This is a genomic window from Streptomyces sp. NPDC058683 (assembly GCF_042716195.1).
Classification (GTDB): domain Bacteria; phylum Actinomycetota; class Actinomycetes; order Streptomycetales; family Streptomycetaceae; genus Streptomyces.
In genome coordinates this window covers 107684-164150 of record NZ_JBHXSK010000009.1, presented here as the reverse complement: position 1 = coordinate 164150, position 56467 = coordinate 107684, and the positions used below count along the sequence as shown (strand labels likewise).

The 56467-nt window shown below is 70.3% G+C and carries 49 protein-coding genes and 3 pseudogenes (2 of these 52 cut by a window edge); 31 read left to right on the top strand and 21 right to left on the bottom strand.

Annotated elements, in window-relative coordinates; genetic code table 11:
* On the top strand, positions 1-2692 hold the 3' portion of the coding sequence (locus ACFWXC_RS12130) for a hypothetical protein (RefSeq protein ID WP_384477067.1). 188 nt of this gene lie to the left of the window's left edge; only the last 2692 of its 2880 coding nucleotides appear in the window; its start codon lies beyond the left edge, outside the window; its stop codon occupies positions 2690-2692.
* A 157-nt stretch (positions 2693-2849) separates the two neighbouring features.
* Here the strand turns inward: ACFWXC_RS12130 and ACFWXC_RS12125 are convergent, their stop codons facing one another.
* Positions 2850-3488 (bottom strand): TetR/AcrR family transcriptional regulator, encoded by a 639-nt coding sequence (locus ACFWXC_RS12125; RefSeq protein WP_384477064.1) that lies wholly within the window; start codon positions 3486-3488, stop codon positions 2850-2852.
* 30 nt (positions 3489-3518) lie between these two features.
* Between ACFWXC_RS12125 and ACFWXC_RS12120 the strand changes: the two genes are divergently transcribed.
* The 5 genes and pseudogenes from ACFWXC_RS12120 to ACFWXC_RS12100 all read left to right on the top strand — a co-directional run bounded on the left by ACFWXC_RS12120 (position 3519) and on the right by ACFWXC_RS12100 (position 6913).
* The gene (locus ACFWXC_RS12120) at positions 3519-3860 is read left to right on the top strand and encodes a hypothetical protein (protein WP_384477061.1); all 342 of its coding nucleotides are present in this window, start codon (positions 3519-3521) and stop codon (positions 3858-3860) included.
* Between the two features lie 136 nt (positions 3861-3996).
* The gene (locus ACFWXC_RS12115) at positions 3997-4647 is read left to right on the top strand and encodes a nuclear transport factor 2 family protein (RefSeq protein ID WP_384477058.1); all 651 of its coding nucleotides are present in this window, start codon (positions 3997-3999) and stop codon (positions 4645-4647) included.
* A 250-nt stretch (positions 4648-4897) separates the two neighbouring features.
* Positions 4898-5641, top strand: coding sequence for an SDR family oxidoreductase (locus ACFWXC_RS12110; RefSeq protein ID WP_384477055.1), 744 nt, complete (start codon positions 4898-4900; stop codon positions 5639-5641).
* 4 nt (positions 5642-5645) lie between these two features.
* Positions 5646-5943, top strand: a pseudogene (locus ACFWXC_RS12105) (hypothetical protein); the annotation flags it as partial.
* A gap of 37 nt (positions 5944-5980) precedes the next feature.
* Positions 5981-6913: an LLM class F420-dependent oxidoreductase gene (locus ACFWXC_RS12100; RefSeq protein ID WP_384477052.1), complete on the top strand. Its 933-nt coding sequence runs from the start codon at positions 5981-5983 to the stop codon at positions 6911-6913.
* A gap of 12 nt (positions 6914-6925) precedes the next feature.
* On the opposite strand, the pseudogene ACFWXC_RS12095 reads toward ACFWXC_RS12100, so the two are convergent.
* Positions 6926-7137 (bottom strand): annotated as a pseudogene (locus ACFWXC_RS12095) (amine oxidase); the annotation flags it as partial.
* Positions 7138-7275: 138 nt separating this feature from the next.
* On the opposite strand from ACFWXC_RS12095, the gene ACFWXC_RS12090 reads away from it, so the two are divergent.
* Complete coding sequence (locus tag ACFWXC_RS12090; RefSeq protein ID WP_384477049.1) at positions 7276-7875, top strand: isochorismatase family protein; 600 nt, start codon at positions 7276-7278, stop codon at positions 7873-7875.
* A 10-nt stretch (positions 7876-7885) separates the two neighbouring features.
* Positions 7886-8797, top strand: coding sequence for a GlxA family transcriptional regulator (locus tag ACFWXC_RS12085; RefSeq protein ID WP_384477046.1), 912 nt, complete (start codon positions 7886-7888; stop codon positions 8795-8797).
* Positions 8798-8951: 154 nt separating this feature from the next.
* On the opposite strand, the gene ACFWXC_RS12080 is transcribed toward ACFWXC_RS12085, so the two are convergent.
* Both ACFWXC_RS12080 and ACFWXC_RS12075 read right to left on the bottom strand, forming a co-directional pair.
* Positions 8952-9521: a GNAT family N-acetyltransferase gene (locus ACFWXC_RS12080; protein ID WP_384477043.1), complete on the bottom strand. Its 570-nt coding sequence runs from the start codon at positions 9519-9521 to the stop codon at positions 8952-8954.
* A 74-nt stretch (positions 9522-9595) separates the two neighbouring features.
* The gene (locus tag ACFWXC_RS12075; RefSeq protein WP_384477040.1) at positions 9596-10531 is read right to left on the bottom strand and encodes a MerR family transcriptional regulator; all 936 of its coding nucleotides are present in this window, start codon (positions 10529-10531) and stop codon (positions 9596-9598) included.
* A gap of 183 nt (positions 10532-10714) precedes the next feature.
* Here ACFWXC_RS12075 and ACFWXC_RS12070 point away from each other — a divergent pair, with 183 nt between their 5' ends.
* The 4 genes from ACFWXC_RS12070 to ACFWXC_RS12055 all read left to right on the top strand — a co-directional run bounded on the left by ACFWXC_RS12070 (position 10715) and on the right by ACFWXC_RS12055 (position 15204).
* Positions 10715-11260, top strand: a complete 546-nt coding sequence (locus ACFWXC_RS12070; RefSeq protein WP_384477037.1) for a GNAT family N-acetyltransferase — start codon at positions 10715-10717, stop codon at positions 11258-11260.
* 177 nt (positions 11261-11437) lie between these two features.
* Entirely contained in the window at positions 11438-12940 is a 1503-nt protein-coding gene (locus ACFWXC_RS12065; RefSeq protein WP_384477035.1) for an esterase, read from the top strand.
* Positions 12941-13301: 361 nt separating this feature from the next.
* The gene (locus ACFWXC_RS12060) at positions 13302-13895 is read left to right on the top strand and encodes an ArsR/SmtB family transcription factor (RefSeq protein ID WP_384477032.1); all 594 of its coding nucleotides are present in this window, start codon (positions 13302-13304) and stop codon (positions 13893-13895) included.
* 34 nt (positions 13896-13929) lie between these two features.
* A complete protein-coding gene (locus ACFWXC_RS12055) occupies positions 13930-15204 on the top strand; it encodes an MFS transporter (protein ID WP_384477029.1) in 1275 nt (424 codons plus the stop codon).
* A 126-nt stretch (positions 15205-15330) separates the two neighbouring features.
* Here the strand turns inward: ACFWXC_RS12055 and ACFWXC_RS12050 are convergent, their stop codons facing one another.
* Complete coding sequence (locus ACFWXC_RS12050) at positions 15331-16170, bottom strand: alpha/beta fold hydrolase (RefSeq protein ID WP_384477026.1); 840 nt, start codon at positions 16168-16170, stop codon at positions 15331-15333.
* Positions 16171-17168: 998 nt separating this feature from the next.
* On the opposite strand from ACFWXC_RS12050, the gene ACFWXC_RS12045 reads away from it, so the two are divergent.
* Together ACFWXC_RS12045 and ACFWXC_RS12040 are read left to right on the top strand one after the other, a co-directional pair.
* Positions 17169-17390 carry a hypothetical protein gene (locus tag ACFWXC_RS12045; protein ID WP_384477023.1) on the top strand — a complete coding sequence of 74 codons (222 nt, stop codon included), beginning with the start codon at positions 17169-17171 and terminating at the stop codon, positions 17388-17390.
* Between the two features lie 186 nt (positions 17391-17576).
* Positions 17577-17837, top strand: a complete 261-nt coding sequence (locus ACFWXC_RS12040) for an alpha-hydroxy-acid oxidizing protein (RefSeq protein ID WP_384477020.1) — start codon at positions 17577-17579, stop codon at positions 17835-17837.
* Between the two features lie 85 nt (positions 17838-17922).
* On the opposite strand, the gene ACFWXC_RS12035 is transcribed toward ACFWXC_RS12040, so the two are convergent.
* The gene (locus ACFWXC_RS12035; protein ID WP_384477017.1) at positions 17923-18405 is read right to left on the bottom strand and encodes a GNAT family N-acetyltransferase; all 483 of its coding nucleotides are present in this window, start codon (positions 18403-18405) and stop codon (positions 17923-17925) included.
* A gap of 162 nt (positions 18406-18567) precedes the next feature.
* On the opposite strand from ACFWXC_RS12035, the pseudogene ACFWXC_RS12030 reads away from it, so the two are divergent.
* Both ACFWXC_RS12030 and ACFWXC_RS12025 read left to right on the top strand, forming a co-directional pair.
* A pseudogene (locus ACFWXC_RS12030) lies at positions 18568-18864 on the top strand (transposase); the annotation flags it as partial.
* A 203-nt stretch (positions 18865-19067) separates the two neighbouring features.
* The gene (locus tag ACFWXC_RS12025) at positions 19068-19538 is read left to right on the top strand and encodes a GNAT family N-acetyltransferase (RefSeq protein ID WP_384477014.1); all 471 of its coding nucleotides are present in this window, start codon (positions 19068-19070) and stop codon (positions 19536-19538) included.
* 266 nt (positions 19539-19804) lie between these two features.
* Here ACFWXC_RS12025 and ACFWXC_RS12020 read toward each other — a convergent pair whose 3' ends face one another.
* From ACFWXC_RS12020 to ACFWXC_RS12010, 3 genes are all read right to left on the bottom strand, one after another.
* On the bottom strand, positions 19805-20536 hold the full coding sequence (locus ACFWXC_RS12020; protein ID WP_384477011.1) for a dienelactone hydrolase family protein: 732 nt from the start codon (positions 20534-20536) through the stop codon (positions 19805-19807).
* A gap of 189 nt (positions 20537-20725) precedes the next feature.
* On the bottom strand, positions 20726-21634 hold the full coding sequence (locus tag ACFWXC_RS12015; protein ID WP_384477008.1) for a PDR/VanB family oxidoreductase: 909 nt from the start codon (positions 21632-21634) through the stop codon (positions 20726-20728).
* A 15-nt stretch (positions 21635-21649) separates the two neighbouring features.
* The gene (locus ACFWXC_RS12010) at positions 21650-22279 is read right to left on the bottom strand and encodes an MSMEG_1061 family FMN-dependent PPOX-type flavoprotein (protein WP_384477005.1); all 630 of its coding nucleotides are present in this window, start codon (positions 22277-22279) and stop codon (positions 21650-21652) included.
* A gap of 248 nt (positions 22280-22527) precedes the next feature.
* Here ACFWXC_RS12010 and ACFWXC_RS12005 point away from each other — a divergent pair, with 248 nt between their 5' ends.
* Positions 22528-23190, top strand: a complete 663-nt coding sequence (locus ACFWXC_RS12005; RefSeq protein WP_384477002.1) for a TetR/AcrR family transcriptional regulator — start codon at positions 22528-22530, stop codon at positions 23188-23190.
* A 251-nt stretch (positions 23191-23441) separates the two neighbouring features.
* Here the strand turns inward: ACFWXC_RS12005 and ACFWXC_RS12000 are convergent, their stop codons facing one another.
* Positions 23442-23945, bottom strand: a complete 504-nt coding sequence (locus ACFWXC_RS12000; protein WP_384476999.1) for a DUF1203 domain-containing protein — start codon at positions 23943-23945, stop codon at positions 23442-23444.
* Between the two features lie 535 nt (positions 23946-24480).
* Here ACFWXC_RS12000 and ACFWXC_RS11995 point away from each other — a divergent pair.
* Both ACFWXC_RS11995 and ACFWXC_RS11990 read left to right on the top strand, forming a co-directional pair.
* Positions 24481-24963 (top strand): DUF485 domain-containing protein, encoded by a 483-nt coding sequence (locus ACFWXC_RS11995; protein ID WP_384476996.1) that lies wholly within the window; start codon positions 24481-24483, stop codon positions 24961-24963.
* On the top strand, positions 24960-26576 hold the full coding sequence (locus ACFWXC_RS11990; protein ID WP_384476993.1) for a cation acetate symporter: 1617 nt from the start codon (positions 24960-24962) through the stop codon (positions 26574-26576). The genes ACFWXC_RS11995 and ACFWXC_RS11990 overlap by 4 nt, the downstream gene beginning before the upstream one ends.
* A 66-nt stretch (positions 26577-26642) precedes the next feature.
* Here the strand turns inward: ACFWXC_RS11990 and ACFWXC_RS11985 are convergent, their stop codons facing one another.
* Positions 26643-30914, bottom strand: coding sequence for a discoidin domain-containing protein (locus ACFWXC_RS11985; RefSeq protein WP_384476990.1), 4272 nt, complete (start codon positions 30912-30914; stop codon positions 26643-26645).
* Between the two features lie 1084 nt (positions 30915-31998).
* Between ACFWXC_RS11985 and ACFWXC_RS11980 the strand changes: the two genes are divergently transcribed.
* Positions 31999-33762 (top strand): endonuclease/exonuclease/phosphatase family protein, encoded by a 1764-nt coding sequence (locus ACFWXC_RS11980; RefSeq protein ID WP_384476987.1) that lies wholly within the window; start codon positions 31999-32001, stop codon positions 33760-33762.
* A gap of 27 nt (positions 33763-33789) precedes the next feature.
* Positions 33790-35763 (top strand): phosphocholine-specific phospholipase C, encoded by a 1974-nt coding sequence (locus ACFWXC_RS11975; protein ID WP_384476984.1) that lies wholly within the window; start codon positions 33790-33792, stop codon positions 35761-35763.
* Positions 35764-35863: 100 nt separating this feature from the next.
* Here the strand turns inward: ACFWXC_RS11975 and ACFWXC_RS11970 are convergent, their stop codons facing one another.
* Complete coding sequence (locus tag ACFWXC_RS11970; RefSeq protein WP_384476981.1) at positions 35864-36607, bottom strand: TetR/AcrR family transcriptional regulator; 744 nt, start codon at positions 36605-36607, stop codon at positions 35864-35866.
* A 119-nt stretch (positions 36608-36726) separates the two neighbouring features.
* Between ACFWXC_RS11970 and ACFWXC_RS11965 the strand changes: the two genes are divergently transcribed.
* Together ACFWXC_RS11965 and ACFWXC_RS11960 are read left to right on the top strand one after the other, a co-directional pair.
* Positions 36727-37860: an FAD-dependent oxidoreductase gene (locus ACFWXC_RS11965; RefSeq protein ID WP_384476978.1), complete on the top strand. Its 1134-nt coding sequence runs from the start codon at positions 36727-36729 to the stop codon at positions 37858-37860.
* 326 nt (positions 37861-38186) lie between these two features.
* Complete coding sequence (locus ACFWXC_RS11960; protein WP_384476975.1) at positions 38187-39644, top strand: catalase; 1458 nt, start codon at positions 38187-38189, stop codon at positions 39642-39644.
* A 114-nt stretch (positions 39645-39758) separates the two neighbouring features.
* Here ACFWXC_RS11960 and ACFWXC_RS11955 read toward each other — a convergent pair whose 3' ends face one another.
* Complete coding sequence (locus ACFWXC_RS11955) at positions 39759-40649, bottom strand: LysR family transcriptional regulator (protein ID WP_384476972.1); 891 nt, start codon at positions 40647-40649, stop codon at positions 39759-39761.
* Positions 40650-40800: 151 nt separating this feature from the next.
* Here ACFWXC_RS11955 and ACFWXC_RS11950 point away from each other — a divergent pair, with 151 nt between their 5' ends.
* Positions 40801-41709 (top strand): SDR family oxidoreductase, encoded by a 909-nt coding sequence (locus ACFWXC_RS11950; protein ID WP_384476969.1) that lies wholly within the window; start codon positions 40801-40803, stop codon positions 41707-41709.
* A gap of 182 nt (positions 41710-41891) precedes the next feature.
* On the opposite strand, the gene ACFWXC_RS11945 is transcribed toward ACFWXC_RS11950, so the two are convergent.
* A complete protein-coding gene (locus tag ACFWXC_RS11945) occupies positions 41892-42854 on the bottom strand; it encodes a hypothetical protein (protein ID WP_384476966.1) in 963 nt (320 codons plus the stop codon).
* A gap of 174 nt (positions 42855-43028) precedes the next feature.
* On the opposite strand from ACFWXC_RS11945, the gene ACFWXC_RS11940 reads away from it, so the two are divergent.
* From ACFWXC_RS11940 to ACFWXC_RS11925, 4 genes are all read left to right on the top strand, one after another.
* Entirely contained in the window at positions 43029-44711 is a 1683-nt protein-coding gene (locus ACFWXC_RS11940) for a serine/threonine-protein kinase (RefSeq protein ID WP_384476963.1), read from the top strand.
* A 347-nt stretch (positions 44712-45058) separates the two neighbouring features.
* On the top strand, positions 45059-45748 hold the full coding sequence (locus ACFWXC_RS11935) for a DJ-1/PfpI family protein (protein WP_384476960.1): 690 nt from the start codon (positions 45059-45061) through the stop codon (positions 45746-45748).
* A 53-nt stretch (positions 45749-45801) separates the two neighbouring features.
* Positions 45802-46122 (top strand): hypothetical protein, encoded by a 321-nt coding sequence (locus tag ACFWXC_RS11930; RefSeq protein WP_384476958.1) that lies wholly within the window; start codon positions 45802-45804, stop codon positions 46120-46122.
* Between the two features lie 112 nt (positions 46123-46234).
* Positions 46235-46672, top strand: a complete 438-nt coding sequence (locus tag ACFWXC_RS11925; RefSeq protein ID WP_384476955.1) for a universal stress protein — start codon at positions 46235-46237, stop codon at positions 46670-46672.
* A 26-nt stretch (positions 46673-46698) separates the two neighbouring features.
* Here the strand turns inward: ACFWXC_RS11925 and ACFWXC_RS11920 are convergent, their stop codons facing one another.
* The 4 genes from ACFWXC_RS11920 to ACFWXC_RS11905 are packed head-to-tail and all read right to left on the bottom strand — an operon-like array spanning position 46699 to position 50739.
* Positions 46699-47712 (bottom strand): sugar phosphate isomerase/epimerase family protein, encoded by a 1014-nt coding sequence (locus ACFWXC_RS11920; RefSeq protein ID WP_384476952.1) that lies wholly within the window; start codon positions 47710-47712, stop codon positions 46699-46701.
* The gene (locus ACFWXC_RS11915; RefSeq protein WP_384476949.1) at positions 47709-48812 is read right to left on the bottom strand and encodes a Gfo/Idh/MocA family protein; all 1104 of its coding nucleotides are present in this window, start codon (positions 48810-48812) and stop codon (positions 47709-47711) included. The genes ACFWXC_RS11920 and ACFWXC_RS11915 overlap by 4 nt, the downstream gene beginning before the upstream one ends.
* Positions 48809-49927, bottom strand: coding sequence for a Gfo/Idh/MocA family protein (locus tag ACFWXC_RS11910; RefSeq protein WP_384476946.1), 1119 nt, complete (start codon positions 49925-49927; stop codon positions 48809-48811). The genes ACFWXC_RS11915 and ACFWXC_RS11910 overlap by 4 nt, the downstream gene beginning before the upstream one ends.
* Entirely contained in the window at positions 49927-50739 is an 813-nt protein-coding gene (locus ACFWXC_RS11905; protein ID WP_384476943.1) for a sugar phosphate isomerase/epimerase family protein, read from the bottom strand. The genes ACFWXC_RS11910 and ACFWXC_RS11905 overlap by 1 nt, the downstream gene beginning before the upstream one ends.
* Positions 50740-50822: 83 nt before the next feature.
* Here ACFWXC_RS11905 and ACFWXC_RS11900 point away from each other — a divergent pair, with 83 nt between their 5' ends.
* Entirely contained in the window at positions 50823-51452 is a 630-nt protein-coding gene (locus tag ACFWXC_RS11900) for a TetR/AcrR family transcriptional regulator (RefSeq protein ID WP_384476940.1), read from the top strand.
* Positions 51453-51525: 73 nt separating this feature from the next.
* Here the strand turns inward: ACFWXC_RS11900 and ACFWXC_RS11895 are convergent, their stop codons facing one another.
* Positions 51526-52521: an amidohydrolase family protein gene (locus ACFWXC_RS11895; RefSeq protein ID WP_384476937.1), complete on the bottom strand. Its 996-nt coding sequence runs from the start codon at positions 52519-52521 to the stop codon at positions 51526-51528.
* Between the two features lie 168 nt (positions 52522-52689).
* Positions 52690-52953 (bottom strand): DUF2630 family protein, encoded by a 264-nt coding sequence (locus tag ACFWXC_RS11890; RefSeq protein WP_351712674.1) that lies wholly within the window; start codon positions 52951-52953, stop codon positions 52690-52692.
* Between the two features lie 206 nt (positions 52954-53159).
* Between ACFWXC_RS11890 and ACFWXC_RS11885 the strand changes: the two genes are divergently transcribed.
* Both ACFWXC_RS11885 and ACFWXC_RS11880 read left to right on the top strand, forming a co-directional pair.
* Positions 53160-54932 (top strand): ABC transporter ATP-binding protein, encoded by a 1773-nt coding sequence (locus ACFWXC_RS11885; RefSeq protein ID WP_384476933.1) that lies wholly within the window; start codon positions 53160-53162, stop codon positions 54930-54932.
* 147 nt (positions 54933-55079) lie between these two features.
* Positions 55080-55937 carry a DMT family transporter gene (locus tag ACFWXC_RS11880; RefSeq protein WP_384476930.1) on the top strand — a complete coding sequence of 286 codons (858 nt, stop codon included), beginning with the start codon at positions 55080-55082 and terminating at the stop codon, positions 55935-55937.
* Between the two features lie 23 nt (positions 55938-55960).
* Here ACFWXC_RS11880 and ACFWXC_RS11875 read toward each other — a convergent pair whose 3' ends face one another.
* A protein-coding gene (locus ACFWXC_RS11875) for a TetR/AcrR family transcriptional regulator (protein ID WP_384476927.1) crosses the window boundary here: on the bottom strand, positions 55961-56467 show its 3' portion. It continues 75 nt past the right edge of the window; only the last 507 of its 582 coding nucleotides appear in the window; the start codon falls outside the window, past its right edge — the gene reads right to left on this strand; its stop codon occupies positions 55961-55963.

Below are 56467 nucleotides of genomic sequence, written 5' to 3'. Positions count from 1 at the left end.
CACCACCCTGTCGAACGGCGAGACCGTCGACGCCCCGCTGATGGGCAACGGCGACGTCGGCGTAGCGGTCGGCGGCTCCATCGACGACCAGACCTTCTACCTCGGCAAGAACGACTTCTTCTCCACCGCCACCAACGGCATCGAGCCGCTGGGCCGTATCGTGCTCGCCGTCCCGGGGCTGGCAGGCGCCGACCATCACGTCGTACAGAACATCGCCCAGGCGCGGGTCGAGGGCACCTACACGCTCGGCAACCAGAGTCTCTCGTCCAGGAGTTGGGTATCGGCCACCCAGAACCTCTTCGTCACCACCCTGCGGTTGTCCGGTTCGCACGCGCAGGACGCGACCGTCACCGTGCAGGACGGGCTCGGGAAGACACCGGCAACGTCCGGCAAGAACGGCGTACTTGACGCCGATGTGCAGGCCGGCACCACCGACGCGCCGGGCAACCCCCATGCCCGGATAGCGACAAGCGTGCGCGGCACGACCGCGAGACCGTCGGGCAACCGCATCAGCCTCACTCTCAAGCCTGGCGTGACGTACACCCTCGCGACGGCGATCCAGAGCAGCCACGACACCCCCCGCTACGAGTCCGTCGCCCACGCGGCGGCAGCCGATCTCACCGACGGCTCGCTGGCGAAGCTGTACGCGGCCCACGAGTCCTGGTGGCGGGAGTACTGGTCCCGGTCGTTCGTGCAGATCCCCGACCAGGCCGTGGAGAAGAGCTGGTACGGCTCCCTCTACCTGCTCGGCTCGGTCTCGCGCGCCGGGAAGTACGCCCCGGGCCTGTGGGGCAACTGGATCACCGGGGCCATGAACTGGTACGGCGACTACCACGCCAACTACAACTACGAGGCGGCGTTCTACCCGGCGCTGTCGACCAACCACGTGGCCCAGATGGGCTCCTACGACGACCCGATCCTGGACTGGATGCCGAGAGGCAAGGCGAAGGCCGCGGCGGCCGGCTACAAGGGCGTCCTCTACCCCGTGGGCATCTCGCCCAACGGCACCAGCGCCGCCGACGACCTGTACAACCAGAAGTCCGACGCCGTGAACTTCGCCAGCGACATGGTCATGAAGTACGAGTACACCCGCAGCGCCTCCTACGCCCGCAAGGTCCTCCCCTACCTCCAGCAGGTCGGCCTCTTCTGGCAGGACTACCTGACCTGGGACGCGGCCACGGGTACGTACAACATCGAGAACGACGCACCGCAGGAAGGCGGCGTCTACCCGCAGACCAACAGCATCCTGTCCCTCGGCCTGGTGCACCTGCTGTTCCAGGGCCTGATCGACATGAGCAAGGACCTGCACATCAACGCCTCGCTCATCCCCACCTGGCAGCACATCGACAGCCACCTCGCGCCGCTGCCCACGATGACGAGAAACGGCCAGACCGTCTTCCGCCAGACCTCCGAAGGCTCCGGCTGGGTCACCGACGGCAACGACGTCGCCATCCAGGCCGTCTACCCGGGCCTCCAGGTCGGGTTGAACAACTCCGCCGATCTGCTCCAGACCGCACGGAACACTGTCGCGCAGCTCAACAACTGGCACAGCGACAACTCTCCCGCCACCCTCTACGCGGCAGCGGCGATGGTCGGCTACAACCCGAGCACGCTGATGGAGGAGTTGCACGCCGAGGCCACGACCCACTCGTACCCGAACATGGCGGTGCACCACTACGGCGGCGGCGTCGAGAACCTCAACGTCACCACCTCGGGGCTCGACGAGATGCTGCTCCAGTCCTTCCAGAAGGACATCAAGGTCTTCCCGAACTGGCCCGCCGGCTCGAACGCCAAGTTCGGCGGCCTGCTCGCCTATGGCAACTTCCTGGTCTCCAGCAGCATCCGCGACAACGCCGTCGAATACGTCCGGGCAACCAGCCAGTCCGGCGGCACCCTCACCTTCACCAACCCCTGGCCCGGCAAGCCCACGGAGTACTACGCGGACGGCGTCCACCGGGGAACCCTCTCCGGCACCACGATCAAGCTGCCCACCAAGGCCGGTGAGACCATCGACCTCGCCCCGGCCGGCACCAGCGAGGCCACCATCCGGCACGAGCTGTCCCAGCCGGCCAAGGCCGCGACGACCTCTTCGCTCACCACGGGCTTCGAGGCCGGACAGGCCCAGCCGACCTGGACCGACACCGTCGACAACGTCGACACCAACGGCGACGGCAACTACGGCATCACCGGTCTGTGCTGCGGTCTCACGGGTCCCCAGGCGGACGTGCGCACGGGCGAACGGGCCCACACGGGCGACGCTTCGCTGATGTACTCGGGCTACGCCAACGGCGGGTCGTACGACCACGCGTACATGCAGGTCTACGGCTTCAACGGCGCGCCGCTCACCGTCCGCGGCGACACGACCCTCAGTTACTGGATCTTCCCGCAGTCCGACGCCACCACTCCGTGGGTGCCCGCCGGATCCGGCAACAGCAGCGCCTGCGTCGCCGTCGACCTGATCTTCACCGACGGCAGTGATCTACGGGACTCGGGCGCCACCGACCAGTCCGGCACCGGCGTCCATCCGGTCGACCAGTGCGACCGTCTCGCGCTCGACACGTGGAACCACGTCACCGTGAACCTCGGCGAGGTCAAGGCGGGGCAGAAGGTCAGCAAGATCCTCGTCGGTTACGACCGGCCGGGCGCGACAGGTGGCTATCGCGGCTACATCGACGACTTGAGCATCGGCTGACACCGGGAATCCGGTCGGTCGGCGGTCTTGGGGAGGGCCACGGTGCCCGCTGGACCTCTCCAAGACCGTCACCGGGGAGCTGGGCAAGGGAGGCGCCATTCGCCTCCTTGGCAGGCGGTTGTTCGAGTTGTCCGGGTTCCGGGGGCCTGTGGGCTGGTCAGTGGCCGGTGGGGGTGTCTCCGCGGAACGCTCCGGTCACTACGGGGACCAGTTGCCGTTCGAGCTGCTCGGCGGGCAGGGCGGCCAGTTCGGTGCCGATGGGTGCCAGGGCGAGCCAGTTCAGCAGGCCGGCCGCGCAGCGCGTGCGGAAGATCAGTTCCTGTTCGTCGACTCCGGGAAGGTTCGGTGTCAGTACGCGGAGGACCTCCCGGCGGCTCTGGTCGAACTTGCCGTTCAGCCGCTCCCATCCCTGGGGCGGTTCGATGCCGACCCGGGCCACGGTCCGCATCACGGCCAGGTCCTGTCCGCCGGCCGCCAGTGCGCGCATCATCGGCCGGGCGAACGCTGCCGCCACCTCCTGGAGTGTCGCGGTGGAGCCGAGCGCACCGATCTCCAGGAGCTGCGCGTCCAGATACCGTTCCAGCGCGTGCTCGATCGTCGCCTCGCACAGCGCCTTCAGCGACCCGTAGTGGTAGCTCACCGCGGCGACGTTGGCTCCGGCGCGATCGGTGATCTCGCGGAGCGTCACACCCTCCTGGCCCCGTTGCGCGAGCAACTCCAGGGCAGCCGTCTGCAGACCGTCCCGCGTGCGCTGCCCGGCCTCCCGGCGCAGGTCCGCCTTTTCCACCCTCGTCATGCCATGTACTCAAGCAGATGCTTGAGTACATTGTCAACAGTCACCTCGCGAGTCGAGCCCGAATCCGAGCAAATCCGGTCCCAGCGCGAGCGCGGCGCCAGGCACGGCATCGACACGCAGGCTCGCGAGAAGGGGGACGAACGACTGGACGACAAGCCCCCGTCGACCGACTCCGACCCACACCTGACCGCCAAGGAGATCACGGTCGACCACAGGGCGCACCTGGAAGCCGGGCATGGATTTCGCGATCCGACAACAGCACCGCATCGCGACCGCGACATCCGGTCGCCGCTCCGGATCACTGACACAGAACCGGTCCTGACCAGCCACAATGCAGCCGCCCGCATGCCTCTGCGGCCGCACGGCCAATGAATTCAAACAGCGACTTGACAGCCTGCGTCGCCACTCATAATCTCAAGCGAGCGTTTGAATTACTAAGGGCCTGCGGGAGACCGTTGCGACGGATCCCGGATCCCGGATCCTGCGAACCGACCTGGAGGAACACGACATGAAGCTGCTCAGCCGGAAGTCGATCACCGCCGCGACCGCGGTGGCTGTCCTGGGCGGTCTGTCCATCGCCGCCGCGCCGACGCAGGCCGCGAGCCCCGCCCACAGCAGCGCGACGGCCCAGAGCAGTACGACGGCCCCGGACCTGACTCCTCGCCAGCTGGCGAAGCTGCCGCTCACCGACCGGCACCTGACCAAGCACGAGAGGCGCAACCTCGCGATCGTCCTGCGCGACTACTACGTGGCCGAGGGCGACCACATCGACGTCCCGACGTTCGTCAACAGCTTCACCAAAGACGGCGTCTTCAACGACATGGTCCCCGGCGTCGCCTACCGCGGCGAGGCGCTCGGCAACGTGCTGCCCTACATGGCCAACCTCTTCCCCGACGTCCACCGTGAACTCAAGCGCATCACCGTGAACGGCGACACCATCAGCATCGAGCTGTCGATCCAGGGCACCTTCGAGGGACCCCTGCAGTCACCCGCGGGCACCGTCAAGCCCAACGGCGCGAAGATCGACGTACCGACCGCCGACTTCTGGTACCTGCGCAACGGCAAGGTCGAGAAGTTCAACTGCTTCGTCGGCTACTCGACCATGTACCAGCAGATGGGCGTGAACATCGACTGGGCCTCGGCCGTCAACAAGCACTGAACCACTCCCCGGCGGATTGATCCCCGGCACTACCGGCCGCACAGCACCCGCCGACGCTCGGCTGCCGGCGGGCCGGTGAGACCGAGCCGTGCGGCTTTCCCGGGGCGAGACGCGGTCACACCGCACGGCGCGCCACTTCCCCGAGCCATACGTGCGGCACCCGCTCACCACCGGCGATCCCCTCACCCGGCTGCAGCTGCAGGTAGAAGACCGCCTTCCCTCTCGTCACCCACTACGGTCGGAGAACCCCTTGAAGGCCACAGGCAACACCATCTTCGTCGCCGGAGCGACCTCTGGCATCGGCCTCGGCCTCGCGCTGCGGCTGCACGCGGCAGGCAACCGGGTCATCGTTTCCGGGCGTCGCGAGGGCAGGCTGGCAGAGATCGTCTCGGAGAACCCCGGCATCGAATCCGTCGTGCTCGACGTCACCGACCCGGTGGCCGTCCAGGACGCCACCGCGCAACTGCTGCAACGCTTCCCCGACCTCAACGTCCTGGTGGCGATGGCCGGCATTATGCTGCCGGAGGACCTTCACAGCGGTGGTTTCCTCGACACCGCGGAAGCGACGGTGGCGACCAACCTCCTCGGCCCCCTCCGCCTCGTGGCCGCTCTGACCGAACACCTCGCCACCCGGCCTCAGGCGACGATCATGACCGTGTCCTCCGGGCTGGCATTCGTCCCCCTCCCGATCACCCCGACCTACAACGCCACCAAGGCCGCCATCCACTCCTTCACCGAGAGCCTGCGTGTCCAACTGGCGGACACTCGCGTCGAAGTCCTGGAATTGGTCCCCCCGGCGGTGCGCACCGCCTTGATGGGGCAGGAGGACTCCGAAACCGCCATGCCCCTCGACGCCTATCTCGATGAGGTCATGAGCATCCTCGGCTCCGGCGAACAACCGAATGAGATCCTCGTCAAGGCGGTCGAACCGCTGCGGTTCGCCGAGGCCCGCGGTGAATACACCGACATGCTGCGCCTGCTGTCCAACCACTGACGACTGCGAACCGGCCGACCTGGACGGCGAGTTCGAGCGCGTGGGCGACCTCCTCGTCGCGCTGGAGCAGCGCATCCGCGAGGCTCTGCTGCCGGGCCCTCCCGACCTGCTCCGGACCACCGATCCGCTGGACGCTGTGGATTCTGCGCCGGTTCGAGGACCTCGTCGAGGAGTTCAGCGAGCGGCTGGACGGAGCCGTGGGCACGGCGGGCCGGATGCTGCCACCGTCGCTCTCCGGCTGGGGCATCCGTTCAGACCAACCTCGGCCGGGTCTCGCCCCAACCTCATTGAGACAACGTTAACTTGATTGCGCAACCAACTACAGAGGAGCGCACCGGCATGACGACCCGGCTCGGAATCGGTCTCCCGCAGAATCGGCAGTACAACCTCGGCAAGGACGTGCCCGATGTGGCACGCGCCGCCGAGGACATCGGATACGACAGCCTCTGGGTGTACGAACGGGCCCTGTTCCCGGAACCCCAGACCCAGCCCCTGTACGGCGTCCCGGGCCTGCCCTGGCCCGACGCCTACCGGGGCGTGGCCGAGCCGCTGGTCACGCTGACGCTCGCGGCGGCGGCCACCGAGCGGGTCGAGCTGGGCACCGCCGTACTGGTGGCGCCGCTGCACATCCCCTTCCAGCTGGCCAAGTCCCTGGCGACGCTGGACGCGGCGAGCGGCGGCCGGGTGATCGCGGGCTTCGGCAGCGGCTGGTCCCTCGACGAGTACGCGGCCGCCGGGGTGCGCCCGTTCGAGGAACGCGGCAAGGTCATGGACGAGATGTTCGAGGTGTGCCGGGCGGTGTGGGGCCCGGACCCGGTGGTCTACGAGGACGGCCGGATCACGAGGATCGCCTCGGCCGTGGTCGGGCCGAAGCCGGCCCGGCCGATCCCGATCCTGGTGCCGGCCAACACCCCGCGGGCGATGCGCCGGCTCGTCGACCGCGCCGACGGCTGGCTGCCGTACGCCGACGGCCCCGAGCAGGTGGCCGCTCAGTGGCGCCAGTTGCAGGATCTCGCCGCCGAGCGGGGCCGCACCCGGCCGCTGCGGACGGTGGTGCGCGTGAACCCGGACTACACCGCCAAGCGGTACGAAGGGCCCGACCGCCAGCCCTTCCAGGGCGACGTCCAGCAGATCGTCAGCGATCTGATGGCGTACGCCGAGATCGGTCTCGACGAGTTCCTGGTCGACGTCTCATGGGCCACGCGGGACGCACAGGAGCTGAAGGACGTGGCCGCCGAGGTGTACTCGGCGGCCCGTGCGGCAGGTTTCTGACCGGCTCGCTCGGTCCGCGGGGCGTTCGACCGGCACGATCTCGTCGTAGACGTCTCCGGGGCGCGGGTTGGTCCGGTCGGTCTCGCCACCGAAGCGGTGCATGACGCCCCAGACCGCGTTCAGCGCGGTCTGGACGGCGCCCTCGCCCAGCCCGCCGTCCAGGAGATGCCGTCGCCGGCGAGGAAGATACCCCGCTTGTCCGCGGGCAGCCGGTCCTGCACGAAGCGTTTCTTGCCGCGAAGCCAGAGCGTGGTGGCCCATGCCCAGCGAGTGGTCACGGCTCCTGCTGTGACCGGATCGGTCCGTACCCGGACCCGATGAGGCCTGTCGCCACTCCAGCCCCGCCGGTCAGGCTTGGGAACATGACCCGAGCACTGATCGTCATCGACGTCCAGGAATCCTTCCGCGCCCGTCCGCTGTGGGAGACCATCTCCGACCCGAAGATCGCAGACCAGGTGGACCGGCTGGTCCGGCTCGCCCGCCAGGCCGGGGACCTGGTGGTGTGGGTGCTGCACTCCGAGCCCGGCAGCGGTGACGTCTTCGACCCCGCCCTCGGACATGTCCGGCTGATGGAGGAGTTGCAGCGCCGGGACACGGAACCGCTGATCCACAAGACCTCGCACAACGCCTTCACCACCACCAACCTGCAGCAAATCCTGACAGAGCGCGGCATCCACGAGCTCACTGTCTGCGGCATCCGAACCGAGCAGTGCGTGGAGACCACCACCCGCGTCGCGAGCGACTTCGGCTACCTGGTCACCCTCGTCATCGACGCCACCGCGACCAACCCCATCCCGCACCGTGACGCTCCCGCCGACCAGAGCGTCGCCGAACTGCTCTCGGACCCCCGCACCCTGAGCGCAGAGGAGATCATCAGGCGCACGGAGTACGCCCTTGCCGGACGCTTTGCCACCATCACCACTGTCGGACAGCTGGAAGCCGCGGCCGGGTCTCGGGCATGATGACCGGATCGTGAGCCACATCGTCTTTCTCCTGGTGCCCGGACTCCATCTGCTGGATCTGGCAGGCCCCGCGCAGGTCTTTTCCACGGCCTCCGACTTCGGGCACTCCTACACACTCGGCTACGTCGCCGAGCAACCGCTGGTCCCCACCGCTCAGGGCCTGCCCCTGGCGGCCCGGCTCGACTGGCCCGAACTCGACCACGAGGACCTGATCGTGGTGCCCGGCTGGCGGGCGCCCACCCTGGCCGGCAGTCCAGCCATCGGCGCGGCCTCCCTGCAGTTCCTCCGGGACCACCACGCCAGGGGCGGCACCGTCGCCAGCGTCTGCGCCGGAGCCGAGGCGCTCGGCCGAGCCGGCCTGCTCGACGGTCGCCGCTGCACCACCCACCACGATGTGCAGGACGAGCTCGCACGCCGCTACCCCAGGGCGACAGTCATTCGCGATGTTCTGTACACCGCCGACGACCGGGTGGTCACCTCGGCCGGCATCGCCAGTGGCATCGACCTGGCCCTGCACCTGATCGCCACCCGGCACGGCCCCGCCGTCGCCGCACAGGTGGCCCGGGACATGGTCGTCTACGCGCGGCGCAACGGCCATGAACCGCAGACCAGCGCAATGCTCAGGTACCGATCCCACCTCGACGACACCGTGCACCACGTCCAGGACCTGCTCGACACCCGCTTCGACCAACCGTTGCCCCTGTCCGCCCTGGCCGCGACCGTGGGCGTGAGCGAACGTACCCTCACCCGCCTCTTCACCCGCGCCACCGGCGGCCTCACCCCCCTGCGCTATCAGCAGACCCTCCGTCTTGAACGCGCCGAGCACCTCATCACCCACGGAGCCACGGTCGATGCCGCCGCCCGCGCGGTCGGCTTCGAGGATCCCCGCATGCTGCGCCGCCTGCGAGCTCGCGAGCACTGACCAGGAGCAACGCACGCCAGAACGCCGTACGAACCACTCCTGGCAACGGGACGGGCGACCAGAGGAGCGATGCGGATACCGCCATCACCTTTGAGCGACCGGCTGTCCAAGGGGAGCCGTCAACAGCATGGCGAGGGGCAGCTGCCCGGCTGGTTCACAGGTCACGCGACCGTACGTGGACGTGGCCGGCGAGGGGGTATGCGGGCGGTGCCGCGGGCAGGAGTGTGGACAGTTCGTACCGGCTCTTCTGGGCGACACGGCAGGACGCCGTGTTGTCCACTTGGTGCACGAGTTCCAGGCGGGTCAGCCCGTCACGGGAGAAGACGGTGAAGGCCCAGTTCGTCAGCGCCTGCAGTGCCCGGGGTGCCACTCCCCGGCCGCGTGCACGCGCCGCGGTCCAGTAACCGACCTCGGCGGACGACGCGCGCAGGGTGACGTCCTTGAGGACCACGTGCCCTGCCAACTGTCCCTCAGCACCTCCGGGTTGGGATTCCACGACGGCGAATCCGAAGTGGTGACCCGTCTCCCATCCCTGTTGCTGGTCCTGAATCCACTGTGCCGCACCCACTTCGTCGTTCACGCCTGCGCTTGTCCAGCGGCGCATGGCCTCGTCGCGATACAGCTCGACCAGCTCGGCAGCGTCTGCCGGACTCCAGGGGCGCAGTACGAGAGCGGGTGCTGTCGGTGTGGCGTCTGCCCTCAGTCGTCCAGCGGTCTTGTCCATCGGTCGAGAGTACTGACCCGCCGTGGCTTGCAGCGCTACGTCTGGCTGTGCGGCGGGGCTGTGGAGCCGTTGTGTCATCGGCCTGCCCGTACCCGCAACGCCGTGACGGACCAGCCGACCAGCGGGGCCAGGCGTTCCGGTGCCGGCCAGCCGTTGATCAGCGCGAGCAGCTGGAGGTACTCGTCCCTGCGGGGATCGCTCGCGGCTTCCAGGCGGTGCAGCAGCCACGTGTGCAGCCCGGCGTCATCGGGGCGGCCGTGGACGAGCGCGCAGCGAGCGGTGAGCGCAGCGACGACCGGATCGGCCTGGGGCGAATCCGCCCTGATGCCGCGTGCCACGGCCGGTGCGACAACGTCACGGGCGACGGCGACCGCGTCCGGGCGCGGGAGCCTGGGGGCACCCTCGGGCAGGCTGCCCGCATGGTCCTCGGCCAGGCGCCGCATACGGGCGCGGAAGTCCGGGTCCAGGGACAGCTCGGCCAGCTCCACCCACGCCCTGACCTGTTCATCTGTGGGGTTGTCGGGAAGTTCGGGTGTCATGGAGCGCCGAGCTGCGGCGTGGGAGACGTTGTGGAGGCCTTCGAAGACGGCATCGAGGAAGTCGTCGATCATGCGTCGGCGTTCGGCTGCGGACAGTGTGGCCAGCTGGTGCATGAGTTCCATCTCCTGAGGGGTGGGCTCGCGTTCGGCGGCGGCCGTCAGCACCGCCCGTCGCAGACGCAGGACGCTGATCTGCACGTCCAGTGCGGCGGCGTGCTCGGCGGCGACTTCACCGAGGGTGAGTTCCTGGTCCACGACCCGCCGGATCACGTCCAGGCCGAGTCCCAGTTCCCGCAGCGTCCGCACGAGGGCAAGGCGAGCGACGGCATCCGGGGCGTAACGCCGATAGCCGGCGGGAGTGCGGCCGGCAGGTGCCACGATGCCGCGATCGGAATAGAACCGGATCGTCTTGACCGACAGCCCGGTGTGCCGGGCCAGTTCACCGATCGAGCAGAGAGTGCCGCCGTCCATGAGTCCACCTTCCCGTCTCCCCCTGCGGGAGACTCAAGTCTGCGCCCCGGCTGCGGCTGCTGGTGGCCGCGGATGACCGTGATGCCGACGGTGAAGACGACGGTCGGTGTTCTGTTCGTCGGCATGCCGACTGCGACGCCGGCGCCGGACTCCTGCCGGCAGGCCTGCGATACGTTGCCCGCCATGACTGGACTCGACCCCCTCTGGCCGCCTGCACCGATCAGGACCGAGCGGCTCGTGCTGCGCCAGTCCGAGGCCCGCGACCGTACGACGTTCATCGAGCTGTTCGCCTCGCCGGAGGTGGGCACCTACGTCGGCGGCCCTCGACCGCGTGATGAGCTGGAGGGCTCCGCACCCGAGGTGCCCGGACGGCGCCCGGGCCTTTTCGTCATCGATCTCGACGGAGCGATGATCGGCATGATCACGCTCGACCGGCGCGGCGCGGAGCGTCCGGGGTACGTCCGTCCGGATGCCGGGGAGGCCGAGCTCGGCTACATGTTCCTGCCGCAGGCGTGGGGACACGGGCACGCCACTGAGGCATGCGCCGCGGCACTTGGCTGGTTCGCCGACGCGCTCCCCGGTGAACCGGTGGTGCTCTGCGCCCAGACCGCCAACGTCCGCTCCCTGCGCGTCGCGGCGAAACTGGGGTTCACCGAGGTGGAGCAGTTCGAGGAGTACGGCGCCGAGCAGTGGTTCGGCGTGTGGTCCTCACCCACGCCGTCCGGCTGAGCCCGCCCAGCGCCGGGGATCGGATCTCGTCGGAGACCAGGCGGTCCAGTACGGCGGTGGACGGCCTCGCACAACCCTTCAGCCCGCTGACGGGTCCCATACTCGGCGGCGGGCAGCGGGCCTCCGCGGCCCGGCCCCGTCCGTTTCCGGCCTCGCAGCGATCCCGGGAGCCTCACCGTGCGCCACATCAGATCCTCCAACACCAGCAGACCGCGCCACGCCACCGCCGCCACCGCGGCGACACTGCTGCTGATGATCGGTGCCACCATCACGGCGACGGCCCCGTCCGCCGAGGCCGCTCCCGCACCCATCACACACGACGACTTCAACAACGACGGCTACCGCGACCTCGTGGTCTCGGCCCCCGGCGGAACCGTCAGCGGGAAGAAGGGCGCCGGCTACGTCGCCGTCCTGTATGGCTCCGCGAGCGGCCTGTCGACCGCACACCGGGCGACGTTCAGTATGAGCACCCCCGGTGTGGTGGGCCTCGCCCAGACCGACGACCACTTCGGGCAGGCCACGGCCACGGCCGACCTCGACCGGGACGGCTACGACGACCTGATCGTGGGCGCGCCCGGCAGGGACATCGGTGCGGCCGTCGACGCGGGCTCGGCCACCGTCCTGTTCGGCTCGGCCACCGGGCTGCACGCCACGGGCAGCAAATGGTTGCAGGAGATCACCCCGGTGGCGGGCAACCGCTTCGGCGCGGCGCTGGCCGCCGGCTGGTTCAAGGTGGACGACTCGTCGGTGGCCATCCTGTCGAAGGACACCCTGTGGTCCTTCGGCTTCGAGGTCACCTCCAGCGGGCGTCGGATGGAAACGGACTACAGCCCCCTGTCCATGTTCGTGCCCTCGGACTTCCGTCCCACCGCCCTCACCATGGGCGACTACAACAAGGACCGCGCGGACGACCTGGTCATCCTCGGCAACGGGACCTTCGACACGGCCGGCGTGTACGGCAGGGCCATGTTCGTGTCCGGCGGACGTGGCGGGTGGGCTGACCACTACGAACTGTCCGGCGGCGGCCAGGTCGGAGCCTCGGGGGACGTGAACAAGGACGGTTACACCGACGTCGTGGTGGGAGCACCCGACGAACGGGACTCCCAGGGCAACCTGACCAGCGCCGGTGTCTTCTTCGTCCACTTCGGCGGACCCAACGGACCGGGCAGCCCGAGCGGCGGATACAACCGTCAGTTCTGGACGCAGAACTCGTCGGGCGTCCCGGGCGTCAACAGGCCCGGTGACCGCTTCGGCGGCGCCCTCAGCGTCCGGGACGTCGACGGCGACGGCTACGACGACGTGGCGATCGGCGCACCGGGCAACGACATCGGCAGCGCCGTCGACGCCGGTACCGTCTGGGTCATGCGCGGTTCCGCGTCCGGCCTGACCACCAAGAACATCCGCGTGCTCAGCCAGAGCCCACAGGCTGTCCCCAGCATCCCGGAAAGCGGTGACCAGTTCGGCGGTGCGGTGCGGCTCATCGACGCCGACCGCGACAACAGGGCCAGCCTGATCGCCGGTGCTCCGGGCGAGGACGGCGGCAACGGCGGGGTCTGGGTCTTCCCCGCCACCACCAGCGGGCCTTCCACCGACCGCTCATGGTCCTTCAACGGCAGCACACTGCACGCTCCCAACCCCGGCGCCCGCTTCGGCCAGACCCTGGCCCCGCACGGCCGCTGACAGCAGACCCACCAGCCGCTGAACGCCGGCAGCCGGGCAGGTCTCGGGCGTCTGTGGCCAGGGGGAAGCGGACGAACAGCGGTGTCGGAGGCCAAGCCACGCAGAGGTGCGCTGCCGGTGAGGGTACGGGTGGCGCCGGCCCCAACCCGGGGCGGGCGGGGGCAGCAGTCCCCTGAAGACGAGTCCGGGCCCACCCGCTACGGGGGAAAGCGGTGGACCCGGACTGGGCCAGGCTCCCACACCGCCACCCTCGGCGCACGGCATTCACCTCCTTCGGCCCCGCTCGCGTGTGGGCTGTCTGGTCGGGCGCAACTCTGAAGGAGTTATTGCGAAGTTTTCGCTTCATATCTACGGTGAGGGCATGCGTCCGAAGCGTGAGCCCGAGCAGATCACCGACTTGTCACGGTTGAGAGTGTTCATGAACCCGCTGCGGATGCAGCTCTGCCGACTGCTGCTCGCTGCAGGCTCGGCGACTGCCTCTCAGCTCGCGGAGTATGTCGACGAGACTCCGTCGCTGGTCAGTTACCACCTGCGCAAGCTGGCCGAGCACGGCTTCGTGGCCGAGGCGAGCGGCCAGGGTGCCGACGGGCGTGAGCGGTGGTGGCAGGTATCGTCCGAGGAGGGCTGGGGCTTCCGCGAGTCGGACTTCACGGCCACGCCCGAGGGAGCCGCCGCCGTCGGTGCGGTGACGCGCGGTCTCTTCGACACCCGTATCACCCAATACCGTGCCTACCTCGACCAGAAGTCCGCTTGGGGCACCGCGTGGACCGACGCGTCCTTCAACTCGGAGTGGCTGCTCGACCTGACCCCGGCGGAACTCGCCGAGATGAGCGATGAACTCGAGGCGCTGACCCGGCGGTGGCGAGAGCGCGGCAAGGCAGCCAAGGCGGCCGGCGACACCGAGGACCGCGAACACGTGTCCCTGTACCTCTACGGCTTCCCCTTCCGGCCCTGACGCCGCCGTATCCCTCGACTTCCTGGAGCCTTCCATGGCCACCGCAGAGACATCCCTGCCCGAACGCGCCACCATCCCGGCTTACCGCGACGGCAATGTGCTGCGCTGGCTCACCGCGTACACCGCCTCCCTCGTCGGCGACAGTGTGTACTTCATCGCCCTCGGCTGGTCCGTTCAGAAGACCGCCGGCTCCACCGAAGTCGGCCTTGTCATGGCCGCCGGGGCGCTGCCTCGGGCGTTACTCATGCTCGGCGGGGGCGTGGTCGCCGACCGGTTCGACCCCCGCCGGGTGATTCTCGGCAGTGACGCGCTGCGCTGTCTCCTCATCCTCGCGGTGGCAGCCGGTATCGCTCTGACCGCACCGGCTCTGTGGATCCTGGTCGCGGTGGCGATCGTCTTCGGCGCCATCGACGCGTTGTTCGTACCCGCGGTCGGTGCCCTCCCGCCGCGGATCACCGGTCCCGACCAGTTGGCCCGGGTCATCGGCCTGCGCTCACTGTCGATGCGCCTCAGCCAGATCGCGGGTCCGCCGATCGGCGGCCTGGCCATGGGGCTTGGAGGCCCGGCCGCCGCCTTCACCGTCGCCGGCCTGCTCTTCGCCCTCTCCCTGCCACTCCTGTTGACGATACGGATACGGTCTCTCGGAGTGCGCGACGCGGAGCAGCAGCCGGAGCCGGGCACGGCCCGCAACGACCTCCTCGACGGCCTCCGGTACATCCGCCGCCACCGCCTCATAGGCCCGCTCGTCGCCATCGGCGCCATCTGTGAACTCGGCCTCGTCGGCACCCTCAACGTCGGCATGCTGCTCCTCAACGCCGAGCGCGGCTGGGGCCCTTCCGGTTACGGCTGGATCGTCAGCAGCTTCGGCGCGGGAGCAACGGCCAGCGCCGCGCTGCTCGCCATCGTCGGCCGGCTGCCGCGCGCCGGGCTGCTGCTGGCCGGAACGCTGCTCGTGTGCTGCGTGGGAGCGGCCGCCCTCGCGGTTGTGCCGGCCCTCTGGTCCGCTGCCGTGCTGGCCGCGGTGGTCGGGCTGAACGCGGGCATCTTCGGCAGCCTCGGCAATGCCCTTGTCCAGATCACGGCGGACCCCGCCTATCTCGGCCGGGTCACCTCGGTCGCCATGCTCACCATGGTCGGCCTCGCGCCCCTCAGCTACCCGCTGGTCGGCGCCGCCATCGGAGCCTGGGGCGCTGCCCCGGTGTTCGCAGGCTGCGGCTGCTTCGCCGGCCTGGGCGTGGTCATCGCCCTGGCCTCCGACGCGGTGCGGCGTGCCGAACTGCCGCGGCAGCGGACAGGAGTGACCGCCTAGGCATCCGTGCCGCAGAAGCTCGTGCTCCGCCTCCGGCCTTGTCGACTGCCGATGCAGTGGCAGTAGTCGACTCCCCCGGGTCCCGTTCTCAGCAGGGGCTGGATGGGACGCCTCCGGGTGTCTGCCTCAGGACTGGTCCCGAAGGATGTCGGTGACCGCTTGGCTGAACTCCGCCGGCTGCTCGACATGACCGAAGTGGCCGCTGTGTTCGAGAACGGTCAGCCGTGCTCCGGGGATGCCGTCCCGCAGCATCACAGCCCAGCGCGGGCCGCAGATGAAGTCGCGTCGCCCTGCGATCACCACAGTCGGCGCGGTGATCTCGGCCAGCCGGTCCCGGACGTCGAAGGGCTCCCCGCCGGGTGCGGTGGCCGGCTCGGCGGAGATGTGTACCCGGGCCAGGAAGTCGGCGAACTCGGACTCGCGGGCCCAGAAGTCGGCGAAGTAGACCGGCAACGCCTCGCGCAGCAGTGCGCTGACCTGCTCGTCGTCGCCTGCGGTCAGTGCGCTCTGGAACGCCGCCGGGACGTTGGCAGCCTCGGGCCGGTCCGGGTAGATGTCCGGGTAGGCGGCCAGTCCGGCCATCGCGGCCTCCCACCAGTCCGGGCCGCCGACCGGTGAGGTGTGGTGGAGAACCAGGCCGGCCAGCCGGTCCGGGTGGTCCAGCGCGTATTGCTGGGCGACGAAACCGCCGTACGAGTGGCCGAGCAGATGAACCCGCGGTTCGCCGAGATGGTCGATGAGGGCGGCCAGGAACTGGACGTAGGTGTCCAGGCCGTAGACCGCCGGACGGCCCGAAGAACCCGTGCCGACCGGCTCCGGGTAGACCACGGTGAAGTGCTTCTCCAGCTCAGGGGAGCGAAGGTAGGCGTAGTCGAAGCCGGGGCCGCCCGGATGGGCGACGAGGATCGGCCCGGTCCCGGCTACGTGATAAGTCAGCTGGACGCCGTCGACGGTTATGTAGCTCATCCGATGTACTTCCTGTTCCGTTAGGGGTGACGCTGATCGGGGCGGGGCCTGCCGGTCCAGGCCACCGGATGGTCAGTGGTCGATCTCCGTCCGGTGTGCGGAGAAAGGCCAGGACTCGAACGGGCGAGAAGTCGCCTGTGCCGGGGACGTCGGGCTCGGGGCCGTTGGCCACCGGGCTGCGGTCACCCGGTGTGGCCTGCGCGGCCGGCACGTTCGGCTTCCGGGGCGCCTCCGTGCAAGGCCGCAGGGGATACCCGCTGTCCAGATCGGTGAGGCGCAGCGGAGATCGGTGATCGCCTGGTCGCGTACCTTGGACGGCACCGCCCCTCACGCGGACGTCACGGATCGCATCCGGGCTGACGACCAACAGCGGGAGGACATCGACGCGTTGCCGCTCCCACCCGAGCCGAAAGATGCCGAATCCCGGCGGTGCGGCTTCCCGGGCCGTGGCGTCGGCGGAGAGCGTCCCGCGCGGCCCGTCAGCCTTCACTCCCCTGCTGTTCGCCACCGGCCGATGCCCTCCAAGTAGTGCTCGACGACTGTGTGGTTCGGCTGAACGGTCATGTGTGGGCCTCCCCCGTCTCGTTCGAACGCGCCACGCCGTGTTCCATGTTCCCCAGCGATCTTGGGGCCCGGACGGTGCTGCGCAGAGTGACGTACACGGAGCCCGGTTCGTCGCGAGCCTCCGGGCGTGCTTCAGAAGTGCACCGTGGGTCTCGCGCCATAACTGACGGTGCCCGTGCTCCCGTTTGCGAATGTCGCGTCGCCGCAGTATTGGATTCACGCATCCCTGAGTTCACCGGTTACCGCGTGAGCGACCTCGCGTACCGAACGTCTGCAATTGCGCGGGCTTCGAGAGGCCGCGCCGACTCGTAACCCCATCCGTCGGCCGTCCAATTGGCCCGCCGAGGCTGCTTCGAGGTGACCGATCGGGGCCTGGTGACGGGAACGGGAATCCAGCGTCATCAGTACGTTTCCGTCGACATCCGGCCCGCCCGTTGTCGGCCTGCCTGCTGCACCTGGAGGGCGACGGCGACAAGTCGGCGCTGCCCCCGATCTCCGTCGTCAACGACTACCTGGTCTCCTGGTTCATGACGGCCGGTATCGCCGAGGCGCCGCGACGGCACGCCGTGGACGGCGGCAGCTACCGCGTCCACGTCTCCCTCTCCGTGTCGCCCCGTGGATCCTCTCCTCGATCCCCGTTGTTCGGGACGCCCTGAGTGGCTGTCCGCAGTCTGACCTCCTGCCAACCCGCCGGCCACACGGACACCCTCCGGATCAGCGCCGAACGGGTGTTGATTCCCGCGTGAACCAGACCGTGGAACCTGGGTTCTTCGGAACATGAACAACACTGGCGGGGCGAGCTGCGAGAACCATCTCCCTGAACCGATGAAGGGACGAAAACCATGTCAGGCAATTTCGGTGACTTCCAGATCGGCGTGTATTTCGACGCGGTCAACGGCGTCACTTCGCACTACCCGTTCGACGCCGCGTCGGTCGAGCGCAAGGCGGCCGAGACGCTTCCCGACTGGGTGTACCGGTACGTCTCGGCGGCCGCCGGCGACGGGCGGACCCAGCGCGCCAACATCGCCGCGTTCTCGCGCTACGGGATCATTCCCCGGATGATGGTCAGCCCGCCCGAGCGTGACCTGTCCAGGGGGCGTTGAAGGTGAGCCGGTCCACGATGGCCGCGCAAAGCCGTGGGTCACAAGGCGAACCAGGACAACGGACGAAGTAGTGCGCCACCAGTTGTCACGGATAAGAGGTGGTACGCGCTACGTGGGCATGGAGCAGGCTCGAGGACGATTCAAAACCGTGGCGGGAGTATGCGGGGATCGCGCGAGGACTGGAGTGCACGGTCACTCGTTCCAGTCCGAGTTCCCCGGCCCTGGCCAAGACCGCGTCGATCAACCGGCCACCCAGGCCGCCGTCACGCTCACCGGGAATCACGTAGACGCACTGCAGGTCGCCTGATGCCCGCTCCAGGGCACGCGGACTCGGAACCCGCCGCAGAACGGCCAGCCAGGCCATGCCGATGATCGCCTCATCGCGGACCAGGACCATGCACCGATGCGAGGACGCATTCTCCCTCGCCCACTCGACGAAGTGCTGCACAAACTCTTCGTGGTCGGTGACGGGCACCTCTTGGTTTTCGAGGATCCACTGCCACCGAAGCTCGGCAACGACGTTCAGTTCGTGCGGGGCTGCCGCACGGATAGTGATGTTGTTGTCCACTCACGCATTGTGCTGTGGTCCCGCCGCCGACGTCATCCGCACGAGGGACACACCCTCGGCCGCTTGTCGAGTCTCGTGGCCACGGCCCAGTGCCTCTTGAGACGGCTGGGCACTGTCCGATGGCTTGTGTGACTGGCCAGTGATCATGTCGTTCTGGCCTGCCTGAAGCGGGGCGAACTGTCGGATACAGAGTGGACTCGGTTGGAACCACACCTGCCGAAGAACGTGGGGCGGGGCGGGCGTTGGAAGACCCACCGCAGGGTGCTCAATGGCATTCTCTTTCGCCGGCGGATCGGTATCCCCTGGCGAGACCTGCCGGCGTGGTTCGAAAAGCGGAAGACAGTGTACGACCGGCATCGCCGCTGGTCGGCGGATGGCACATGGAAACGGATTCTGCAGGCTCTCCAGGCCGAGGCGGACTCGGCCTCATGTAGAGCCCACCCGCATGCCTGGGGTGCGCCCGTAGGACCGCACCACACGTTTCGGGCGGTAGCTGCCAGGTACGGCAAGCGTGCCTACGTCTGCCACGGAACCGTCACCATCGCAGCCGTACGGCTCTGGCTCCGAGCCTGGGCTCGGGGCATACGAGACATCGAGCAGGGTTCCCGCCTCCGACGATGCATCCGCAGCGTCCACTTGATCAAGTGGCTTAGGGTTCCCGCATGACGACCACACTGTGTCTGGAGCAGATCACCCCCGCCAACTTCGACGTCGCGATCGGTCTGCGGGTTCGTCCGGATCAGGAGCACTTGGTCGCGCCGGTCGTGAAATCTCTGGCCGAGGCATATCTCTATCCCGGCATAGCCTGGCCCCGCCTCATCCTTGACGGTGACCGTCCCGTCGGTTTCCTCATGGCCTTCTTCGACATCGATTGGAGGGGCGACGGCACAGGCACCGACATCCGTTCCGGTCTCTGGCGGCTCAACATCGCAGATGGCGAGCAGGGCCGAGGTTACGGGCGCTTCGCGGTCGAGTCCGTCGCTGCTGAAATCCGCCGTCGAGGCGGCACCCGCCTCACCACCACCTGGCATCCGGGCACGGACGGCCCCGAAGGTTTCTACCTCGGGCTCGGATTCCGTCTGACCGGTGAGACCAGCGGAGGCCAGACAGTCGGCGAGCTGGACCTGCGCTAGGACTCGGCCTATCGCACAGGCCCTGACAGGGCGGGGCTTGCTCGGTCGCCAGGAAGGGGCTGTGCGTCGAGGGGATACAGGCGTCGTTCCACGGCACCTCTGTCGCAGGCCGATGGCATGGTCACGACGCGAGGGAACAAGGGGCAGCCCAACCCCGCCGGCGCAGGCAGGCGGGGTCGGTGCGGAACGAGTCGGCCCCCCTGTCACCACTCACCCGCGGCAGGCGAACGCGAGGACGACCGGGCGCCGGGACTCGGAACCCGTCGTCAGGCGAGGTGCCGGGAGAAGAACCTCAGCGTGCTGTCCTGCTCGAATGCCGGCAGGTCTCCGTGTTTGCCGGGGTTGGCGTGGAGCGTCTTCTCGGTCGAGGCGAAGGCGTCGAACAGCGCCAGGCACTGGTCACGCGGCACACGCTCGTCGTCCCACTGCACCAGGAACTCCACCGGAACGGTGATCCGTGCGGCGTCCTCGCCCGAGGCCGAGGCTCCGCCAAGGCCCAACACGGCGGCGCGGACGCGGGGTTCGGCGGCGACGAAGGGAACGCCGAGTCCGCATCCCAGCGAGACTCCCCAGTAGCCCACCGGCCCGTCGCCCACGTGATCGAGTTGTTGGACGGCTTCCAGCACCGTCCGCCATTCCGGAACCGTCTGGCGGGCCACGAGCGCCTGGAATCCGGCGATCAGCGGCGCGAGTTCTTCCCCGGCCGCCACACGTGCCTGGTTCTCGGTCGCGATCCGGTTGTACCTCTCGTCCAGTGGCCGATCGCCATGGCCGGGTACGTCGACCGCCATCACCGCGAACCCGCACTCGGTCACAGAGCGGCGCGCGCGGTCCACGATGTCGGGGGCCTTCTTGTGCTGACCGCCGCCGTGTCCCATCACGATGAGGGGACGAGTACCTGCAGCGCCTTCCGGCGTCCACAGGACGCCGGGAATGTCGTTGAGGACAAAAAGCTGTTCGCAGACGCCGTCGGAGGACGTCTCAGAGATGAAGCGCATTGCGTTTCAAGCCCTTCGGGATGCCTTCTGCGGGCACTCCTCAGGCCATGCGAGGGAGGGAGGCCCGACCTGTCACAGTGTTGATCGGTCTCGCCTCCTCAGTTCGCGGCAGACGCACGGCGGCGTTGAAACTATCACAAGGGTCGAACGAGACCTTGACGTCGGCGTTGCCTCACCCGCAGGCGGGGTTCACAGGTCCAGGACGAGGCGGGGGGATGTCGCGCGGGAGACGCAGGGGTACATGCGGCCCGTGGGGGCCCCGATGTCGTCGCGGTGTTCGGGTTCGCCCTCGACGACGGTGAGTTCGCAGGAGCCGCAGACGCCTTCGCGGCATCCGGAGGGGAGGGGGTGTCCGGCGTGGGTGAGGGCGTCCAGCAGTGATTCGCCGGGCGGCACCTGGATCGCGTGCCCTGAGCGGGCGCACAGGGCTTCGAAGTGTGCGTCGGGGGCGTACGTCCTGGGCGTCGGGTGGAAGCGTTCGGTGCGCAGTCGTTCGGTGCCGAACGCGGTGACTGCCGCGTCGAGCATCGGCGCGGGGCCGCACGCGTATACCAGGGTGCCGGGGGCGAGCGCCGATGCCAGGGTGGTCAGGTCGGGTCTGCCCTGGTGCCGGGTGGCGACGATCCGTACCCGGTCGCCGTGGGCGGCGCGCAGTTCGGCGGCGAAGGGCATGGTCGCCTCGGTGTGTCCGGCGTAGACGAGCGAGGCCGGGACACCGGATGCGACGGCCGCCCGCAGCATCGGCAGGAGAGGGGTGATGCCGATGCCGCCCGCGAGGAAGAGGTACGCGGGTGCGGGGGTGAGCGGGAAGTGGTTGCGCGGCAGTGACACGCCGAGGGTGCGGCCTGCGCGCAGGAAGCGGTGGATGTACTCCGAACCGCCGCGGCTGAGCGGGTCGTACCGTACGGCGATGCGGTAGGAGGTCCGGTCCCCCGGGTCCCCGCACAGGGAGTACTGCCGGGTCAGCCAGTTCGGCAGGTCCAGGTCGATATGGGCTCCCGGCTCCCAGGGCGCCAACGGGGCGGTGGCACCGCGCAGCAGGAGGGAGACGACGCCCTCGGCGATCGGCTCGATGCGGTCGATGGTCGTCTGTTGCATGGAAGTCACCTGTGGTCAGTAGAGCTTCCGGTAACCCTCGTGAAGGTTGCGTTCGAGGAGCTCCGGGTCGATGTCGAGTCCGAACTGGCCGGCTGCGATCTCGCCGACCGACGGGAGTTCATCCGCGAGTGCCTGGCTGGCGGGATCCCACAGCCGGGAGCGGATGAGCGCACGGCCGCAGTGGAAGTAGGCCTCTGTGACCTCGACGACGAGCGCCAGTTCGGGTTGCCTCGCCTCGGTCCGCATGCGCGCGAGGACATCGGGCTCGTCGGTGGGGTAGGCGTGGCCGTTGACGCGTAGCGTCTCCCGCAGTCCCGGGACGAGGAAGAGCAGCCCGATGCCGTCGTTCTCGGCGAGGTTGCGGAACGAGTCGGCGATCTTGTTGCCGGGTCGGTCGGGGATCGCGAGGGTGTGTTCGTCGAGGACCTTCACGAATCCCGGGTAGTCGCCGCGGGGTGAGCAGTCGGCGTTGCCGGCCGCGTCGGCTGTGGCGAGGGCCAGGAAGGGCGAGTGGGCGATGAAGATGCGGAAGTAGTCGTCGATGCGGTCGAGGATCTTGGCCTTGGTCATGGCTTCGGGTTCGCCGAGCCGGGCGCGGACCTCGGCCGGTGACATGCGCCGGGGGCGGGCAGAGGTATGCGTCATGAGGGCTCCTTCCAGGGCGAGGTGACGTGCGGAGGGGCAGGGGCGCGGGTGCGGGTGCGGGGTCACGGTGCGGAGTGCGTGCGCGATGCCGTGGGGCGTGTCCGGTGGGTTCCGGCCGGCGATCGAGCACGCTCCCGCAGGGCTGCCGGCAGTGGTCGATGACCGCTGCGCCGCAGCTCATGACAGTATTGTGAGCAATCATTCAGGTCCTGCGCCACTCGCATTCGCGGGGCCGCCGAGGAGACTCCATGGCATCGGGAAATCGCGGACTTCGGCCACGTAAACAGCCGCGACAGGCCCGGGCCGAGCTCACCCGGCAGCGCATCCTCACCGCCGCTGCTCACGTTTTCGCCGAGTACGGCTACGCCGCGGGGACCACCAACCGGATCGCCGAGCGGGCCAGGATCTCGATCGGGTCGCTTTATCAGTACTACCCGAACAAGGATGCGATCCTGATCGAGTTGCTCAACCGCCACCTCGATGCCGGGATGGCCGCCGCCACCGCCGGGATGGCCGCCGCCGGGTACGCGGGGGAAGGGGAGCCCGGCTCCCTCGAAGAGATCCTGCGCACCCTGGTGCGCGCCGCGATCGCCAACCACCACGACGATCCGCAACTGCTGCGCGTCATGGCCGAGGCGCCCCGCTCCCCCGAGCTTCTCGACAAGGTGGAGCAGCGGAAACGGGAACGGGTCGCCTTCGCCCGTGACTTGCTCGAACACCACCCGGAGGTCCGGGTCGACGACAAGGAGACGTCCGCCCAACTGCTCGTCTCCACGGTCGAACTCGTGGTCCACACACTCATCGCCGCGCCCAACGCCGTCGACGCCGAGCGGCTGGAGAGGGAACTCGTCGCGATGCTCACGCGCTATCTCACGGCGGCCTCGAGCCAGACGCCGCGCACAGCAACCTGACCGCCCTGGCATGGCTGCCCCGTCATCTCCCGGGTTCCGGCCGCGGGTTCCGGCTCGGCTGCCGGGTGACTCAACCCCCGTAGCCGATCCGTGAGTCCCGGTCAGCGACCGGCTCGTACGCGCAGGGAGGGAGGCTGGTCATGAGCGCCAGGTTCTCCCCTCGGCCGAGCCGGATCGGGGTGGGTGCGGTTGTCAGGGCTGGACGCGCATCCCCGGGTGCCGTCGTCTACCGGTGAACGCCCCCTATCCCGTCAGGGTCGGTCCACGCGGAAGTGGTAGCAGCCGTATTCGACGGCGCGGACGTGGACCTGGGCGGTCTCGGGGTCGGCGAACGCCTCGGCCAGTGCGTGTTCGAAGGCCGTGCGGGAGTCGTCGGGAAGCTCCAGCATGCGGCCGCCCGTGATGTGGCCTCGGCTGTCGTAGCGGCGCAGGACGCGCAGGGCGCCGGGGCGCGCCCAGGGGTAGCCGGGGTTCTCGCCGGACGGGCCGCCGCAGTCCTCGGCGTGGATGAAAACCGGCCCCTGTTCGTCGTACGCCCCGGGGTCGGCGTCCGTCCGCGCCGCCCACCGGCGCAGCGGGGCGTAGGAGACCAGGGCGATCCGCTCTCCGCGGGTACTGGACCGCAGGCAGCAGCGCAGAGGCGCGTCGCCCTCGTCGTCCGTGTACGGGCGTGGCGGATTGCCGGCGTCGTCATGGACACGGAGTTCCTTGAGTGCCGCGGCGGAGATGGGGAGGGGAGGGAAGGTGGGAGTCATGAGTTCACGGTGCCGCGGGCCGGCCCAGGACGCTGGCGGGAACCGGACGCCGTCTTCCGCGCCGGAGGAGCTCCCGTCAGAGGGGCCCGATGTCCCGTCCGCCGTCAGCTCTGCGGCGAACTCGCCGACGCCCGTGGCAGGCGTGGGGTGGATCGAGAGCGAACCGGTGGGTGCCCTGGGGCTCGTGAGGTGTGCGACGGCGCACTCTTCGAAGCAATCGCGCCACCTCGCGCTCCGTTAGTGCTTCAGCGCTCCTGGGCAGAGATCCCACGGTCAGCTCCGCACACCGCGGACCGCTCCCGCCGACCCCGGCCACACCTCTGGCGGACCACGCCCACGCCGGAGACCATGGCGCCCTGCGCTCACACGATCGCGACGTACACAACGTACAAGACGTACGAGACGTCACCCCGGACGACCGGCGCCAACAGCTTCGCACGACCTTCGGGCCGCACGGCGTGCGGTCACCCGAACCGCTCTCCCCGCACACGGTCCGCCACACGCGGGGCCGGGCCACCTTCGAGGAGTTGCCGAAATGTCCCACGATTCCCCCGAGTTACCCTCGGACCGGTCCCCGAACGACCACTCCCCGTATGACCGCTACCCGTACGAGCAACCCTCGTACGACGGCCCCCTGTACGACCGTCCTTCCCCCGCCTGGTCGACCGGCCAGGACGAGCCCTCCGGTGTCCGTCCGTCGAACGCCCACTCCGGTGCCCACCGCACCCTGCGTCTGCTGCGGCGGGCGTACCGATGGCAACGGCGCGTGGCGACCATCACCGCGCTCGGCTACTTCGCCGCCTTCCTCACCCTGACCGTCAAGGCGCCCTCCCTGATGGCCCGCCCCGGCCCCGGCGGCCTGTCCACCGGGCTGGTCCTGGCCCTCGTCCAGATCCCCGTCACCTGGCTCGCGGTCCTCCTCTACGAGGCCACCGCGCACCGCTTCGTGGATCCCCTCGCGCGTCACGCCCGCCGCCAGACGCGTGTGGCCGTCGCGGACCGGGAGCAGGGGCCATGACCGAGTTCAGTGGCTCCGCCCAGTCCTGGTCCCTCGTAGCGTTCTGCACGGTCGTCGCCCTCACCCTGCTGCTGTGCGTGCTCACCGGCCCGGAGGCGGACGACCTGGCCGAGTTCTACACCGGTTACCGGTCCCTCTCGCCGATACGCAACGGACTGGCCGTCGCCGGTGACTACATCTCCGCCGCCACCGTCCTCACCATCGGGGGGATCATCGCCCTGTGCGGCTACGACGGCATCGTCCTGGCCCTGAGCGCCCTGCTGTCCCTGCTGTTGCTGATGTTCCTGCTGGCCGAACCGCTTCACAACACCGGCCGCTACACCATGGGCGACGCGCTGGCCCGCCGCCATCCGGCGCGGTCCGTGCGTGTCACGGCCTGTCTGGTCACGCTGGCCGCGCTCGTCCCGATGATGGTCGTACAACTGGCCGGGGTCGGCGAACTCCTGGCGTACGTGCTCGGGTTCACCGATCCCGGCATGAAGAACGGCTGCGTGGCCGGGGCCGGAGTCCTCATGATCACCTATGCGGCGCTGGGCGGGATGCCCGGCACCGCGCTCGTCCAGATCATCAAGACCGTGGTGCTGCTCGGCTCCGGGCTGGTCGTGAGCGTCCTGATCCTGCGCATGTTCGGCTGGCAGCCCCAGGCGCTGTTCCATGCGGCGGCCGGGCAGAGCGGGGCGGGGCCCGCCTATCTGAAGTGGGGTCTGCAGTACTCCAGCAGCCCGCATCCCGCCCTGGACATGGCCAGCACCCAGTGCGCGATCGTGCTCGGCGGTGCTTGCCTGCCACATGTCACCATGCGGATGTACACCGCGGGCACCCCTCGTCAGGTCCGTCGTGCGATGTCCTGGGCGGTCTCCTCGGTGACCCTGTTCATTCTGATGCTCACGCTGATCTGCACCGGTGCGGCCGCGCTCGTCGGTCATGACCGCATCGCCGCCGCCGACGCGCACGGCACGACCGCCTATCTCCTGGGCGCCCGCGCCGCGTTCGGAACCAGTCTGTCCCGGCCGGAGAGTCTGCTCTTCGCCACCGTCACCACCGCCGTCTTCCTCACCCTCCTCGCCTCCGTCGCCAGCATGACGCTCGCCTGCGCCAACACCCTCGCCCACGACCTGACCGCGTCCCGCGCCACTCCCCCGGCCCCGGCCCGGGAACTCGCCCTCGCCCGGTTCAGCGCCCTGGCCGTGGGCATCCCCACCATCCTTCTGGCCGTCCTCGCCCAGCACCGCAGCCTTCAGCCGCTGGCGACCGTCTCGTTCACCCTGGGCGCCTCGGCCATCGCTCCCGCGCTGCTCTACACCCTCTTCTGGCGCCGCTACACGCGCACCGCACTCCTGGCCACCCTCATCGTGGGAACCCTGAGCGTCCTGGCCCTGGCCCCCGGCACCACGCTGGTCTCCGGGACGCCGCTGTCCGCCTTCCCGGAAGCGGACTTCGCCTGGTTCCCCTACAACACGACCGCCCTCGTCTCCATACCCGCGGGCTTCCTGGCCGGCTGGCTCACCACGGTCCTGGCCGGGCGACGGGCCACCGCCCGTGAACGCAGCCGTTACGAATCCCACGAGCACCACCTGCTCACCGGCCCGCCGCCACGCCACTCGCCCCAGTAGTGCCGGACACGGCGGGAAGGGGCGCCCCGCCAGGGGACGCCCCTTCCGTTCACCGCCCTTCGGAACCTACTCGATGTTGATCTTGAATGTGCTGGTCGTGTTCTTGATGTCCTGGGCGTTGCCGCTCATCCGCAGGTTGCGGAAGGTGGCCTCGCCGACGGCCGGGCCCTGGCCGGGCTCGGGCAGTTCGTTGGCCCAGATACCGAAGCCGGACTTGGCGTCGAAGGCGTCTCCGCTCTTCTTGGAGTTGGTGATGGAGACGTCGGTGAAGATGGTGTCCTTCACCGGGAACTGCGGCTGGCCGCCGACGTAGTTGGTCTGGAACATCACGCCTCCGTAGGTGGAGTCGTCGATGTCGACGTCGTTGACCCTGATGCCCTGGAAGACCTTCGACGCGGAGAACGCCCAGATGGCGGGGAAGACCTGGGAGCCCCAGAAGTGGCCGCCCGTCCGGTCCAGGGAGACGTTCTCGATCGTCGTGGGTTCGGTGCCGAAGCCGTTCATCGGGTAGCCGAAGTCCAGCGAGGAGATCGTGATGCCGGAGTAGACCAGCGTGTCGGCGACCCGGATGTTGCGGAAGGTGTTGTTGTAGCCGCCGTAGACCGCGATGCCAGCCGCCCGCCAGGTGAGTGTGGACGTCAGGTTCTCGTAGAGGTTGTTCTTCTCGTCGGCGCCGCCGGCGTCGATGGCCGAGAAGAGCGCGAAGCTGTCGTCGCCCGTGGCGCGGGCGTCGTTGTTGACCACGTGGTTGTCCGTGGAGCCGTTCGTCATGTTGATGCCGTCGGCGAACGTGTCACGGATGCGGGTGTTCGAGATGGTCATGTTGTCGGTGTTGGCGCCCCAGTAGAGGCACACCATGTGCTCGGCCCAGATGTTGTCGATGGTGATGTTGGAGACGTTGGAGAAGTCGAACACCTTGCCCGGACCGTCGATCCGGGACGTGTAGTTGCCGAAGTAGGAGAAGCCGGTGAACGACGAACCGTTGGCGGTGGCCTCGGCCCGGAAGCCCACGTCGGTGTTCTCCTGCGAAGAAGGGGCCCGGAAGCGGGTGAACCACGGCCCGGCCCCGAGGACCTTGACGGCCTTGCCGTAGACCTGGAACTTGCTGGAGGTCTCGTAGTCGCCGGTGGGCAGGTAGACGCCGACGAGCTTGCCCGTGGTGTCCATGCGGACCTTGTCGAGGGCGTTCTGGACGTCCTGGTGCGTGAAGCCGGCCGGGACCGTGTAGGCGGCCGGGTCCGGGTTCGGGGTCTCCGTCGCCTGTTCGAGGTTGATGAAGTCGATGGCGTAGGTGGAGGTGTTGGCCGCGTCCTTCTGGAGGCGGATCTTGGAGCCGGCCGGCACGGTCTTGCCGAGCAGCAGGTTGGCCTCGTCGTAGATGTGACGCTGGGCACCGGAGCCGGGCGAGTTGCCGGGCGAGGTCTCGTTGCCGTAGAGCCAGGCGTACTTCGAGGTGAGGTCGATCGCCTTGAGGAACTGGCCGTCGACGTAGACGTTGAGGGTGGTGTTGGTGCCGTCCGGGATGGAGAAGCGGGTGACCAGGGTGTTGGTCGCCGCGCGGGTGGTCCACTCGACGTACTGGCCGGTCCCGTTCAGCGTCACCGCCTTGCGGCCGCTCGCCTCGCCGGCGATGTCGCCGATGGTCCGGTTCGGGCCGACGACCGTGGCGCCGCCGCCGACCGCGCCGTCCTCGGCCTCGTACATGTCGTACGGCATGTCCGCGCCGCGGCCGACGAACAGGGGCTGCGTGGTGGTGTTGTTGGTGCGCTTGACCGGCAGTTCGTTGGTGTCGTCGGCGATGACCGTCTTGACGGTGAACTTGCCGTTGACGGCCGTCCACGAGCCGAGGGCGATCGGTGCGGTCGTCTGACCGGACGCGATCACGCCGTTGTAGGAGCCGCTGAGCGTCTTGACCGTGGCGCCGTTGGCGTCCTGGACCGTCAGCGTGACGCCGTGGGCGCCGGAGGCCGAGGCCACCGTGCCCTGGTTCTTGATGGCGACGGTGAAGGCGACCGCGTCGCCCGCCGAGGCGCTGGACGGGGACCAGGCGACCGGCGCGGCGACCAGGTCGGAGCTGGAGACCGGCTTGACGACCAGGGCGTCGGAGCGGGTGAAGACGTTGTTCGCCTCGTTCTGCTCGATGACCTTGTTCGACGGGTCCACCTCGGCGCCGACCGGGTAACTGCCCGCATCCCGGGTGCCGATACTCGCCGTGACCGTCGTCGACGCGCCGGCCGCGAGGGCCGGGACGTCCGCCGTAGCCGCCTTGGTGCCGCCGAGCGTGAAGTTCAGGTCGGTGGCCTTGGACGCCTTGCTGCCGCTGTTGGTGACGGTCGCCGTCAGGCTGATGGCGTCCGACTCCACCGGGGCGGCGGGCGAGTTGGTGATCCCGGTGACCTTGAGGTCCGGGTTGGCGGCCGGGGTGCCGATCACCTGAACCTCGGCGACCTGCGCGCCCGGGGCACCGGTGTTGGAGGCGAACTTGAGCTGGATGTCGGCGGCCGCGCCGGAGACCGGGATGGTCACCGTATTGCCGGTCGCCGGGTTGAACGTGTAGTCCTTCGCCGCGGCGAGGCTGGTGAAGGCCGTGGCGTCCTGGTCGCGGCCGAGCACCTGGATGTTCTGGGTGCGGGTGGACCAGGCGGCGTCCGGGTTGAGCTTGACGACGACCTGGCCGAGGTCGGCGTTGGCGCCCAGCTTGGTGGTGAGGGTGGCCGGGTAGGAGCCGCCCGCGCTCTCCCAATAGGTGCCGATCTGGCCGTCGTTGGCGTTCGTGGCGACGTAGGTGAAGGTGTACGAGGAGGCCTCGATGGGCTTGCCCTGGGCGAGGTCGGAGCCGGAGCCGTTACCGGCCCGGGTGACGCTGTTGCTGGCCACCGACACGTTCCCGGCGGCGTCCTTCGCCTTCACGTAGTAGGTGACCGTGGCCGTCGCCGACGGGGTGTCGGTGTACGTCGTGACGTCGCCCGCCACGGACTTGACGAGCTGGTCGCCCGCGTAGACGTCGTAGCCGGTGACCTGGACGTTGTCGCTGGACGCCTGCCAGGTGAGCTTCACGTCGTTGCCGGACTGGGTGTAGGCGAGGTTGCCGGGCGCGGTGGGGGCCTGGGTGTCGCCGCTCGATCCCTTGCGGGTGACGCTGTTGCTGTTGGCGGAGACGTTGCCCGCCGCGTCCTTGGCCCGCACGAAGTAGGTGATGTCGCTGCCGGCCGGCTGGGTGTCGGTGTAGGTCAGGACGTTCCCGGCGACGCTCGCCCGCAACTGGCCGTTGGCGTAGACGTCGTAGCCGGTCACGGCCGTGTCGTCGGTGGCCGCGCTCCAGTTCAGCTTGATCTGACCGGTGGCCGGCTCGGTGTAGCTCAGGTTGGTCGGCGCGGTGGGTGCCTGGGTGTCGCCGGTCGCCGGTCCGTAGACCTCCAGCTCGGACGCCTGCCCGGCGGGCCAGCCGCTGTTGGCGGTGAACAGCACGCGCACGTACCGCGTGGTGGTCGCGTCGAAGGTGATGGTCGCCGACTGGTCGTTGGAGCTGTCGAAGGTGTACGCCTTCGAGGCCGTCAGGTCGGTGAAGTTCTGGTTGTCGGTCGAGCCCTGGACCTTGAAGGTCTGACTGCGGCTCGGCCAGCCGCTGGGCAGCCGGAGCGTCACCTGGTTGATCTGGACCGACGAGCCGAGGTCGACCTGGAGCCACTGCGGGAAGGCGTTGTTCGTGCTCTCCCAGTAGGTGTTGCGGTTGCCGTCACCGGCGTTGGCCGCGCCGTAGACGTCGGCGTGCCCGCTCTCGCTGAAGGGTTTGCCCTGGGCGAGGTTGGGGGTCGCGGCGGCGGCCGTGAGGACCTGCATCTCGGCGAGCTGTGCGGTGGCGGCGACCGAGTTGGCGGTGAAGTCGGCCCGGACGTACCGGGCGAGGGTCGCCGGGAAGGAGACCTTCACCGTGTTGCCGTTGCCGGGGCTGAAGACGTACTGCGCCGACGACTTGAGCGTGGCGAAGCTCTTGCCGTCGGCGCTGCCCTGAAGGGCCAGCGTCTGCTTGCGGGTCTGCCACTGCTCGGGCAGCCGCAGCACGACCTGCCGGACGCGCTCGGTCCGTCCGAGGTCGGTCTGGACCCACTGGGCGGACTTCTTCCCTGCCTGCCAGTAGGTGTCGGTGTCGCCGTCGGTGACATCGGCGGCCGCGTGTGCGGCACGGGCGCTGCCCGCCTTGGTCTTGGCGTCCGCGGCGGCGTTGGGTCCGCCGGCCGCGTGCGCGCCGACGGCGGGCAGGCCCAGAACCATCACGGCGGAGGCGAGCACAGCGGTCGCTGCGCGCCGTCTCCAGGATCTCGGCTTGTGTCGAGTCATGCGGGGTCGCTTTCTGCGGAGGCTCGCATCCCGAAGGGGCGGCGAGGGCGGCTCGTTCCTGGCGGAGTGGTGCAGAAAGGTGCGGGAGGATCGGTTCTCGGCGGTTCTCTGCGGAGCAGTGGCTCGGTGGCTCAGGGACGCGGTGGCTCGATGTCACAGTGGCGCGGTGCGCAGGATATTGCGTTGTTTCATCGAAATATTGCAGAGACTCATGAGTCGGTCCACAGGCAGGACGTCACAAATTTCACCAGAAGAGCTCACGCCTCGGCAGAGGAAGCGGCATGCACAGCCATTCCCGACCGATGAGGCGGTCAAAGAGCAGGCACACAGGCGTACTTGACACGCCCGGATGCCTCGGTCGGCAACTCGGATGCGAGCGTTGCGCTTGCGTCACCGGACCGCAAGCGAACGCAAGATGCGCAAGAACTTGCGCGATCCTGCGTCGCGGGTCTGCAACGCAAGTCCGGTACTCCCGGCACACAGGGCAACGTCGCCCGGTTCGCGTTCCTCAACTCCGAGGCCGGGCAGTTCGACCAGGAGAGCACGCCCCTGCCCGACGAGAGCGGCCTGGGCGTGGTCGTCTACAGCGCGGCCCCGGCACGCCCGCCGAGGATGCCCGCACCCTCCTCGCCAGCTGGAGCGCCACCACGGCGCGGGGCCGAGAGGCGGACGCCGCCGGGAATCCTCCGCCCGGACGGCCCTGAACGAGGGCGGAAGCCGACCGGTGGCCGGCCGCTGCGACGCCCGCTGTGCACAGGGAACAGTCCGATTCGGTTGTGGGCGGTCGGCGCCGCAGGCTTGCCGGGTGGCCGCTCGGGCGCGGTGGCTCCGCCGCGCGCTCTGCACCTGGCCAAGCCCGGCGAGTTGTCGATTCCGCAGGTCAACGGTCACTTCGCAACCTGCCGTTGACCGCTCGCCGCGCACAGGGAAATCTCAGAATGCCGTCTGCTCCCCGGACGGCGGCCACCCTTCGTTCACGTGTCCGTCGTCGCGGACCGGCTTGCTGTGGAGCGAAGTTATATAGACAACTTTGCTCACCTGGGCGTCGTCGCGACGGCGTCCGGGGCGGAGAGGACCCAACACCGTGCAACCCCTCTCACAGGTCTCCGCGGCCGGCAGCAGCATCTCGATCGGCTCCCCGACGTCCCCGCACCGCGGCGACAAACTGACCTTCGACTGGGCCACCGACGCACCCGACCCGAAGAACTGGATCGGCGTGTACGACGGCGACCGGCAGCCCGGCAGCGGTGGTGGCTCGCTCGTCTGGGCCTACGTCTCCGGCACCTCCGGGCAGACCACCCTCGACACCTCGGGGCTCGGTGCCGGGCCCTACACCGCCTACCTCCTGGCCAAGGACGGCTACGTCGTCCTCGCCAGGACGGCGCCGTTCACCTTCGCGGGGACGTCCACCGGCGACTCGATCGAGCTGACGACGCCGAACCCGCACGAGGGCGACAAGGTCTCCTTCCACTGGACGACCACGGCGCCCGACCCGAAGAACTGGATCGGCGTCTACGACGGTGACCGGCAGCCCGGTCACGGTTCCTCGCTCGCCTGGCAGTACACCCCGGCCGGCTCCGGTGACATCACGCTCGACACCTCCGGGCTCGACGCCGGGCAGTACACCGCCTACCTGCTGGCCAAGGACGGCTACGACATCCTCGCCGAGACGGCGCCGTTCACCTTCGCGGTCCGCCCGGTGATTCCCCGTCCGCACGCGGCCGTGGACGCCGTGACCACCGCCGCGCAGACCGCGGGCACGTCCTTCTCGCTGGCCCTGGGCGGCCTGTGGATCAGGCCGGAGGGCAATGCCGCGGGCAGCGCGACCTTCCGCCGCACGGCGGGCGACTCGTGGTTGTCGGTGACGGCGGACGGCACCGTCAGCGGCAAGGTCCCGTCTCTCGGGCGGCGTACGCCCGGCCGTGTGGTGGTCTCCGTCACCGACAGCGCCGTGGGCAGCGACACCGTCTCCGTGCAGGTGCCGGTGCGCAGCTCCCGGGACCGGCTCCGGCTCAAGGCCGCCACGCTGAACCTCTGGGACGGCGGCAGCCATGCCGACGGGTTCCCGGAGAAGCAGGTGCGGCTGGTGCTCACCCAGGGCCTGGACGTCGTGGCGCTCCAGGAATGCGGTGCCAAGGCCGCCACCGATCTCGCCGCGGCGCTCGGCTGGCATGCGCACCAGGCCGGCGGTCTCGGCATCGTCAGCCGGTATCCGCTCACCGACGTCGTCGCCCCGACCACCACGCTGCCGGCCGCCGCGGCGACGCTGCGTCTGCCCGGCGACCGCACGGTACGTCTGTGGACGGCTCAGCTGGACGAGGCCGACTACGGCCCCTACGCGCTGCTGGCGGGCAGGACCGCCGCCGAGGTCGAGGCGGCGGAGAAGTCGACGGCGCGTTACGCGCAGGCCCGGGCGCTGGTGGCCGCGATGGGGCCGGACCTCGCCTCGCGCACCCCCGTCGTTCTGGCGGCCGGTCTGGCCTCGCCCTCGCACCACGACTGGACGGACCGGACCGCGGCCGCCCACCAAGGGGTCGGCCGGGTCCGCTGGCCGGTCACCGAGGCCCTGGAGCAGGCCGGCCTCGTCGACGCCTTCCGCGAGGTCCACTCCAGCCCGGTGACGGCCCCCGGCACCACCTGGTCCCCCGTCAGGCCGCAGCACGAGGGCGGCGGGACGGAGCCGCAGGACCGGATCGACCAGGTCCAGTACGCGGGGAAGCTGCGGGTGCTGGAGGCCCACAGCCTGGTCACCGGCTGGCCGCGGCCGGTGCCGGACACCGCCGCCAACGGCTGGCCCTCCGACCACGCGGCCGCCGTCGTCACCTTCTCCCTGTCCCGCCGCGGCTGACCCGAACGACCCGAAGGACTTCTTCCCATGACCGAGATCAGCCGCCGCACCTTCATCGGCACCACCGCCGCCACGGCCGCCGTCGCCGCCACCGCCGGACTTCCCGGCACCGCGGAGGCGGCGGGGCGCGACACGCGCGGCAGCATCGCCGACGTCAAGCACGTGGTGATCCTGATGCAGGAGAACCGCAGTTTCGACCACTACTTCGGCACCCTGAACGGCGTCCGGGGCTTCGGCGACCGCCAGGCCAGCGTCCTGGCCAACGGCGACCCGGTGTTCCGCCAGCCCGACAGAGGCCGCAAGGAGGGCTATCTGCTGCCCTTCCGCATGGACACCACCAAGTACAACGCACAGAACGCGGGGGGCCTCCCGCACGACTGGGACACCGGGCACACCGCCGTCGACGGCGGCGCCATGGACAAGTGGGTGTCCGCCAAGGGCGAGCGGACCATGGGCTACTTCACCCGCGAGGACATCCCGTACCAGTACGCGCTGGCCGACGCCTTCACCCTCTGCGACGGCTACCACTGCTCGCTCAACGGCCCCACCGACCCCAACCGCCTCTACCTGTGGACCGGCACCGCGGGCCCCGGCGTCGACGGCACCACGGGCCCGTGGACCGACAACACCCCGGTCACCGGCAACCCGGTGGCGGACTGGACGACGTACGCGGAACGCCTGGAGCAGGCCGGCGTCAGCTGGCGCGTCTACCACAACCCGGACGGCTCCGACGACCGGTACGGCGACTACGACGACAACGCGCTGTCGTACTTCAAGCAGTTCCACGCGTTCCCCAAGGACGACCCGCGGTACGTCAACGCCATGACGAAGTTCGACCTCACGGCGTTCGACCAGCACTGCAAGGACGGCACCCTGCCCGCCGTCTCCTGGCTGGTGGCGCCGTACCTGTTCTGCGAGCACCCGGCGGCCAGCCCCGACTACGGCGCCCACTGGGTGAACACCGCGCTGCAGTCGCTGTTCGCCAACCCCGAGGTGTGGAAGCACACCGTCTTCCTGCTCATGTACGACGAGAACGACGGGTACTTCGACCACGTCATCCCGCCGTTCCCCGAGCCCGGCACCAAGGACGAGTTCGCGAGCGGCAAGCCGATCGGGCTGGGCAGCCGGGTGCCGCTGTGGGTCGTCTCGCCCTGGTCGCGCGGCGGCTGGGTCAACTCCCAGGTCTTCGACCACACTTCGGTGCTGCGGTTCCTGGAGCAGGTCACCGGGGTGCGGGAGCCCAACATCTCCGACTGGCGGCGCACGGTCTGCGGCGACCTCACCAGCTGCTTCGACTTCACCCGGCCCGACTACAGCATTCCCGGGCTGCCGGACACCGTCGCGCTGATGGCGAAGGCCGACGCGGGCAACGCGCTGCCGGCGGTGAAGATACCCGACCAGCAGTCCATGCCCGGGCAGGAACCGGGACAGCGCCCGCACCGCCCGCTGCCGTACCGCCCGTGGGCCGATGTCACCGTCGACCGGACCACCGGAGAGGTCATCTGCACCCTCACCAACGACGGCAGCGTCGGCTACCACTTCACCGTGCTGCCCAACGTCGAACTGCCCTTCACCGGTGTGCCGTTCACGGTCCCGCCGCGCTCCTCCCGCACCTATGTGTGGGACGCCGCCGCGACCGACGGCCGCTACGACTTCTCGGTGCACGGCGCGGACGGGTTCGTCCGCCGCTTCGCCGGGACGGTCGTGCGCGACGGCCAGGACGATGTGGCGGTGCCCTCCGTCACGGCGGCGCTGACGCACACCGCACGCGCCCAGGACGCCAGGATCGAGCTGGAGCTGCGCAACGCCGGCGGCACCGAGGCGGCCTTCACGGTCAGCCCGAACGACTTCGCCGGCAAGGAGCAGACCGTGTGGGTCAAGGCGGGCGGCCACTCCCGGGTGACCTGGCACACCGACGAGGGCCGGTACGACATCACGGTCACCGCGGGAACCGGGACGCGGTTCGCACAGCGTTACGCGGGGACCGTGCACGCCGGCTGAGCCACGGCGACCGGGCCGTGCGCGAGGGGACCGGATACGGACTGGGCAGTCCGTATCCGGTCCCTTCTGTTGTGCGGGTGGGGGTCGCGGGGCGGTGGGGTCAGGGCGATCCGGTCTCGCCCGGGGCCGGCGGGGTGTCCGGCTGCCCGCCGGGCGGGTGGAGGGTGGTGATGCCGGTCAGGACGTACTCGATCCCGGCCAGGAACTGCTCACGGTCGTCGTGCTCGCGCATCTGGTCCGCGACGGCCCGGGTGAACGGGTAGTCGTCGGGGTCGAGCTCTTTCCATGCCACCGAGACGGCGCCGAGGAACTCCTCGCGGTCGGTGTCGGGGCCGGGGGCGCCGGCGTTCACGGCGTTCTGGCCGGCGGCGCCGAGGATGTAGTGCAACAGCGCCGAGGTCGCCGTGAACCAGCTGTTCTCGGGCACGCCGAGCGCGCGGACCTGTCGGCCGATGCTTTCGAAGATCCTGGCCGTCACCGTCCCCCAGGGGTTGCGGGCGAGCTGCACGGCGAGCTGGGTGGCCAGCCAGGGGTGTTCCTCGATCGCGCCGGACAGGCCGAGCGCGACGGCACGGATCCCGTCCTGCGGCGAGCCCGCGGGTTCGGCGGGATCGGCGGTCAGGGCCGCGGCGACGACGCCTTCAGTGGCGGCGCCGAGCAGCTCGTCCTTGTTGGCCACGTGCCAGTAGACCGCCCCGGGGCCGGTGGCGAGGCGCTCCGTGAGCGCCCGGAACGTCAGCCCGCTCTCGCCGGCCGCATCGAGCAGTTCGACGGCGGCCTCGACGATGCGCTCCCGCGAGAGCGCCTGTGTGCGCCGCTGTGACCGGCGCGTCCGCGTTGCCATGCCGTCATCTTGACACATCTGGAGCGCTGTTCCAGCATGGAGCGATGTTCCATAATGGAACGGCGTACCAGAGATGCGGCCGTACCTCACCGCACGGTCTCGACCCCGAAGGAGCCACCATGCGCACTCCCGTCACGATCATCGGCGCCGGACTCGGCGGCCTCACGCTCGCCCGCGTCCTGCACGTGCACGGAATCCCGGCCACGGTGTACGAGGCGGAGGTCTCGGCGACGGCACGGACGCAGGGCGGGATGCTCGACATCCATGAGCACAACGGCCAGCCGGCCCTGGAGGCGGCAGGCCTGACCGAGGAGTTCCGCGCTCTCGTGCTGGAGGGCCGCGAGGCGACCCGGGCCCTCGCCCCGGACGGCGCGGTGCTGCTCGAGGAGCCCGACGACGGCACGGGCGGCCGCCCCGAGGTGCTGCGCGGTGAGCTGCGGCGGGTCCTGCTCGACTCGCTCCCGGCCGGCACCGTTCGCTGGGGCCGCAAGGCCGGCGGTGTCCGTGCCCTCGGCGACGGCCGCCACGAAGTGACCTTCGCCGACGGCGGCTCCGTCACCACGAACCTGCTGGTCGGCGCGGACGGAGCGTGGTCACGGGTGCGGCCGCTGCTGTCCGACGCGGTGCCCGAGTACGTCGGCACGTCGTTCGTCGAGACCTACCTGTTCGACGCCGAGACCCGGCACCCGGCCACCGCGAAGGCGGTCGGCGGCGGGGCGATGTTCGCGCTCGCGCCGGGGAAGGGGATCCAGGCCCACCGGGAGAGCGGCGGGACCCTGCACACCTACGTGGCGCTCCGCAGGACACAGGACTGGTTCGCCGGCATCGACTTCAACGACGCCGGCGCGGCGGCCGCAGGGATCGCGGCGGAGTTCGACGGCTGGGCACCGGAGCTCACCGCGCTGATCACCGACGGCGAGACCGCGCCGGTCCTGCGGCTCCTCCACACCCTGCCCGTCGGGCACCGGTGGGACCGGGTGCCGGGGGTGACCCTGCTCGGCGACGCCGCCCACCTCATGGTCCCGAACGGCGAGGGCGCCAACCTGGCCATGTACGACGGCGCCGAACTCGGCAAAGCCCTCGCCGCGCACCCGGACGACACCGAGGCCGCGCTCACGGCGTTCGAGCGGGCCATGTTCTCCCGCAGCGCCGAGGAGGCCGTCGAAGCCGTCCGGCTCCACGAGCTCATGTTCGGCGACGACTCGCCCCACGGCCTGATCGACATGTTCACCGGAGCCAAGCAGTCCGCATGAGGCGTTGACCGGCCCCGCCAGGGCATCGGCGGTGTGGTGGGGCCGGGCCGTGTCCCCGAGTGGCGGCTCCGGGCCGGTGGGACCAGGCTGGATGCCGGAGAGCCCGGCCGGGACGTGCCTGCCCGAGTCCTCGGGCACCGGGCTCACGGTGTTTGCCTCGCACACGCGGGGTCACCCGCTCAGTCGGAGCCCGAAGACTCCGGAAACGAAGGACGCGAGCACTTCCGTACGGCACCGTCCCGGGGCGGGCCACGGGTGCACCGGTCGGTCCCGGGACACCGCGAGGACCGGCACCTCACTGCTCCGTGCGGAGAAAGGCGAGAGTCATGACGGAGAAACCACCCTTCACCACCACCGACTCCGGTGCCCCCGTCGAGAGTGACGAGCACTCGCTGACCCTGGGGCCCGGCGGGCCGGTCCTGCTCCAGGACGCCTACCTGATCGAGCAGATGGCGCAGTTCAACCGGGAGCGCATTCCCGAGCGCCAGCCGCATGCCAAGGGGAGCGGCGCGTTCGGTCACTTCGAGGTGACCGAGGACGTCAGCGCCTACACCATGGCCGGCCTCTTCCAGCCCGGCACCCGCACCGACCTGGTCATCCGCTTCTCGACGGTCGCCGGTGAACGGGGCAGCCCGGACACCTGGCGCGACCCTCGCGGCTTCGCGGTGAAGTTCTACACCGGCGAGGGCAACTACGACATGGTCGGCAACAACACGCCGGTCTTCTTCATCAAGGATCCGATGAAGTTCCAGCACTTCATCCGGTCCCAGAAGCGCCGTGCGGACAGCAACCTGCGCGACCACGACATGCAGTGGGACTTCTGGACGCTCTCCCCGGAGTCCGCCCACCAGGTCACCTGGCTGATGGGCGACCGTGGCATCCCGCGGACCTGGCGCAACATGAACGGCTACACCTCCCACACCTACATGTGGATCAACGCCAAGGGCGAGCGGTTCTGGGTGAAGTACCACTTCAAGACGGACCAGGGGATCGAGTTCCTCACCCAGCACGAGGCCGACCAGATGGCAGCCGTCGACACGGACTACCACATGCGCGACCTCTTCGAGCACATCCGTGACGGCCAGTTCCCCAGCTGGACCCTGTACGTGCAGCTCATGCCGTACGCGGAGGCCGCGGGCTACCGCTTCAACCCGTTCGACCTCACCAAGGTGTGGCCGCACGGTGACTATCCGCTCGTCCCGGTCGGCCGGATGACCCTGGACCGCAATCCGACCGACAACCACGCCGAGATCGAGCAGGCGGCGTTCCAGCCGAACAACTTCGTCCCCGGCATCGGGCCCAGCCCGGACCGCATGCTGCTGGCGCGGCTGTTCTCCTACGCGGACGCGCACCGGCACCGGATCGGCGCCAACTACCAGCAGCTCCCCGTGAACGCGCCCGTCGTCGACGTCCACACGTACTCCAAGGACGGGGCGATGGCCTTCCGGAAGACGTCCGATCCGGTGTACGCCCCGAACTCCAAGGGCGGCCCGGCGGCGAACCCGGCCCAGTTCGGCCCGCCGCCCACCTGGGAGGCCGACGGCGAGATCATCCGCGCCGCCTATGTGTCCCACCCCGAGGACGACGACTGGGGGCAGCCCGGCACGATGGTGCGGGAGGTCCTGGACGACGCCGCCCGCGACCGTCTGGTCGACAACGTCGTCGGGCATCTCCTGGACGGCGTCACCGACCCGGTCCTGCAGCGCGCCTTCACGTACTGGTCGAACATCGACGAGACGGTCGGCAAGCGCATCGCCGACGGCGTACGGGCCAAGGGCGACTAGCAGAGCCTCAAGGCCACACGGAACAGGAGCACACGTCATGGGCCGAGCGACTCGCTCGGCCCATGACGCGTGTCGCGTGCGGCCGGGTGAAGACGGACCGGAAAGACGCGTTCGTCAGCGGCGCAGGCAGTGCACCGCCACGCCGAAGAAGTCGTCGACGAGCGGCCTGTGGTCGTTGGCCCTGGTGGCGAGTACGACCCGGCACGGTCCGATCCCCTCGACGGGAAGGGTCGTGAGGTCCCGCCGAAGGAGGACGTTCTCGACGCTCGCCGGTGCGAGGGCGAGGGCCTGGCCGCCGGCGACGAGTTCGAGTTTGTCCGCGGCGGTGCCCGCGAGCGGGCCCGTGGGTGCCGGAAGTCCGTCCGGGCGTGGGGCGAGACACCAGAAGGCGTCGTACACCGTGTCGGCGTACCGGACCAGCGGTTCGCCGGCGAAGTCGGCGAGGGTGACCGAGGGGCGGCCGGCGAGGCGATGGCGGGTGGGCACGACGAGGACCCTGGGTTCGTCGTAGAGCGCCGTCACGCGTAACCGCTCGGTCGGGAACGGCTCGCGGGCCAGGACCGCATCGACCCGGTGATCGAGGAGGGCACCCTGCACCTGGCCGACCATCAGGTGCAGGGTGCGTACGTCGGCCTCGGGGTGCCGGGCGCGTATTTCGCGTACCGCGCTCGTCACGATGAGGTCGCCCGTGTATCCGATCGTGAACTCCCCGGGTCCGGCGGCGGCGCGGGTCGTCGCCACGGCCTGCTGCACGGAGCGCAGGAGTTCCTGGGCCTGCGGCAGGAAGACGCGCCCCGCCTCGGTGAGCCGGCTTCCCTGTTGGGTGCGCTGCAGCAGACGGGCACCCATGCGTTCTTCGAGGCGCTGGATCTGCCGGCTGAGGGACGGTTGCGCGACGTGCAGGGCGTCGGCGGCGCGGTGGAAGCTGCCGTGCTCGGCGACGGCGGTGAAGTACCGCACCAGGCGGAGGTCGAGATCGGTCGAGTGGGCGGGGAGGTCGGGCACGGTGTCAGCCTACGCACGCGTGATGCCTCTTCCGTATCACCTGAGGCAGAACGGGACTTGGACACCGGGTGCCCGCGATTCCTAGCGTTGCGGCACCAGCCCGGCGCGCTTCGCAGCCGGGACGGCTCACAGCCCGAAGGGGGCCGTCGTCGTGCGCGTTTTTGTCACCGGAGCCACCGGATACATCGGATCCGCGGTGGTCCGCGAACTCCTGGAAGCGGGGCATCAGGTCATCGGCCTGGCCCGTTCCGAGACCGCCGCGGCGGCGTTGTCGGCGGTCGGCGCGGAGGTGCACCGCGGCGACCTGGCGGACCTCGACAGCCTGCGGGCGGGCGCCGCGGCGGCGGACGGGGTCGTCCACGCGGCCAACCAGCACATCTCCGAGACCGTCGACCCGGCGGCCCGCGCCCGGATCGAACGGAACGCGGTCCACTCCCTCGGGGCCGCGCTCGAAGGCTCCGGCAAGCCGTTCGCGTTCACCTCCGGAACCCTGGGACTCACGCCCGGGCGCCTGAGTACGGAGGCGGACGGCGGCGATCTCCGAGGACCGGGGGCACTGCGGCTGCCGACCGAGCACGCGGTGATCGCGATGGCGGAGCGCGGTGTGCGCTCGTCCGCGGTACGGCTCGCGCCGCTGGTGCACGGCGAGGGGGACCTCCGCGGCTTTGTACCGACCCTGATCGGCGTGGCCCGGGCGAAGGGGGCATCCGCCTACGTCGGCGACGGCGCGAACCGGTGGCCCGCCGTGCACCGGCTCGACGCGGCACGCCTGTTCCGGCTGGCGTTGGAGTCCGCTCCGGCCGGCTCGCGCCTGCACGCGATCGACGACGAGGGAGTGCCCTTCCGGGAGATCGCCGGGGCCGTCGCCGGTCGGTTGGGGGTGCCGGCCGTCAGCGTCACCGCCGAGGACGCGGTCGGCCACTTCGGTTTCCTCGGCCCGTTGGTGGCGATCGACAACCCGGCGTCGAGCGCGCTGACCCGGCAACGGCTGGCATGGCGGCCGGCGCGTCTCCCGCTGATCGCGGACATCGAGAAGGGCCACTACTTCAACGGTCGTTGACGCTCACCGTGCGTCGGGCAGTGCCGCCGTCAGGTGCTCCCATGCCTCGTGCACGTCCTCTCCGACGATCCCGAACTGGGTGATGACCGCGGCGCAGCGGCCCTGCCCGTCGTCGAGTTCGATCGCCGAGGTCGGGTCGTGCGGGGTCGTGGAGCGGACCAGGTGGCAGGCGCCGACGCGGGTCAGGTCGAGTTCGACCGAGCTTTCCGCGATCGCCGCGAACGCCCGTCCGCCGACGGTTCGGTCGGTGACATGGACCGGCCGGTGCGGTGGTCGACGACGAGCATGTCGCGGAAGGCGTCGGGCAGGGTGCGGTCGTTCTCCCACGCGGGCGGCATGAGGGACACGACCGCCTCGACGAGGTCCAGGCCGTCGTCGAACACCCGGCTCTGCAGGGTCTGGTCGAGGCGGCTGGAGTCGGACTGTCCCGGCGGGCGCACGATGCTGCGGGTGCGGGCGCGGGCCAGGGCCTCGTCGGAGAGGCGGTTCTTGCGGTCGGTGTTGAGCTCACCGTTGTGCGCCATGAGGCGGAACGGCTGCGCCATGGTGGGGTGCGGTTCGGTGTTGGTGGAGAACCGGGTGTGGAAGTAGAGCGTCCGGACGGAGTGCCGGGGGTCGCGGAGGTCGCCGAAGTAGCCGATGACCTCGCCGGAGTTGAGGCGGCCCTTGAGCACCTGGGTCCGTGCGCTCAGCGACAGCGGGTACAGCCCGGCGTAGGTGTCGTCGGCGTAGGCGACGGCCTCGATCGCGAGCAGGGCGCGGTGGGCGGCCGCGTCGACGTCGGCCCGCTCCCAGCTCTCGGGTGCGCGGAACACCCACTGCACGACGGACAGTTGGTATCGCTCGGCGGCGGGCCGGGCGGCGGTGTGGTCCACGGGTACGTCCCGGACCAGCAAGATCTCGAAGCCCTGCTCGGCGATGCTGCGGCCGACGAGGTCCAGTGCGCGGTCGCGGCGGACGACGTCGATCGGACCGAGAGATTCAAGTGCGGTCCTGGGAGCGGTGGTTCCGGCGGCGGACGGCCAGGCTGCGTCGGTGGAGCGCTCGCCGCGGGCGGAGGGCCGACAAGTCGGCAGACGCCCTGAGTGGCGCGAATAAGAACGGTAAGGTTTACCTAACTTCCGCCGCAAGTGCGTGTCCTGCACTTATGTGCGGTGGCGGTCCGTTGCCGCATCGCGACCCGGCCTCGCGCACGGCCGAACCACACCAACTGATATGAATACAACACCGCAGGCCAAGTCCACGCGGATGCCGAGGGGGGCTCCGCTCACAGGTGGCGGCCCGCCCGGTTGCGACGCGCTCACCGCCCGGAGACGTTCATGAGAAGTCTCGATCCCACGGATCCGCCCGCCGTCGGCGGCTACCCGCTGCTGGCCCGGCTCGGGGACGGAGGCATGGGGCAGGTCTTTCTCTCCCGTACGCTCTCCGGCCGGCCGCTGGCGCTGAAGACCGTACGGAGCGAATTCGCCCTGGATCCGGGCTTCGAGGAACGGTTCGCGCGGGAGATCGCCAACAGTGACCGGGTACGGTCGCCGTGGACGGTCTCGGTCGTCGACTACAGCGCGCCGGGGCAGCGGCCGCAGTGGCTCGCCGCGGAGTACGTGGCGGCGCCCACCCTGGCCGACTGGACGGCACGGCACGGTCCGCTGCCCGAGGCGGCCGTCCGCGCCCTGGGAGCGGAGCTCGCCGAGGGACTTCGGGCCGTGCACCGGGCGGGTCTCGCGCACCGGGACGTGAAGCCGTCCAATGTGCTGCTCGCCGGCCGTCATCCGCTGCTCATCGACTTCGGCATCGCCCGGGCCGCCGACGACACCCGGCACACCCGCGCGGGCGGCGTCATCGGCTCCCCCGGTTACATGGCTCCCGAGCAGGTCACGGGCGGGGCCGCGGCGGAGCCCGGCGACGTCTTCTCGCTGGCGGCGGTGCTGGTGTACGCGGCCACCGGCCAAGGTCCCTTCCTGCGCCGCGGGGAGGAACCCTCCGCGGCCCAGCTGCTCTACCGGATCGTGCACGAGGAGCCCCACCTCGACGGCGTACCGGAGTCGCTGGCGCCGGTCCTGGCCGCCTGCCTCCACAAGTCGCCGCACTCCCGGCCCACGGCACAGGAGTTGCTGGAGCGGCTCGGATCCGGCTCGGCGGCGTGGGCCGCGGTTCCGCCGTCGGGTCTGGCCGAAGACCTCGCCGCGCGGGAGGCCGAACTGCGCGCCCTGCTGGACGCGTCGACGACCGTCGCGGCGCCGCCGGTTCCGCCCGCGCCGACGACGGTTCCTCCCGCGCCGACGACGGGATTCGGACCGCCGTCACAGTACGGTCCGCCGCCCGCGGTTCCGGCCGGTACCGGCGCAGGACCCGTCCCCGCCCTGCCGGCCGGTACCGGCGCGGGACCCGCGCCCCTCGTCCCGGCCGGCGCCCCGCGCAGGCCGGCACGGACCCGGGCCGCCGCGGTGGCCGTGGGCGTGCTCGCCGTCGCGGTGGCGGCCGCCGTGGCCGCCTGGTCGGGCGGAGGCGGAGACAAGAAAGCCTCGGAGGGTACGACGCCACCGGCGACCCCCTCCCCGTCATCGTCGTCGTCCTCGCCTCCGTCCAAGACGCACGCGGCGAACGCGCTGCCAGCGTCCTGGGCGGGCACCTGGAAGGGCACCGGCCCCGGCAACCCTTCGGCCGACGGCGTGTTCACCTTTCGTACGACGTCGGTGACCGTGATCCTCACCCTCCACGCGGCGAAACGGGGCGACCTGGTGGGCCGCCAGGTCAGTCATGTGACCGAGGCGGGCAGCGGCCAGGACATCGGCTGTACCGAGACACTGCGCCTCCAGGAGACGCACGCCACGTCCATGGTCTTCCAGGCGGTCACCAGTACGCCCACGGATCCCTCGACCGGCGGGGTGTGCGCGCCGGGCAACGTCTACACCCTGACCGAGGACGGAACCGACGCCTTGGCACTCGGCGACGGAGGCAGCCAGACCGCGGGATCGCCCTCTCGCCTCCTGCGCGTCACCTGACCGCACGGAAGCCGTGACAGGCGCCCGGGGCGTCAGCGGGCGAGGGCGGGGAGCCCGGTCGGCCCGCTCCAGCAGGTGACCCGTGTCCCGGACGGGGCCGGCGCCGGCATCGGGCCGCGAACAGCCAGGGCTGCCGGATCACGAAGATCTACGGCAAGAGCGGCCTGGCACCGCGGCCTGGCGCCGGGGCCCGCCGGCCATGGGGCGCAGGTCAGGGGCCTCCTCCCGGTCGTGGCATTTTTCCGTCGAAGGGTGTCGCCCGTGCCACTGGGAGGGGAAGAGGCCGCTGGTTACGTTCGGTGTGTGCCCGGCGGTGGCCGGGTGTTCCGCACTCCGAAGGGCCCTTCATGCACGCCCAGATCGTCCTGTTCGACGGCTTCGATCCGCTCGATGTCATCGCCCCCTACGAAGTCCTGTCCGCGGGGGGCGCGGCCACGGAGGGTGCGGTGACCGTGGAACTCGTCTCGGCGGAAGGGCCGCGCGAGGTGGCCGCCGGTGTCGCGGGGATCGCGCTGCGCGCCACCGCCGTACTCGACCCGGACCGCGCCGGACTGGTGCTGGTCCCGGGTGCGGCGGGCCGGATCGGGGACCCCGGTGACGTACCCGACCACGAGGCCGGGGCCGCTGAGGTGCGGGAGGACGCGACCGTCCCCGAACTGCTGGGCCGCACGCTGAGCACCGGCCTGCCCACCCTGCTGAAGGCCGCGGCGGAGAACCCCGACGTGACCCTCACCGCTGTCTGCGGCGGCTCGGTCGTCCTGGCGATGGCCGGTCTGCTGGAGGGACGGCATGCCACCACGCACCACATGGGCCTCGACCTGCTGGATGCCACCGGTGCGCACGCCGTGAAGGCGCGTGTGGTCGACGACGGCGATCTCGTCACCGGCGCCGGTGTCACCTCCGGGCTCGATCTGGGCCTGTATCTGCTGGAGCGCGAGGTCGGCCCGCGGGTCGCTCACGCCGTCGAAGAGCTGTTCGCCCATGAGCGTCGCGGCACCGTCTGGCGGAACACCGGACCGCGGCCCGCCCGGTTCTGAGCCGACACCCCGCCTTTCCCCCGCAAGCACCCACCGTGAGGAAGAACAACACCATGTCCGCCGAAGGCACTTGGGACCTGTCCATCTCCACCCCCATCGGCACCATCAAGGCCGTGACCGAGTTCCGGTACGAGGACGGCGTCCTCGTCGGGACCGCGCACGGGGCAGGAGAGGAGGTGACCCTCAGCGATGTGCTCCTCGAAGACGGCAGGCTCACCTGGAAGCAGGCCGTCACCAGGCCCATGCGGCTGAACCTGGCCTTCGCCCTGACCCTCGACGGCGACACGCTGACGGGAACCTCCAAGGCCGGCCGACTCCCCTCGTCCAAGGTCACCGGCCGACGCCGCACCCTCCCGGCGGTCCCGCCACGGTGACGGTGCCCGACGTCATGCGCCTGGCCGTGCATTTCTGGCGGGCCGGGTGCGTCTCCCGCAGCGTGGAAGGGTGCGGCCGGGTGGCGTGGGAGCCGTCGGAGAGGTGGGACACATGGACAGGGACGCCTCCGTTCCGAGGGTCGTCGTCGGCGTCGACGGTTCGCCGGCCTCGTACGCCGCCCTGCGCTGGGCCGTGCGCTACGCCGGTCTGGTCGGCGGCACCGTGGAAGCGATCGCCGCCTGGGAGCTTCAGGGGCTGCAGAGCTGGTCCGGGCCCGCCGTCGACATGGACATCGACGCGGACGAGGCCCGGCAGCGGATGCGGCAGGAGCTGACCGAGGTGCTGGGCGCGGACACCGCCGGCTCGGTCGACGCCCATCTGGTGCACGGCAACGCCGCGGACATCCTGCTGAGGGCCTCGCAGGGCGCCGAGGTGCTGGTCGTCGGCAGCAAGGGGCGCGGCGGGTTCGCCCGCGCCCTGCTCGGGTCCGTCAGCCAGCACGTGTCCCAGCACGCCTCCTGCCCCGTCGTGATCGTCCGCTCCCAGTAGGCCCGACCCGGCGGGCCGCCGCAGGCCTACTGGTTGCTGAACGCGGCGTCGAAGGACGCCTTCGGCGCGGGCCACAGCAACGAGCGTACGAAGGTCACCGCCTCCGCGGCGCCGTGCAGGCGGTCCATGCCGGCGTCCTCCCATTCGATGGAGACGGGGCCGTCGTAGCCGATGGACTCCAGGGCGCGGAAGGCGTCCTCCCAGGGGACGTCGCCGTGGCCGGTGGAGACGAAGTCCCAGCCCCGGCGCGGATCGCCCCACGGCTGGTGGGAGCCGAGGACGCCGGCCCGGCCGTTGCGCGGGCGCAGCCGGGTGTCCTTGCAGTCGACGTGGTAGATGCGGCCCTTGAAGTCGGTGATGAACCCGACCGGGTCGATGTTCTGCCACATCATGTGGCTGGGGTCCCAGTTGAAGCCGAAGGCCTCGCGGTGGCCGATCGCCTCCAGGGTGCGGACGCTGGTCCAGTAGTCGTACGCGATCTCGCCGGGGTGCACCTCGTGGGCGAAGCGCACTCCTTCCGCGTCGAACACGTCGAGGATCGGGTTCCACCGGGTGGCGAAGTCCTCGTAGCCGGCGTCGATGACGGTGGCCGGCACCGGCGGGAACATGGCGACGTAGGGCCAGATGGCGGAGCCGGTGAAGCCGACGACAGTGTTCACGCCCAGTTTGCGGGCCACCCGCGCGGCGCGCTTCATGTCCTCGGCGGCGCGCTGCCGTACTCCTTCCGCGTCGCCGTCGCCCCAGACGTACGGGCGCAGGATCGCCTGGTGGCGGAAGTCGATGGGCGCGTCGCAGACGGCCTGGCCGGCGAGGTGGTTGGAGATGGCGTAGACCTTGAGGCCGTGCCGGTCGAGGATCTCCAGGCGTGATGCCGCGTAGGCGTCGTCCTCGTCGGCGCGCTTCAGGTCGAGGTGGTCTCCCGAGGCGGCGATCTCCAGGCCGTCGTAGCCCCACTGCGCGGCGAGGCGGGCGACCTCCTCGAAGGGGAGGTCGGCCCACTGTCCGGTGAACAGGGTGACGGGGTGGGTGGCTGTGGTCATGTGCGGTCCTCCGTCGCGGGTGCGGTCTCGATCCAGGTGCCGCGTCCGGCGGCGGAGGCCAGGACGGCCTCGGTGAGCCGTGCGGCGCGCAGTCCGTCGGCGAACGTCGGCATCCCCTCGGGGTGCCCGCCCTGTACGGCGCTGTAGACGTCGGTGACGAACGCGGTGAAGGCGTCCTGGTACCCGAGGGCGTGGCCGGGAGGCAGCACCGACAGGCGGGCCGAGTCCGGGGCGTCGGTGCCGGGGTCGCGCAGCAGCAGCTGTGATCCCTCGCGCCTGCCGATCCACAGTTCTTCGGGGCGTTCCTGTGCGAAGCGCACGCTCTGCCGGGTGCCGTGGAGTTCCAGGGTGAGGCTGTTCTTACGGCCGGGGGCGAGCTGGCTGACGAGCAGGGTGCCCAGTGCCCCGTTGCCGAGTTCGACGAGGAGGGCGGCCGTGTCCTCGTTGGTGACGTGGGTGCCGCCGCGCTCGGCGAACACGGTCCGGGTGCGGGCGGCCAGGCGGTGGATGCGCTGCCCGGAGACGAACTCGACGAGGTCGCACAGATGGGAGCCGATGTCGGCGAAGGCGCGGGAGGCGCCGCCGGCCTCCGGGTCGGCGCGCCAGTTGGTGTCGCCGGGATCGAGGAGCCAGTCCTGGAGGTAGGTGGCGTCCAGGGTGAGGACGGTGCCGAGCTGTCCGTCCGCCACGAGGGAGCGGGCCTGCCGGGCCATCGGGTGGTAGCGGTAGACGAAGGGGACCGCCGCCACCCGGCCGGCCTCGCGCGCGGCCCGGACCAGGCGTTCGGCGTCCGCCGCCGTGGTGGCCAGGGGCTTCTCGCAGATGACGTGCGCGCCCGCGGCCAGCGCCGCCAGGGTGTGCTCGGTGTGCAGGCGGTTGGGGCTGCACACATGGACGACGTCGAGGTCGCCGGCCGCGAGGAGGCGGTGGGCGTCCGGTTCGGAGCGTTCCACGCCGAAAGTCTCGGCGGCCCGCTCGCCGCGTTCGGGGGTCGAGCTCGCGAGGGCGGTCGGCACGCCGCGGGCGGCCCGGCTCGCGCGGGTGTGCACGGCCGCCATGAAGCCGCCGCCGATGAATCCGGCGCGCAGGGGGCGGTTCACAGGGTGGCTCCGTAGGGGTCTCGATCCTCGGGGACGAGCGGTATCTCGCCTGCGGCGCTGGTGACTTGGACGGTCTCGCCGGAGGTGACGGACTCGTCGATGGAGATCATGGTGTCCAGGACGTGGTAGCCGAGGTCTCCGGAGGCGATGTGGGAGCCGCCGCCGCAGATGGCCCGGGCCAGGTCCAGGACGCCCAGTCCGCGTCCGGCCTCGATGCCGACCGGCGTGACCGTCTCCCATACGGGGTCCTGGCCGCGCTGCTGGACCCGGGTGATCCGCACCTCTCCCGCGAAGGTGTTGGGGTCGGGCAGCACCAGCGTGCCCTCGGTGCCGGTGACCTCGACGAACCCGGTGCGGGTCAGCGGGGAGTCGAAGCTGAACACGCTCTGCCCGACCCCGCCGTTCTCGAACTGGGTGAGCGCGGAGACATGGGTGGGGACGGCGACGGCGAACTCGGTGCCCGCCCGCTCGCCGCTCCTGACCGTGCGCACCGTCCGGGCGGTGGAACCGACCGCGGCGACCCGGCTGACCGAGCCGAACAGGCAGACCAGGGCGGTGAGGTAGTAGGGCCCCATGTCGAAGAGGGGTCCGGCGCCCTTGGCGAACAGGAACTCGGGGTCGGGGTGCCAGAGGTCGGGTCCCGCGTACTGCATGACGGTCTGCGCGGACAGCGGGGTGCCGATGTCCCCGCGGGCAATGGCGCGCAGGGCGGTCTGCAGGCCGGGGCCGAGCACGGTGTCGGGGGCGACTCCGACCCGCAGGCCCGCCGCGGCCGCCCGGTCGAGCAGGGCGCGTGCGTCGGCCCGGTCGACGGCGATGGGCTTCTCGGACCAGACGTGCTTGCCCGCGGCCACGATCGCCGAGCTGACCTCGGCGTGGACGGCGGGGACGGTCAGGTTGACGACGACGTCGACGTCCGGGTGGGCGAGGACGTCCGCGGCGGTGCCCCACTCCTCGACGCCGTACTTGCGGGCCTGGGTCTCGGCACGCGTGGTGTCGAGGTCGCCCACGACGGCCACGTGCAGGTCGGGGAACCGGGTGAGGTTGGTCAGGTACTGGTCGCTGATGTTGCCGGCGCCGACGAGCCCGACGCCGACCGGGTTGCGTGCCGCCATCAGGCGATGCCCTTCCCGTGGAGGTAGGCGACGCCCGCCGCGATGCCGTCGAAGATGTCACCGTCGTAGTGGTCGAACTCGATGATCGCGTACTCGGCATCGGGGGCCGCGGCCAGCGAGGCGTCGAGCGGGATCTCTCCCCGGCCCGCCGGGACCTGGTGGGTGTCGGCGGGGTCGAAGGGGGCACCGGAGGTGAACGGGTCGTCGATGACGGGGCCGTCCTTCACGTGCAGGGCGCGCACCCGTGGCCCCAGGCGGTTCAGCAGCGACACGACGTCGTAGCCGCCGGCCGAGGCCCAGAACAGGTCTATTTCCAGAGCGACTTCGGGGGCGAGCAGGTCGGCGAAGCGGTCGAAGGCGTTGACGCCGGCGACGGTGTGGACGAACTCCTGCGAATGGTTGTGGTACCCGACGCGCAGCCCGTGGTCGGCGGCGCGTTTCGCGGCCTCGTTCAGGAGCCCGGCGGTACGGGCGATCTCCGTCTCGTCGGCCCATCGGGCGGCGGGGACGAACGGGTCGAAGAGGATCTCCACCCCCAGTCGCCGGGCGGCCCGGAAGGTCTCGTCGAGGGTGGGTGCGGGTGCCCCCTCGGCGGTGGCACGTTCCGGGGAGAGGAAGCCGGCGTGTCCGGTCGGTGCGGACAGGCCGTGCCGGGCGAGCGCGTCGGCCAGTTCGCCGGCGCGGTGCACGAAGCCGAAGGCCTCGACGTTACTCAGTCCCAGCGCGGCGAGGCGGCCCAGGGCCGCGTCTTCGTCGGCTTCCAGAGCGTGGCGGACGGAGTAGAGCTGAACCGACATCTGTGGTGACGACATGAAGGGCTCCTCTCGGGGCGGACGACCGCACAACAGAATACCGACAGGGGTGCTGGTTTCTAGAGGGCGATTAACATCTCCGTATGGCAAAGGCGACCGCGCGGCAGGGGACGGCCCCACGGAACTACCCCAAGGGGGAGCGCCGGCGCGCCCAGATCATCGAGGCCGCGTTCACCGCGTTCGGGCAGGTCGGCTACCGCAACGCGAGCATGGTCCAGCTCGCCGCGGCCTGCGATGTCTCGCGCGCGGGGCTGCTGCACCACTTCCCGACGAAGGAGTCGCTGCTCGAAGCGGTTCTGGAGGAACGGGAGCGCCAGGACGACGCGCACTTCTTCCGTTCGGGCGCGGTGAACCACGACGGCCTGGAGTACTTCGCCAGCATGATCCGGCTCGTCGCGCACAACCAGGCCAACCCGCTGATCGTGAGCCTGTTCGCCGTGCTGTCGAGCGAGGCGACCGCGGCGGACCATCCGGCGCGCCCGTACTTCGTCGCACGCTACGAACGCGCCCGCCGGCAGATGCAGTTGGCCGTCGACGACCTGGTACGACGTGATCTGCTGCGCCCCCACGTGGACGCGTCGGGGCTGGCGGCGGACCTGATCGCGTTCATCGACGGCCTGCAGATCCAGTGGCTGCTCAGCCCGCACGACATCGACATGCCGGACCACCTGCGCAAGCTGCTGCGCGGCCTCATCAGCGTCGAACTGCCCTAGCCCGCCGAGCGCATGGTCCGCGTGCTGCTGAACCGGGGCACGAGGGCGAGGCGGGCGTGTTCCTGGGGACCGGTCACAGCCGGAACAACCGGGCCGCGTTGTCGTGACACACCGCTCGCAGCCACTCGTGACCGAGGTCCAGACGTTCCAGGGCGTGGAGCTGGTGCACATACGGATAAGGGATGTTGGGGAAGTCGGATCCGAGCAGGATGCGGTCGCCCAGGGCGGCGACGCGGGGCAGGGCGCCACGGGGGAACGGCATGAACTCCTCGGTGAAGTCGGTGAACGCCATCGTCGTGTCCAGCCGCACCTCCTCGAACCGCTCGGCGAGGCCGAGGAAGTCCTCGTACTCGGGCATCCCCATGTGAGCGACGATCAGCCGCAGCCGCGGATGCCGTGCCAGCACCCGCGCGATCGGCTCGGGGCCGGTGTACTTGCCGGGTGCGGGACCGGAACCGCAGTGGATCACCACGGGAATCCCGGCATCGGCCAGCAGTCCCCACGCCTGCTGGAGGAGTTCACCGGCCGGGTCGTACGCCCCCACCTGGACGTGCGCCTTGAAGACCCGGGCGCCTGCTTCGACGGCCTCACGGACGTACGTCTCCACGCCCGGTTCGGGGTACAGGGTCGCGGTGTGCAGACAGTCGGGGGTGCGCCGGGCGAAGTCGGCGGCCCACGCGTTCAGCCACGTCGCCATGCCGGGCTTGTGCGGGTAGAGCATCGCGGTGAAGGCCCGGACACCGAACTCCCGGAGCAGGGCGGTGCGTTCCGCCTCCTCCTTCCGATAGGTGATCGGCCATTCCAGTCCGCCGATCAGCGGCCCGGTCGTGTCGAAGTAGTTCCAGACCTTGTGCAGCACACGCTCGGGCATGAAGTGCGTGTGGACGTCGACCAGTCCGGGCAGCCCGAGCCGCTCCCAGAACCGGCGGACCTCGGCGGCCTCCGCACGCGCAGCCGCCTCGCTCATGCCCTCCGCCGCGCCGGTGGCATCGCCCGGCACCGGTGCTTCCGGGCGGGCGGCGGGGACGTGGACGGGGGCGTCGGCGGAGGCTGTGCGGTGATCGTTCATACCGCCACGATCGGTGCTCGTGAACGGCGAGTCCAGTCCCTCTCCGGCGACGGTCGTGCCCGGCGTGGGCCCGGAGGGCGGCACCCCGTGGTGCGGGGGCCGCCCTCCCGGCCCGTCAGGCCGTGGCGCCTGCGGTCCCGTCCTCTCGGGCCGGGACCTGCGCGGCCCTCAGGACAGGTAGCCCTCCACCTCGGACGCCGGGCGGACATTCGCCCCGGTGGGGTCCTGGCCCGCCGCGATCCTGGCCCGGCGCTGCCGCAACAGGTCCCAGCACTGGTCCAGCTCGGTCTCCAGGTGTGCCAGGAGAGCGTGCTCGGTCGTCCCGTCGATCTCCTCCTGCGCCAGGCGCTCACGCAGGTCCTTCTCCTGGCTGATCATTTCCGTGATGCGGCCGAGTATCCGCTTCTCGGCCTCGGCCTCTGGTCCTGTCATGGCTGCCTCTTTCCGGACGACGGAGTGGATCACAACTACGCCGGGGCGCTCGCCGTTCCGTCCGCCCCTCTCCCCCACCTTCTCCCACTCGGCCCCCAGACGCATCGGCCGGTCGACCGCACCTCCGTGGTCGTCGGGCGACGGGTGTACGGTGACCGGCGGAAAGCGGTTGCTGAAAGTCTGGCGCGCAAGGAGGACCACCGCCGATGGCGTCGACGTCGGAACGACCGCTCGACCACCGTTACCGGGGCGAACATCCCATCCGCACCCTCCGGTACCTGCTGCGCGCCGACCGCCGCAGTCTGACGGCGGCGGTCCTCGTGTTCACCGTCAAGCACAGCCCCGTCTGGCTCCTGCCGCTGATCACCGCCTCGGTCGTGGACACGGTCGTACAGCACCGGGAGATATCCCGGCTCTGGACGGCGGTGGGGATCATCATGGCGATCCTGCTGGTCAACTACCCGCTGCACGTGCTGTATGTGCGGCTGCTCTACGGCAGCGTGCGCCGGATGGGCACCACGCTGCGCTCGGCGCTGTGCACCCGCATGCAGCAACTGTCCATCGGCTACCACTCCCGGGTCAGCGCCGGTGTCCTCCAGGCCAAGGTCGTGCGGGACGTCGAGACCGTCGAGCAGATGGTCCAGCAGACCGCCGAACAGGGCCTGGGTGCGCTGACCGTGCTGACCGGCGGGCTGGTGATCATCGCCGTCCGCACACCGGAGTTCCTGCCCGTCTTCCTGGTCGTGGTGCCGGGCGCGACCCTGATCGTGGCCCGGCTGCGGTCGCGGCTGCGGACCCACAACGAGCACTTCCGGCACGAGGTGGAGACCCTGTCCTCCCGGGTGACCGAGATGACGCGGCTCATCCCGGTCACCCGCGCCCACGGCCTGGAGGGCAAGGCGCTGCGCCGCATGGACGGCACCCTCAGCCGGCTGCTCACCTCCGGGATGCGCCTGGACCTGGTCAACGGCCGCTTCGGCTCGCTGGCCTGGGTGGTCCTCAACGTGATCGGCGTCGCCGTGCTCGCCACCGCCGCGCTGGTGTCGTACTACGGCGTGTGGGGCGTCTCCGCCGGTGACGTCGTCATGCTCAGCGCCTTCCTGACCACCCTCACCAACTCCACGACGACGCTGACAAGTCTGGCCCCGGTCGTCACCAAGGGGCTGGAGTCGGTGCGTTCGGTCGGTGAGGTGCTGCAGGCGCCCGAACTGGAGGACAACGAGGGCCGGGCGGAGGTCACCGCCGTCCGCGGTGCCGTCGTGTTCGAGGGGGTCGGCTTCGCCTACGAGGACACCTCCCGCGCGGCCGTGGCGGACTTCACCCTCGATGTGGCGCCGGGCGAGACCGTCGCCCTGGTGGGCGCCTCGGGTGCCGGCAAGTCCACCGTGCTCAACCTCGTCATCGGGTTCATCCGGCCCACCACCGGCCGGCTGCTCCTGGACGGCACCGACATGAGCGGCCTCGATCTGCGCACCTACCGGCGGTTCGTCTCGGTCGTCCCGCAGGAATCGATCCTCTTCGACGGCACGATCCGGGAGAACGTCGCCTACGGCATGGAGGACGAGGCCGACGAGGCGGCGGTCCGCGCGGCGCTGCGCGACGCGAACGCCCTGGAGTTCGTGGACGAGCTGCCCCAGGGCCTGGACACCTTGGTCGGCGAGCGCGGGGCCCGGCTCTCCGGCGGTCAGCGCCAACGCCTCGCCATCGCACGGGCGTTGATCCGTGATCCGCGGGTCCTGGTGCTGGACGAGGCCACCTCGGCGCTGGACACCCGCTCGGAGGCACTGGTGCAGCAGGCGCTGACCCGTCTGCTACGCGGGCGTACCACCTTCGTGGTGGCCCACCGGCTCTCCACCGTGCGCGGCGCCGACCGCATCGTGGTGATGGACGACGGGCGCATCCGCGAGATCGGCACCCACGAGGAACTGCTGCTCCGAGGCGGTGCCTACACCGCGCTGCACGGTGGCCAGGTGGCCTGACCGGCGGGACTCCCACGGACGTGCGGCGACCGGGCATCCTGGTCCTCGGAATCCACTTACCGGGAGGTGAGAGGTCGAAGCGGCCCGGGACGGTCCTCGCCACGCCTTCGGAGAGAGGGCGGCGCCCGCTCACGGCATGCTGGAAGCATGATGGTGCTCGCCGTGCTCTTCGCCGTCCTGGGTGCCGTCAGCAATGCGACGGGCACGGCCTTCCAGCGGAAGGCCGCGTCGACGCTGCCCAGCGGGGGCGGGGTGCGGCTGCTGCTCGCCCTGGCACGGCGGCCCGCCTGGGCCATCGGGATCGCCGGCGTCACGGGGGCCGCGGTGTTCCAGGCGCTGGCGCTGGTGAACGGCCCGATGGCGCTGGTCCAGCCGCTGTTCATGCTGGAGCTGCCGTTCGCCCTGCTGATCGCCGTACCGCTGCTGCACCGGCGGCCGAACCCGCAGGGATGGTGGGCGATCGCCGTGGTGGTCGCCGGCCTGGCCCTCCTGCTCGGCTCGGCGGCCCCGTCCGGCGGACGGGATCAGGCATCCATGCAGCGCTGGATCCCGGCCCTGGCCCTCACCGTGGGGGCCATCGCCGGCACCGTGCTGCTCGAGCGGTCGTCGTCGTCACCACTGTTCCGTGCGGCGACCCTGGCGGCGGGTGCCGCCATCGGCAACGCGCTGACCGCCGCGCTGATGAAGTCGGCCACCGGCCGGCTCGCCCACTCGGGACTGCCCGCCTTCCTCACCACCTGGCAGACCTACGGCTTCGCACTCGCCGGGATCACGGCGCTGATGCTCCTGGAGAACTCGTTGCAGGCCGGTCCGCTGGTGGCGTCCCAGCCAGCGCTGACGATCGGCGACGCGGCGGTTAGCCTGCTGCTGGGCGTCGCCCTGTTCGGCGAGTCGGTGCGCACCGGCTGGTGGCTGCTGCCCGAGGCGCTCGGCGCCGGACTGATCGTGTGGGGCGTGGTGCGGCTGACGCGCGTCGTACCGCACCTCGCGGACGTCGTGCACTGAGACGTCGTGGGGAGGGCGGCGGGTCAGGGGCCGTCGGTGGTGAGTTTCGGGGCGGCGGTGACGATCGCGTGCACGGTCTCGGTGACGAGGCGCCGGTCCAGGGGGGCCTCGTCGAAGGCGCGGTGCATCGGCCAGCCCTCGATCAGCGCGTCGAGCGCACGGGACACCCCGGGGGTGAAGTGCAGGGCGAGGCTGTCCCTGCTGCGTTCGAGCCAGGTGCGGGTGGTCGCGGACACCGCCTCGTTGTGGTTGGCGTAGGCGTACATCTCGAAGATGAGCGTCATGTCGCGTTCCGTGGCGTACGCCGGTCCGCAGATCAGCTCGACCACGGCCGCCTCGGCATCGGCCGTGGAGGCGGCGGACTGCAGAGTCCGCCGGTAGAGCCGGGACATGGTGTCCGACAGGCGGGCGAAGGCCTGGGCGAGCAGGTCCGCCATGCCGTCGAAGTAGTACGTCAGCGAGCCGAGCGGGACCTGCGCCCGCGCCGCGATCCTCCGATGGGTGGTCGTGTGCACACCGCCCTCGGCGAT

Excerpts from the sequence above, each read along its gene's own strand:
- ACFWXC_RS11940 (WP_384476963.1), top strand. The coding sequence starts at position 43,029 with ATGAGAAGTCTCGATCCCACGGATCCGCCCGCCGTCGGCGGCTACCCG.
- ACFWXC_RS11895 (WP_384476937.1), bottom strand. The coding sequence starts at position 52,521 with ATGAACGATCACCGCACAGCCTCCGCCGACGCCCCCGTCCACGTCCCC.
- ACFWXC_RS11965 (WP_384476978.1), top strand. The coding sequence starts at position 36,727 with ATGCGCACTCCCGTCACGATCATCGGCGCCGGACTCGGCGGCCTCACG.
- ACFWXC_RS12100 (WP_384477052.1), top strand. The coding sequence starts at position 5,981 with ATGACGACCCGGCTCGGAATCGGTCTCCCGCAGAATCGGCAGTACAAC.
- ACFWXC_RS11890 (WP_351712674.1), bottom strand. The coding sequence starts at position 52,953 with ATGACAGGACCAGAGGCCGAGGCCGAGAAGCGGATACTCGGCCGCATC.
- ACFWXC_RS11880 (WP_384476930.1), top strand. The coding sequence starts at position 55,080 with ATGATGGTGCTCGCCGTGCTCTTCGCCGTCCTGGGTGCCGTCAGCAAT.
- ACFWXC_RS11905 (WP_384476943.1), bottom strand. The coding sequence starts at position 50,739 with ATGTCGTCACCACAGATGTCGGTTCAGCTCTACTCCGTCCGCCACGCT.
- ACFWXC_RS12060 (WP_384477032.1), top strand. The coding sequence starts at position 13,302 with ATGCGTCCGAAGCGTGAGCCCGAGCAGATCACCGACTTGTCACGGTTG.
- ACFWXC_RS11930 (WP_384476958.1), top strand. The coding sequence starts at position 45,802 with ATGTCCGCCGAAGGCACTTGGGACCTGTCCATCTCCACCCCCATCGGC.
- ACFWXC_RS11910 (WP_384476946.1), bottom strand. The coding sequence starts at position 49,927 with ATGGCGGCACGCAACCCGGTCGGCGTCGGGCTCGTCGGCGCCGGCAAC.
- ACFWXC_RS12000 (WP_384476999.1), bottom strand. The coding sequence starts at position 23,945 with ATGACTCCCACCTTCCCTCCCCTCCCCATCTCCGCCGCGGCACTCAAG.
- ACFWXC_RS12075 (WP_384477040.1), bottom strand. The coding sequence starts at position 10,531 with ATGGACGGCGGCACTCTCTGCTCGATCGGTGAACTGGCCCGGCACACC.
- ACFWXC_RS11920 (WP_384476952.1), bottom strand. The coding sequence starts at position 47,712 with ATGACCACAGCCACCCACCCCGTCACCCTGTTCACCGGACAGTGGGCC.
- ACFWXC_RS11985 (WP_384476990.1), bottom strand. The coding sequence starts at position 30,914 with ATGACTCGACACAAGCCGAGATCCTGGAGACGGCGCGCAGCGACCGCT.
- ACFWXC_RS12015 (WP_384477008.1), bottom strand. The coding sequence starts at position 21,634 with ATGCAACAGACGACCATCGACCGCATCGAGCCGATCGCCGAGGGCGTC.
- ACFWXC_RS11885 (WP_384476933.1), top strand. The coding sequence starts at position 53,160 with ATGGCGTCGACGTCGGAACGACCGCTCGACCACCGTTACCGGGGCGAA.
- ACFWXC_RS12005 (WP_384477002.1), top strand. The coding sequence starts at position 22,528 with ATGGCATCGGGAAATCGCGGACTTCGGCCACGTAAACAGCCGCGACAG.
- ACFWXC_RS12070 (WP_384477037.1), top strand. The coding sequence starts at position 10,715 with ATGACTGGACTCGACCCCCTCTGGCCGCCTGCACCGATCAGGACCGAG.
- ACFWXC_RS12025 (WP_384477014.1), top strand. The coding sequence starts at position 19,068 with ATGACGACCACACTGTGTCTGGAGCAGATCACCCCCGCCAACTTCGAC.
- ACFWXC_RS12050 (WP_384477026.1), bottom strand. The coding sequence starts at position 16,170 with ATGAGCTACATAACCGTCGACGGCGTCCAGCTGACTTATCACGTAGCC.
- ACFWXC_RS11975 (WP_384476984.1), top strand. The coding sequence starts at position 33,790 with ATGACCGAGATCAGCCGCCGCACCTTCATCGGCACCACCGCCGCCACG.
- ACFWXC_RS12090 (WP_384477049.1), top strand. The coding sequence starts at position 7,276 with ATGACCCGAGCACTGATCGTCATCGACGTCCAGGAATCCTTCCGCGCC.
- ACFWXC_RS11970 (WP_384476981.1), bottom strand. The coding sequence starts at position 36,607 with ATGGCAACGCGGACGCGCCGGTCACAGCGGCGCACACAGGCGCTCTCG.
- ACFWXC_RS12020 (WP_384477011.1), bottom strand. The coding sequence starts at position 20,536 with ATGCGCTTCATCTCTGAGACGTCCTCCGACGGCGTCTGCGAACAGCTT.
- ACFWXC_RS12040 (WP_384477020.1), top strand. The coding sequence starts at position 17,577 with ATGTCAGGCAATTTCGGTGACTTCCAGATCGGCGTGTATTTCGACGCG.
- ACFWXC_RS12055 (WP_384477029.1), top strand. The coding sequence starts at position 13,930 with ATGGCCACCGCAGAGACATCCCTGCCCGAACGCGCCACCATCCCGGCT.
- ACFWXC_RS11995 (WP_384476996.1), top strand. The coding sequence starts at position 24,481 with ATGTCCCACGATTCCCCCGAGTTACCCTCGGACCGGTCCCCGAACGAC.
- ACFWXC_RS11990 (WP_384476993.1), top strand. The coding sequence starts at position 24,960 with ATGACCGAGTTCAGTGGCTCCGCCCAGTCCTGGTCCCTCGTAGCGTTC.
- ACFWXC_RS12115 (WP_384477058.1), top strand. The coding sequence starts at position 3,997 with ATGAAGCTGCTCAGCCGGAAGTCGATCACCGCCGCGACCGCGGTGGCT.
- ACFWXC_RS11935 (WP_384476960.1), top strand. The coding sequence starts at position 45,059 with ATGCACGCCCAGATCGTCCTGTTCGACGGCTTCGATCCGCTCGATGTC.
- ACFWXC_RS11900 (WP_384476940.1), top strand. The coding sequence starts at position 50,823 with ATGGCAAAGGCGACCGCGCGGCAGGGGACGGCCCCACGGAACTACCCC.
- ACFWXC_RS12080 (WP_384477043.1), bottom strand. The coding sequence starts at position 9,521 with ATGGACAAGACCGCTGGACGACTGAGGGCAGACGCCACACCGACAGCA.
- ACFWXC_RS12010 (WP_384477005.1), bottom strand. The coding sequence starts at position 22,279 with ATGACGCATACCTCTGCCCGCCCCCGGCGCATGTCACCGGCCGAGGTC.
- ACFWXC_RS12125 (WP_384477064.1), bottom strand. The coding sequence starts at position 3,488 with ATGACGAGGGTGGAAAAGGCGGACCTGCGCCGGGAGGCCGGGCAGCGC.
- ACFWXC_RS11925 (WP_384476955.1), top strand. The coding sequence starts at position 46,235 with ATGGACAGGGACGCCTCCGTTCCGAGGGTCGTCGTCGGCGTCGACGGT.
- ACFWXC_RS11960 (WP_384476975.1), top strand. The coding sequence starts at position 38,187 with ATGACGGAGAAACCACCCTTCACCACCACCGACTCCGGTGCCCCCGTC.